The sequence below is a fragment of the Aeromonas sp. s1(2024) genome (assembly GCF_040908005.1).
Taxonomy (GTDB): Bacteria; Pseudomonadota; Gammaproteobacteria; order Enterobacterales; family Aeromonadaceae; genus Aeromonas; species Aeromonas caviae.
Genome location: NZ_JBFOCW010000073.1, coordinates 1 through 51,295 on the forward strand (window position 1 = coordinate 1; position 51,295 = coordinate 51,295).

The window sequence follows — 51,295 nt, forward strand, 5'->3', positions numbered from 1 at the left end:
CCGTCAAAATCGGTGCCTTGCACCTGCAACCCCAGGTTGACGCTGTTGGTGCTGACCGGTTGATCCAGCACGCCGTCGAGCACCACCTGGTACTTGCCATCCAGCCCCAGGGTCACGGTCAGAATGGTCTTGCCGCCCGCATCCAGCAGGGTGATGACGTTGCCGTTGACCTGATAGTGGGTCGGCTGGCCGCCGCTGGTGAGGCCATTCAGGCCAGGCTGGCTCGCCTCGAAGTTGAGCGACACCAGGCGATCGCTGCCCACGCTCACCGGCAACTGGCCATCCAGGGTCTGGCCTGAGGCCCCTTCCTGCAAGGTGACCCCGCTGTCGATGCCAAGGCGGGGATCCACACCGTCGCTGATGGAGACAACCAGATCGGCGCGGGTCTCGTCGCCGTCGATCTCCTTGGCGGAAACGGTGAGCCCGAGGGAGAGCTGGTCGCTGCCCTGGTGATCCAGAGGCCCATTGAGGGAGACGGTGACATTGCCGTCGATATCACTGCCATGTTGGCTGGCGGTCAGCTCGGCCTTCAGCACCTCGACCCGCTTGCCATTGCCATCCAGGTAATAACCCGTCAGCAGGCGATCACCGGTGAATTCGAAGGTCAAGGCGTGGCCGTCGCTGCTGATACCGCTGCCGTTGAGACGGGCCAGGGTTGCACTCTGATCCGCGAAGACGGCACTTGTTGCCACCAAGGGATCGGACTGATGGCCCACCACGAACTGGCTCTGTCCCACCACCGCCGCCGGATTGGTGAAATCATCCTCCGTGAGGCTGATGGGGGCGATGGTGAAGTCCGGCGGTGTGCTGTCCACCAGGTTGACGGTGAGATTGGCGCTCACCCGATCCCCGTCGCTGTCGCGGTACTCCAGGGCAAAGGGCAGGCTCAGGCTATCCTGGCCGTGATCCAGGCTCTGGTTCCAGACGATGCGATAGCTGCCGTCGTTGGCCAGGGTCAGGGTGAAGACGGTCACGCCCCCTGCGCTGGCGGTGAAAGTCTGGCCGCTGACCTGGTAGGCGAGCGCCGTCCCGTGGCTGGTCAAGCCAAGCTGATTGAGGGCACCTTGATCGGCGGCAAAACTCACCTGCAGGTTGCCATCAAGCCCGGCTCCGGTGTGCAGGGATCCGGTGGCACTCACCGGTCCCTTGGCGAGATCCGCCTCGGAGAGGGTAAGCACGTCGCTCTGACCGATGAGAGGAGCCCCGTCGATCACCCGGTTGCCCGCCAGATCCGTCACCTCGGCGCGTACCTCGTAGGGGCCCTGGATGCTGGAGAGATCCAGGCCTCCCAGTTGCCAGCGGCCGTCACTGCCCACCAGGGCACTGCCGCTGAAGAGGGTCTGGCCATTCTGGCCAACCAGGGTGATGGTCACCCGCTGCCCCGCCTCCACGTCCGTGGTACTGCCGCTCAGGGTGACCTTGTCATGGCCGAGAATGCTGTCGGTATCGAGATCGTCGATGTCGATGGCGGCACGGGTATCCACCGTCACCGTCAGGGTGTCACTGGCCCGGTTGCCCGCGATGTCCACCGCATCGACGCGAAAATCATGGGGGCCATCGGCCAGGGTATCGGGGATCTGATATTGCCAGTTGCCGTTGCCATCCACGGTGAGCACGGCCATCACCTTGCCTTCCAGGGTCAGGGTAACGGTAGCGCCAGGCTCCCCCTTCCCTTGCAGAAGTGGTGTGGTGTCGCGGGTCAGATCATCGGTCTGGCTGGTGCCGGTGTCGCTCTCGTCCGCCAAATCCAGGGTAATGGTGGTGATGGTGTCGAGCAGGGTCTGGCCGGTGTCGCTGGCCCGGTTGCCGGCTGCATCCTGGGTATCGGCCTGGATGGTCAGGGGGCCGTCCACCAGCTTGCCGGTGACGTCGCCGAAGTTTGCCTCCCAGACGAAGCCGGGCAGCACCACTGTGGTGGTGGTCAGGCGATTGCCATCTTGGTCTATCAGGGTGACGGTGACGGTCTGGCCGACTTCCACGTCCTCGACAAAGCCGCGAATGATGACGCCGGTCGCCTCGTCGGCATTGATGATGTTGTCGTCGGTCTGGGGTTCTGTGATGGTGATGGCTGCCAGCAGATCCTGATCTTCGGCATAGAGCAACTCGTCGCCCGGCTGGCGCGCCTCATGGCCGGTGTCAAATCCCGCCTCGGCCAGGGTCGCATCATTGATACGATCCACCACCACGAAACCGCCGGCGCTGGAGCCGGCCACACCGCCAACCGTAGCGGCCGCCGCGTTACCGGCCGCGGTCTCCTCAAACAATTTGGTCGGGTCTGCCCCCTGGCGGATCGCCTCCTGGAGGCTCGCCAGCTCGGCATCGACACCGGCGGGCAGTGCCGCCTCGGGCTGGGTGGGCTCGGGGCGTTCGCTGCCAGCCTCCGCCAGCTCCACCTGTCCGTCGGATTCGGTGAGCAGGCGCATCCCGGGCTCCAGTTGCATGCCAGGGGTCGCACGGCGCAAAGAGCCGTCCGCATCCATCACAAACACAGCGCCCTCCACCTTGGCAATAAGAGTCGGTTTATCGATTCGCAGCTCGGCCATATATCCTCCAACGGGTAAACACAGACTTCCCAGCACATGAAGCGTAAAGGGAAAGTCTCCGTGACAGGCGGCTATTTTACCGTCAATCACCCCCTATAACCCTTCGTCATTTTCGAAAATATCGAAAGTAAATGCCGCAAACCGTCCTATTAAATTCAATAAGACGCTACCAGGACGCGAATATGCTGGAATAAAGCCCTTAATTTCTCTTTTATAAAAATAGATGGCTCTCTTGGCACCCATTTCTACGACAGCTTCTGTCACAGAGCCCCTTGACAGGGGCCATGGGGATGGAAAACCGAAGCCTCCCCCTCACCCCTTCGCAAGCTTAATATTGAATTTAAATTCAACATCAGCAGTTCATTCTCTCTCTGCATGCGGTGTATCTCTCCGCCGCCTCTCGCCCTTCCCCCCTCACCAGCATGATGAACATCGTTTTTACCTATTTTCATCAAAAGAGAACGGGTGGAAATAACCCTCGGATGAGGTTCAATAATTCCACCTGGATCGCACTTTTGGCATCCCTCCATCCCCTCAATTGATCTAGCGCAACTCCCACGGGGATAAATGATTATCCATTTTACCCATTTGGTATTATTCCCCCGAGCAATTGCATAAACACCGATTTATATGCAGCCATAACAATGGATCGGCCTGCCATGCCCGTCGATGATGAGCACAGATGTCCACACCAAGATGGAACGGTCAGGCCCGACATGGACTTTTTATCTGGGAGTGATGACCGTGGGTTCATATGACAAGCTATTTCGACCAGGGCTGGCGGCCCTGCTGCTGACCGTCCTGCTGGGTGCAGGCAGTCTGGCACAGGCAGACGACAGTGCCCCCAAAGGGAAGATTGAGGCGCGCAGCGAGCTGTTCGCCAAGGATCACGCCGATCAGTTCACCAGCTGGAAAGGCACCAGCGAGAGCCGCGAGCGCACCGACGCCCTGGCGGAAGATCCACAGATGGTGGTGCTCTGGGCCGGCTACCCCTTCTCCAAGGATTACAACAAGCCGCGCGGCCACTTCTATGCGCTGACCGACGTGCGGGAAACCCTGCGCACCGGCGCCCCCAAGACCGCCGAAGACGGTCCGCTGCCCATGGCCTGCTGGAGCTGCAAAGGCCCGGACGTGGCCCGCGTCATCGACGAGAAGGGTGAGGATGGCTACTTCAAGGGGATGTGGGCAAAAGGCGGACCGGAAATCGTCAACGCCATCGGCTGCGCCGACTGCCACGACACCGCCTCGAAAGAGTTCAAGGAGGGGAAACCCGCCCTGCACCTCTCCCGTCCCTATGCCGAACGGGCCATGACCGCCATCGGCAAGCCGTTCAAGGAGCAGGGGCGCTTCGATCAACAGTCCCAGGTATGCGGCCAGTGCCACGTGGAGTACTACTTCAGCGGCCCCACCAAGGCGGTGAAATTCCCCTGGGACAAGGGCACCACAGTTGAGCAGATGGAAGAGTATTACGACGAGATTGGCTTTGCCGACTGGACCCATGCCCTCTCCAAGACCCCCATGCTCAAAGCCCAGCACCCCGAGTACGAAACCTGGCGCGCCGGCATTCACGGCCAGAACAACGTCGCCTGCGTCGACTGCCACATGCCCAAGGTGCAAAACGAACAGGGCAAGGTCTACACCGATCACAAGGTAGGCAACCCCTTCGATCGCTTCGATCAGACCTGCCGCAACTGCCACACCCAGAGCAAGGAGATGCTGCAAGGGGTGGTCAAGCAACGCAAGGATGCCGTCACCGAAATCAAGCTCAAAGTCGAGAAGCAGCTGGTGCACGCCCACTTTGAAGCCAAGGCCGCCTGGGATGCCGGCGCCACCGAGGCCGAGATGAAGGACATTCTGCAGGACATCCGTCACGCCCAATGGCGCTGGGACTTCTCCATCGCCTCCCACGGGGTGCAGATGCACGCCCCGGAAGTGGCGCTGCGCATGCTGGGAACCGCCCTGGACAAGGCCGCCGACGCCCGCACCAAGCTGGCACGCCTGCTGGCCGCCAAGGGGATCAGCCACGAGATCGCCATTCCTGACATCTCCAGCAAGGAGAAGGCCCAGGCAGCTCTTGGCATGGACATGAAACAGATGAACAGCGACAAGGCCCAGTTCCTCAAGACCACAGTCCCCGCCTGGGATGCCGAGGCCAAAGCGGCCGGACGGCTCGCACAATGACGAGGCATGCGGGCCCCCAGTGTCGGGCCCGCAGCCGGATGGAGGCTTCCTATGGGTGATTTAACAATGGATTTCTTACGACTGATGCTGATGGCAGCCATGCTGCTCACCAGCCTGCAGGGTCAGGCCGCCGATGCGGCGAACACCCCTGCGGCCCTCTCTGCCACACATGAGGTGGAGTTTTTGCGCAATCCCGATGCCGCCTGTACCGACTGCCACAAGGAGCAGGCATACGGCATGCACGGCAAGCACGGCCAGGCGACCAACCCCAACAACCTGGCGCCGGTCACCTGCACCAACTGTCATGGTCAGCCCTCCCCCCAACACCGGGAAGGGGTCAAGGATGTGATGCGCTTTAGCGACAGCTTCAATGACAAGAAAAGCGGCTTGGCAGAGAAGCAGAGTACCGTGAGCTACCCCATCGCCGAGCAGAACGGGGTCTGCATGAGCTGTCACGAGCCCAAAGTGCTGCGCGAGGCGCTCTGGGCCCACGACGTGCACGCCACCAAGCTCACCTGCACCAGCTGCCACCAGCTGCACCCGGCCAAGGAGCCCATGGTGGCGATTCCGGAGAAGTCCCGCATCAAGCTCTGCGTCGACTGCCACAGCAAGCAGCATGAGGTCGTCAAGGCGGCCAAGGCGAACACCACCTCGGGCAAGGAGGCACAATGAGCTGCTCTCGCCGTCACTTCATGGCGGGGATGAGCGCGGGGGCCCTCATCATGATGACGGGGGCTGCTCGTGCCAACACCCGCTCCCTTGCCACCCCCCTCGCCCACAGCCAGACCATCGACGGGGTACGCTTTGGCATGATCCACGACGAGACGGCCTGCATCGGCTGTACCGCCTGCATGGATGCCTGCCGGGAGGTGAATCAGGTGCCAGAGGGGGTCTCGCGCCTCGAGATCATCCGCTCCGGCCCCATCGGCACCTTCCCCGATGCCGAGTACCACTTCTTTCGCAAGTCCTGCCAGCACTGCGACAACGCTCCCTGCGTGCACGTCTGCCCGACCGGTGCTTCCCATATCCGCAAGGAGGATGGCATCGTCGACGTCAACCCGGATCTCTGCGTTGGCTGCATGTACTGTCTGGCCGCCTGCCCCTATCAGGTGCGCTTTATCAACCCTGTGACCAAGGTTGCCGACAAGTGCGACTTTTGCCGCAAGACCAACCTGGCGGCGGGCAAGGAGCCGGCATGCGTGGAATCCTGCCCTACCAAGGCGCTGGTGTTCGGCAATCTGGATGACCCGGACAGCCCCATCGCCAAACGGCTGGTGAAGGAGACCACCTATCGCTACAAGCAGGCACTCGGCACCTCGCCCAAGATGTACCGCGTGCCTAAAGGGGAGATAAAGTCATGACGATGCAAGAGGCGTTTCACTTCCCTTCCCTCGTGTGGGGATTTGTCCGATCGCCATCTACCGCAGTAACAGAAGGAGGAATGGATCATGTTGCATGACGCATTTCACTTCTCTTCGCTGGTGTGGGACTGGCCGATCGCCATCTATCTCTTTCTGCTCGGCATCTCCGCCGGGGCCACCACCCTCTCGGTGCTGCTGCGTCGCAAGGGAGCCGGCAGCGAGAGCGGCATCATCAAGGCGACCGCCATTCTGGCGCCGGTGAGCGTGGTGCTGGGGTTACTGATCCTCATCTTCCACCTGGCCCGCCCCTGGACCTTCTGGAAGCTGATGTTCCACTACCAGTTCGACTCCGTGATGTCGATGGGGGTCATGCTGTTTCAGGTCTACATGGCGGTGCTGTTCGCCTGGCTGGCGGTGGTGTTTCGCTCCGAGATCGAGACCTTGCGCCGTCACCTGCTGCAAGAGAAGCTCGCCTTTGTGGATGGTCTGATTGGCTGGCTTGCCCGCATCGAGCGGCTGCTGGCGCCGCTCTTGCTGCTGCTCGCCGTGCTGTTGGGGGCCTACACCGGCTTTCTGCTGTCGGCGCTCAAGACCTATCCGCTGTTGAACAACCCGGTGTTGCCGGTGCTGTTCCTCATCTCCGGCGTCAGCTCCGGCATCGCTTCCACCATCTTGCTGGCGGTCACCCTGTTCAAGGAGAACCATCACAGCCAGGGGGTGAGCTTTGTCCACCGCTTCGAGCGGCCGGTACTGGCGGTGGAGGTGTTGCTGCTGGTCTGCTTCTTTACCGGCCTCTACTTCGGTGGCGGCCAGAAGGAGGCAGCCATGTGGGCCGCCATCGGCAGTGGCTTCTGGGCTCAGGTGTTCTGGCTCGGGGTGGTGGGCATCGGCATGCTGCTGCCCCAGTTGCTGGCCCTGCTGGCCCCCGTACCGCTGCGGGCCAAAAACGGCTATCTGGTGCTGGTCTGCAGCCTGACTCTGGTGGGGATCCTGCTGCTGCGCTACTTCGTGCTCTACGCCGGCCAGATGACGGTAGTTTAAAGGTATGATCACCAGCGCCAGCCACCCTCGGGTGACTGGCGCTGGTTTGTTGCTGGCCCAATGAATTTCTGGTGATGCCACACCCGTTGCTTGGCAATGTTTTCCCCCAAAGGGAGACGACGCGGCGTGTGTCGCATGACATGAATGACATCAAAGATTGATCCTGGAGGTTGTGTGCTGGCAGAGCTCGGCTATCTCTCACTGTTGCTGGCGACCGGGCTCGCCCTGCTGCAAGGCACCCTGCCCTGGCTGGGATTGCGGCTCGCCTCACGCCCGCTGCTCGGCTGTGCAAAGCCGCTGGCCCTCCTGGTCGCGCTCCTGCTCGGGGCCGCCCTGCTGCTGCTCGCCAGCTGTTTTGGCCAGGATGACTTCACCCTGGTCTATGTGGCGCAGCACGCCAACAGCGCCCTGCCCCTTGGCTTCAAACTGGCGGCGGTGTGGGGCGGCCATGAAGGCTCCATGCTCTTTTTCGTCTTTGCGTTGGGGCTGTGGGGCGCTCTGGTGGCGATTTGTTCAAAACGGGTCGATCCGCTGATCACAGCCCGGGTATTGGCCATCATGGGGTTGATCGTCGGGCTGTTTGGCCTCTATACCCTGATCTTCTCCAGCCCGTTTGACCGCCAGTTCCCAGGGCCGCTGGAGGGGCGCGATCTCAACCCCATGCTGCAGGATATCGGCCTCATCATCCACCCGCCCCTGCTCTATCTCGGTTACGTCGGCTTTGCGGTCAACTTCGCCTTCGCCATGGCGGCGCTGCATTCGGGTCGGCTTGATGGCGCCGTGGCCCACTGGAGCCGCCCCTGGGCGCTCGGCTCCTGGGTCTTTCTCACCGCCGGCATCGTGCTGGGCTCCTGGTGGGCCTACTACGAGCTCGGCTGGGGCGGCTGGTGGTTCTGGGATCCGGTGGAAAATGCCTCCCTCTTGCCCTGGCTGCTCGGCACCGCCCTGCTGCACGCCCTGGTGGTGTGCGAGAAGCGCGGCGCTTACAGCCACGCCGTGCTGCTGCTCTCCATCTTTACCTTTTCGCTGAGCCTGCTCGGCACCTTCGTGGTGCGCTCCGGGGTGCTCACCTCGGTGCACGCCTTTGCGGTCGACCCCAGCCGCGGCCTTACCCTCTTGTTGCTGCTCGGCTTGCTATTGACCTTCGCCCTCACCCTGTTTGCCCTGCGGGCGGACATTCGCGCCCCCTATGCCCGCTTTGGCTTGCTGTCAAAAGAGGGACTGCTCGGCGCCGCCATCCTGCTGCTTTGCGTGGCCTGCGCCAGCGTGCTGCTCGGCACCTTCTACCCCATGGTGTTCCAGTCGCTCCATCTGGGCTCGCTCTCGGTGGGCGCCCCCTATTTCAATACCATCTTCGTGCCGCTGGCCCTCTGCCTAATGGCGCTGATGACCCAGCTGCCGCGCCTGCGCTGGCAGCATCTGGCAGCCCAGCGCCGCATCAAGGTACTGCTCCCATGCCTGTTCGGCCTGCTGGGGGGCACCTTGCTGAGCTTCGCCTATCCCGAACCGCTGCGGGCAAACTGGCTGGGGCTTGCGGCCAACGTGCTGAGCCTCTGGCTGATGGCCAGCCTGCTGCTCCCGCTCTTGCAACCGACGTCGCGGCGCAAGCTCACCCTCAATCGGTTCGGCAGCCTGCTGGCCCACCTCGGGGTGGCGGTGTGCGCCCTCGGCATTGCGCAGGTGAGTCACCACAGTCAGGAGGGGGGCGCGGTACTCGCCGCAGGCCAGCCCTATCGGCTCGGCGCCTTCGCGTTTCGCTATGAGGGGAGCGAGCCGCTCATCGGCCCCAACTACACCGCCGAGCGCATCACCTTGAGCGCGCATAAAGACGGTAAAGAGGTGGCGCGGCTGACGCCGGAGCGGCGTCACTACAGCGTGCGCACCATGAACATGAACGAACCCGGGATCAAATGGGGACTGCTCGGCGATCTCTACGTGGTGCTTGGCGAGAAGATGGGACCCGGCGCCTATGCCATGCGGCTGCACTACAAGCCGCTGGTGCGCTGGATCTGGCTCGGCGGCCTGTTGATGATGGCGGGCGGCGCCCTGCGTCTGCTCGCCCGCCGACCGCTGCTGGCTAACCATCCTGCGTCAGCTACCACCCCCTGCCCTCGGCTTGAACAGGAGTCCTTATGAACGCCCGTCTGCGCCTGTTCGTGCCGCTCGTGCTCACTCTGGGGCTCGGTGCCCTGCTCTGGCTCGGCCTTGGCAACAACCCCTACAGCCAGGATGAGGCCCTCGCCGGGCGCCCCCTGCCTGCATGGCAGAGTGACGACCTGTTTGGCGGCGCCCCCATCCACACCGCGGCGCTCAAGGGGGAGCCCTTCGTACTCAACGTCTGGGCCAGCTGGTGCCCCAACTGCCGCGCCGAGCATCCGCTGCTGGGTGATCTGGCCAGCGCCGTGCCCCTCTACGGCCTCAACTACCGGGACAAGGGGGACGCAGCCCTCGCCTGGCTCACCGAGGCAGGCAACCCCTATCGCGCCGTGCTGGCCGACCCCGACGGCCGACTCGCACTGGAGCTCGGCGTCTACGGCACGCCGGAGACCTATCTCTTCACCGGCGACGGCACCCTGCTGACCCGTCATACCGGCCTGCTCACCCGGGAAGTCTGGCAACGCCAGTTTGCCCCCCTGCTTGCAAAGGCCCGCAGCAACACCGCCAGCCAGCCCGAAGTGGAAAGAGAAGTGGAGAGAGAAGTAAAGAGACAAGTGCAGGAGAGCAAGCCATGAGCCGTCTCGGCCACGCCCTGATAGCGCCGCTCTTGCTGGCCTTGAGCCTCGGGGCCCTTGCCAGCGGGGTCGACACCTATGAGTTTCGCCACCCAGAGCGGCAGACCCGCGCTCAGGAATTGGCCCGCGCCCTGCGCTGCCCCCAGTGCCAGAACCAGAACCTGGTGGAGTCCAACTCCCCCATCGCCCGGGATCTGCGGCTCGAGGTCTACCGCTGGGTGGACGAGGGGCAGTCTGATGAGCAGGTGATCGCCCGCATGACGGCGCGCTTCGGTGACTTCGTGCGCTACGATCCCTCCTTCAAGGCCGGCACGGCGCTGCTGTGGGGCGGCCCCGCCCTCTTGCTGTTGCTGGCGCTCCATCGCCTGCGCAGGAGCCTGCATCGCCGGCAACCGGCGCGGGTGCCGCTTGTCGGCGACAGAGCCGAGGGGGTGCTCTCCCACGACCCCAGGGCCGAACTGAACCGGCTGATCATGGCCGAGCAGCAGGCGGGGCTTGCCCCCCACAGCCGCCTCTACCGGGAGCTGGAACTGGCCCGCCTCGCCAACGCCACCCCACCTGCCGAGCAGGCCCTGCGCGAGCGGCTGGTAAGAGATCGCACTGCCCGCCCGCAGCTCTGGCTGAGCACCTGGATACTGCTTGGGGGCCTGCTGCTGGCGCTGATGGCCGGTATTTATGCCGGCACCGGCCGCTATCAGGCGTGGCAGGCTTATCAGTCGCGCCCCGATCCGCTGGCGGGATTGAGCCCGCGGGATCTGCAGGACAAGGAGCTGGGCGCCCTGCACCAGCGTCTGCAAGCCAACCCCGCCGATCTCGACGGCTGGGCGGCGCTCGGCCAGTTGTATCTGTATCGGGACGAGTACGACAACGCCCTGCTCGCCTACCAGCGCCTCGCCCTGCAAGAAGGGGGCGCCAGCGCGGCGACTCAAGCCGCACAGGCTACCGTGCTCTACTATCAGGCGGGCCAGCAGCTGACTCCCGAGGCAACCCGCCTGCTGGATAGCGCCCTCAAGCAGGACAAAGGCGAGGTGAGCGCCCTGATGCTGCTCGCCTCCGATCACTTCCTGCATGGTCGCTACAGCCAGGCCATTGCGCTGTGGCAGCAACTGCTCGATGAAGAGCGACCCCGTATCAACCGGACCGCACTGATCGAGGCCATTCAGACCGCAAGGATGATGGGAGGATGAAGCGGGGCAAAACGGCGATAATGCAGCGGGCCATCTTCCCTGCCGGGCGCCGTTTTTATCGCCATGGTCGCCATTAACGACCCCTTCATCATCCCAAGGCGCCGAAAGGTGCAAAAAGAGTCGTCATCCCGCTCCTCGCCAGCATATAGTGCGCCCCCGTGGTGGCGTGTCTGGCATGGCCTGACAGGCCTCTATGACTCCCTTTATCGGGCCTAATAGCCCCGATGCGGGGGATTTCAAGGTGCGCTGGCCCATAAAATGGAAATATCCGGCCACCAGACGTTGTGAAGCGTCAATTACCGTCATATAACTTAGCCAAATGTCCCTGTGAGTCGTAGTAGAGTCAAATCATGAACCTTCGTCCTTTTCTTCCCTTGCTGCTCGGCGCCTTCCTCCTTCCCGCCAGCATGGAAAGCGCCCATGCCAACCCGTTTTCTGCGACCTCTTCTTCCACCAACAGCCTGCTCGAACCCCGCAGCAACCTGCCGCTGAGATCCGATGCCTACGTGGTCGTCAACCCGAAAACCGGCGAGACACTGGCAGAGCGCAACGCCAACCGGGTGATGTCCATCGCCTCCATCACCAAGCTGATGACAGCGCTGGTGGTACTGGATGGCAATCAGCGCCTCAACGAGACCCTCACCGTCACCATGGATGACGTTGACAGACTCAAGGGCACGGGGTCGCGCCTCGCGGTGGGCTCGCGCCTGAGCCGCGCCGACATGCTGCACATCGCACTGATGTCCTCTGAAAACCGCGCCGCCTCCGCCTTGGGACGGCACTACCCGGGTGGCCGCAAAGCCTTTATCGAGGCAATGAATGCCAAGGCCCGCATGCTCGGCATGTGGAGCACCCATTTCGCCGACAGCACCGGGCTCAACCCCCGCAACGTCTCCACCGCACACGATCTCGCCAAACTGGCTGCTGCCGCATCCACCTACCCGCTGATCCGCCAGTACACTGCCTCCGAGCAGCGTCTGGTACGCAACGGCAAGCGCCAGCTGCACTACCTCAACTCCAACCGCCTGGTACGGGAAGGAAGCTGGCCCATTCTGGTCTCCAAGACCGGTTATATCCGCGAGGCGGGGCGCTGCCTGGTGATGGGAACCCGGGTCAACAACGAGCCCGTGGTCATGGTGCTGCTTCACGCCAACACCACAGATGAACGGGTCGCCGATGCCAGAAAGATCAAGAGCTGGCTGGAAACCTCGGGCCGCATGACCCTGACGGCGCAGTCCACTCCCCAGCCCAGGCTCTTCAGCAGCCAGTAACGGCAAAGGATAAAGAGGGCCCCCGTACCGGCAGGTTCGGGGGCCTTTTTCATGAGTGGCAATCACCCCCTGCTGCCTCTTTCTGCTCCCCCGGTGATCCCGACCGTATGGTGCTTCGTTAAGGAGGCAGAGAGAAACCAAGGGCATCAACAGGGCCGCCACATGCACCTCAAATCCCATCTACCCGAGAAGATCTGTCCCGTCTGCCTGCGTCCTTTTGCCTGGCGGCGCAAGTGGGCCCGCTGCTGGCAGGAAGTGCGCTATTGCAGCGAACGCTGCCGTCGTCGGAAGGAGCACCCCTGATGGAGCTGCGCCTCATTCTCGGGGATCAACTGAACGCAGGTCACAGCTGGTTTCGCACGCAGGATCCCGCTGTCTGCTACCTGATGGCGGAGCTGCGCCAGGAGACGGACTACTGCCGTCACCATCGCCAGAAGGTGCTCGCCTTCTTTGCCGCCATGCGTGCCTTCGCCGCCGCCCTCACCAAGGCGGGCCACCGGGTCTGCTACCTGACTCTCGATGAGAGCGCCCCCTGGCCCGATTTGCCGAGCTTGCTGGCGGCTCAGCTCGAAGCGCATCAGGCCGATCGCTTCGCCTGGCAGAGCCCGGACGAGTGGCGCCTTGCAAGCCAGCTGACCCAGTGGGCCTCAGGCCTTGCCATCCCGACCGCTGAGGTGGACAGCGAACATTTTCTCACCCCCCGCGATGGCTGGCGACGCTACCCCCACAGCCGGATGGAATTCTTCTACCGCGCCCTGCGAAAGCAGTACCGGGTGCTGCTCGATGAACGCGGCCAGCCCCTTGGGGGGCGCTGGAACTTCGATGCCGAGAATCGCGCCAAATTGCCGGCGAGCCAACCCATCCCGGCGCCCCTCACCTTTGCCAACGAGGTGAGCGACATCGATGCCATGCTGACCCGCCACGGCGTCGCCACCATTGGCAGTGCCGATGCCGACGCCCTGCCCTGGCCCGTCACCCGGCGCCAGAGCCGCGCACTGCTTGAACACTTCCTTGCACACTGCCTGCCCCACTTCGGTCGCTATCAGGACGCCCTGAGCGAGCGGGGCTGGAGCCTGTTCCACAGCCGCTTGTCGTTTTCCATGAACAGCAAGATGCTCCATCCCCTCGAGGTGATCCGCGCTGCGCAAGCTCACTGGCAGGCCAATCAGGCCACCATTTCCCTGGCGCAGGTGGAGGGGTTCATCCGCCAGATCCTCGGCTGGCGCGAGTTTGTCCGCGCCCTCTACTGGGAAAAGATGCCCGAGTATCAGCGCACCAACTTTCTCGGGGCCGAACGACCCCTGCCCGGTTTCTTCTGGAATGGAGAAACCAGCATGGCCTGCGTGCGTCACGCCATTCGACAGTCTCTGGAGCACGGCTACGCCCACCATATCCAGCGGCTGATGGTGACCGGCAACTTCGCCCTGCTGGCGGGGATCCACCCTGACGAGGTGGATACCTGGTATCTGGGCATCTATGTGGACGCCATCGAGTGGGTGGAGCTGCCCAACACCCGCGGCATGAGCCAGTTTGCCGATGGCGGTTTGATGGGCAGCAAGCCCTACGCCAGCAGCGGCGCCTATCTCGAGCGGATGGGCCACTACTGCAAGGGGTGTCACTATCAGGTGAAGGCCCGCAGCGGGCCGGACAGCTGCCCCTTCAACAGCCTCTATTGGCACTTTCTCTGGCGCAACCGGGACAAACTTGGCAACAACCCTCGCCTCGCCCTGCCCTATGCCAACTGGGATGGCCAAACCACAGAACAGCAGCAAGCCATCCTGACGACGGCAAAGCATCATCTGCTCCACCTGGAACGGCTCTGAATCGACCGGATTTCATGCCAGAAAATGAGCAAATGACAACATTGAGAGCCAGTTAACAAAATGTGAATAGCGATAACCACCAATGACATCGACACCAGTTGAATATCCTGTGGCGGCTGATTAAGGTGGAGGCCCCAGTCAAGGAGAGACAAGATGGACATAGTGGTACTCGGTGGTGGCGTGGTCGGTGTGACCAGCGCCTGGTATCTGGCCAAGGCCGGTCACAAGGTGACCCTGCTGGAGCGGCGTGACGGGGTGGCCCTTGAAACCAGCCATGCCAACGCGGGTCAGATCTCCCCGGGTTATGCTTCCCCCTGGGCTGCCCCCGGCATTCCCCTCAAGGCCGCCAAATGGCTGCTGCAAAGGCACGCCCCCTTCACGGTGCGGCCCACCTCGGACCCCTTCCAGCTGCGCTGGATGCTGAAGATGTTCGCCAACTGCACGCCAGCGGCCTATGCGGTCAACAAGGGGCGCATGGTACGGCTGGCCGAATACAGCCGCGACTGCATGAAGCAGTTGCGGGGCGAGCTCGCGCTCGACTACGAAGGGCGCCAGCTCGGCACCCTGCAACTGTTTCGCAGTCAGGCCCAGCTCGATGCCAGCCAGCGCGATATCGCCGTGCTCGAGGAGTACGGCGTCCCCTATCAGTCTCTGAATGCCGACGGCTGCGAGGAGGTCGAGCCCGCCCTGGCAAGGGTGCGTGGCAAGGTGGTGGGGGGCCTGCGCCTGCCGGGAGATGAAACCGGTGACTGTTTCCGCTTCACCCAGGCCCTGGCGGACGAGGCTCGCAAGCTCGGGGTGAGCTTCGTCTTCAACTGCGCCATCGACGAGGTCGAGATCGCGAAGGGACGCGCCGTGGCGGTCCGTGCCGGCGAGCAGCGCTTCCAGGCCGACGCCATCGTCTGTGCCCTCGGCAGTTATGGCACCGGCTTCCTGCGCCCCCTCGGGATAGAGCTCCCCGTCTACCCGGTCAAGGGGTACTCCCTCACCCTGCCGATGACGGATGCCGAGGGCGCGCCGCGCAGCACTGTGCTGGACGAGACCTACAAGGTCGCCATCACCCGCTTCGACGAACGGATCCGGGTGGGCGGCATGGCCGAACTCTCGGGCTTCAACCTGGCGCTCAACCCCAGACGCCACGATACCCTGGCCATGGTGGTGAGGGATCTCTTCCCCCAGGGGGGAAATCTGGAGCAGGCCACCTTCTGGACCGGGCTACGCCCCATGACGCCGGACGGCACACCCCTGGTCGGCCCAAGCCCCATTCCCGGGCTCTGGCTCAATACCGGCCACGGTACCCTGGGCTGGACCATGGCGGCCGGATCGGGCCAGTTGCTCAGCGATCTCATCTCGGGCAATACCCCGGATATCAGCGACGAGGGGCTCACCCTGGCCCGCTACGGCTGACCCGCCGCGCCGAGGACAAGAGAGGGAGTGCCTGGCACTCCCTCTCTTTATTCGCCCCCCTTCTATTCGCTCCTCTTCGCAGGGGTCTGGCAACCCGGCGCCAGCCCCGGCATCGACTGCCAGACCCGGGCGGGATCCGCCTCCTCGATGGCCGCCATCATCAGCTGCTCGCTCCAGCGTCTATGGAGTTGCCACAGCGCGCTGCCCGCCTCCCCCTGCCCCTTGGTGCACTGCTTGGCCACGTCCGCAGTCCGATAGAAGTAGCGCACCAGGGTGGTGAGCTCGGGCTCGGGCCAGCGACAGCCAAAGTGGCGCAGCCGCTCGGACCAGAACGCAATCTGGCGTCCCTCGTGCTCCTGCTCGACCCCGTGCAGGGCGGGGATGAGATCCATCGCCTGCCACAGCGCCCCATACCCGACGAAGCGCTCATCCAGCGCCTCCAGCGCCTGATCCAGCAGCAGCAGGGTCTGGGGCCAGCTGTCGGCCTGCTCGCGGATGCGCTCCTGCGCCTCGCACACCGCCGCCAGCCAGTCCATGGCCAGCCGGCAGATAATGGCCTCCTTGTTGGGGTAGAGATGGTAGAGCGACTTGATGCCCACCCCGGCGCGGGCGGCGATGGCATTGGTGTTGAGGGCCGTAAACCCCTGCTCCTGCAACAGGGCCAGGGTGGCCTGCTCGATGCGGCTCGCCACCTCCTGGCTGCGCAGTTGCCTGGGTTGGCGCCGCATGCAAAGTTCGGCCGGCAGCACGTGTTGTGACATTCTCTTCCCCCGATGCGGTGTCCGCCCCCAAGGGGCAACTGGTGTTCATAACTACATGATGAGACAAGGTAAACACAAGTCAAAAAAAGTGCAGTAATCGCTGGCATTTTTCAGAATAGCTGCAATAACCATAGGTGCTCATATCTGCAGTAAGAACTGCAATTAACCCAAGGAGAGCGTGCTATGGATAGCAAACACCCCAATCTCAGGCTGGGCACCATCGCCCTGCTGCTAGGTGGCCTGCTCGGCTGCCAGCAAGACAGCAGTGAGCCACCGCCCGGCAACACCCTCTATCTCAACGGCAAGATCCACACCCAGGATGGGCAACGCAGCCAGGCCGAGGCCATGGTGGTGCAAGGGGGCAAGTTCACTTACGTGGGCACTCGCGAAGGGGCCGAGGCCTTGAAAAACAGTGCGACCCAGGTGGTGGATCTGCAAGGCAAAATGGTGCTGCCGGGCCTGCACGACAACCACATCCACCTGCTCGGCACCGTGGCGCTGGACATGTGCGATCTGGACGGCCAGAGCGTCAACCTGGATCAGCTGGCGGCCAAGATCGGCGAGTGCCTGCCCCGCTACGCCCCGGCTCCCGGGGAGTGGCTGGTGGTCAACCAGTGGTCGCCCTATGACGGCAACACCCCCACCGCCACCCATGCCACCCTGCTGGCGGCCCTGGATGCGGCGGCGCCGAACAACCCCGTGATGCTGGCCGGGGTCGACGGCCATGCCGGCGGCTACAACTCCCAGGCGCTGGCGCAGGCACAGGACGAAGAGGGCAATGTGGTCGGCTTCAATGCCACCACCCTGGCTCCAGGCGGCGTGTTCGAGGCCTTCATCCCCTATGTGGATCTCGCAACCGGCGTGGTCCGGGACGCGGCCCGCAGCGCCATTGCGGTCCCCGACACCGGGGTGCTGAGCGCGGAGGGTGAACAGGCAGCGGCCCAGTATGACAAGATACTCCCCGCCATCTCCGAGCTGATGGCGTCCCGCGGCATCACGGGGGTGCAGGATGCCTGCGCCAACGACTTCATCCGGGGTCGGCTGCTCAAGATGCAGGACCAGGATCTGCTGCACATGCGCGTCACCGCCGCCACCTGCTTCAACCAGGATGACTACAGCGGCAAGCTGGACATCGACGGGCACCTGGCCAAGGCGAACCAAGTGCGCGACGCCTTCGCAGGCAACCCCCTCATCAAGGCCGATGCGGTCAAGATCTTCCTCGACGGCGTGCTGGAGGGGGATCCCTTCACCAGCCCCCCCTTCCTGCCCAATGCCGGCATGCTGGAGAATTACCAGCATCCCCATCTGGCCCTGGATCCCGCCAGCGGAGAGGTGAGCATCACCGCCGACAGCGAGGATGCGGGCAGCAACGGCATCGTCAACTACAAGGAGGCGGATCTGACGCGCTACGTCACGGCGCTGGATGGGGCCGGGTTTGGCATCCACATGCACAGCATCGGCGATCGCAGTACCCGGGTGGCCCTCGATGCCCTGGAGGCGGCCCGCGCCAGCAACGGCAACAGCGGCATTCCCCACACCCTGGCCCACCTGCAGGTAGTGCACCCGGACGATCAGCAGCGCCTCGGCGAGCTGGGTCTCTACCTCACCTTCACCTATGCCTGGACCACGCCCCAGCTTGCCTATGACATGCTGGTCAGCCCCTTCATCCAGCCAACCAAGGCAGGGCAGTCCCTGAGCGAGGCCATCTACGATCCCATGGGCTATCTTCATGACGCCCTCTACCCGGTCGAGCGTTCGCGCCAGGCCGGCGCCGTGTTGGTGGCGGGCAGCGACGCCCCGGTGGACAGCCGGGATCCGCGTCCGTTCGAGAACATGGCCGCCGGCATCGTGCAGGCGGCCGGCAGCGGCGACGACTTTAGGGCCAGTCAGCGCACTTCGCTGGCCGAAATGCTGGCCGCCTACACCATCAACGGCGCCAGGGCGGTGCGTCAGGGCGACATCACCGGCTCCATCGAGGCGGGCAAGTCGGCGGACTTCATCGTGCTGGACAGGGACCTGTTCGCCCTGGTCAAGGCCGGCACCCCGGAACTGATCGCCGATACCCAGGTCGAGCAGACGGTCTTCATGGGGGAGACCGTCTATCCCAGACCCTGAATGACACGGGCCCCGCAAGGGGCCCGTGTCTTATGGCTCATTCTCATTGCTCACAGGCGTGCGCCTCCTCCACCTGACCCGGTTGCAGGGCCAGGGTGAACAGGGCCGCCACCATGTCGGACTGAGTGATGATGCCCACCAGCTGCTCCCCCTCCACCACCGGCATGTGGTGCAGCCCCCCGTCGGAGAAGGCCTCCACCAGATCGTAGAGAGGCTGGTAGCGCCGCGCCGTCTGCACCTCCCGGGTCATCAGATCCGCGACCTGCTGCTGCTCAAGGGCCTCCTTCGCCCTCGGCTGGTGACCCGCCCGGTCGATCATCAGGTCGTGCAGGGTGATGATGCCGACCAGCCTCTCCCCCTCATCCACCACCGGCAGCGCCTTGATCTGGTGGTGGGAGAGCAGATGCCACGCTTCCATGGCGAGCGCCTGTGGCGTCGTCACGACGAGATCCCGCGACATCACATCCTGGCACCGTACCGTCCCCACCCGCTCGCGCAGGGCGTGCAACTGGGCCTCCTGCAGCAGCTCCTGCAGATCCTGGCGGCTGATGTCCAGCAGTTCCCCGTGCTTTTGCAGGGCAAAGTCGATGTCCTGGGTGGCGAGTCGGGCACTCGGCTGGGGATCCGCCGTCTGGTGGCGATTGGGCGCCGCCTTGCCGCCATGGGGATAACGACGCCCCAGAGCGCGGTTGTAGAGCAAGCCCAGACTCAGCAGCAACAGGGAGTTGAGCAGCACCGGCAGCAGCACGTAGCCGACCCCGAGCGCCCGGATCCCCTCGCCGCCGATGACGGCGGTCAGGGCCACGGCGCCGCCGGGCGGGTGCAGGCTGCGGGTGAGGAACATGGCGGCGATGGCCAGCATCACCGCCAGGGCCGAAGCGATAGCCATGTCCGGCACCAGGCTCGCACTCAATACCCCCATCAGGGCCGACATCCCGTTGCCCACAAGGATGGACCAGGGCTGGGCCAGGGGGCTGGCGGGCGCGGCAAACAGCAGCACGGCGGAGGCCCCCATGGGGGCGATGAGCCAGTGCACCTCGAGCCCCAGCCCCCAGCGACACAGCAAGGCGGTGCCGAGCAAGCCGATGAGGGCGCCAAGGGCGCCGTAACAACTCTCTTTGACGCTGGTATTGGTCGATACCGGCAAAAAATCCCTGAACTGCATGGTGCTCCCGCTGGCGATAACATTTATTTCAAATGCGCAATTCTAGCCACTTTCCCCCGTCCCGCACCAGCACCCGCTCCGCCATGGCCATCATCCGCACGCTTTTTCCCTTCTTAACATTGTCTTAAGAGTCCGCTGGCACCCTTTACGCCATCCCAACACTGGAGCCCAACGGTATGACTCACCTCAACGATGCCCTGCGCCGCTTCGACGGCCAACGCCGGGTCTGGACAGCGGGACTGGAGCGAACCCTGCTCGGCTGGCTTGCCAGTCGCAGCGCATTGCCGCCCTCTTCGCAGGCCCCCCGCCGGATCCTGGTCATTCGCAGCACCAACCGCATCGGCAACAACCTCTTCCTGCTGCCCTTCCTGCACCAGCTTCATCGCGCCCATCCCCACGCCGAGCTGGAGCTGGTGTGCAGCCCCACCACCCTGCTCCCCTTCCTGGCCGATCTGCCCCTGCGGCACATTCATCAGATCCGGTTGCAGGGCAGACACCTGCCGGGCGCCCTCTCGGCACTCTCGCGTCTGCGCCGCCAGCACTACGACAGGGTCTACGTCCCCTTCGCCTCCAGTACGGATCACTTCATCGCCGCCTGGGTACAGGCCCGTGAGAAATGCGGCTTCGACGATGGCCATGGGGATCTCATCTTCCCGCGTCCGCAGGCTCCGGACAGTGAGTGCCACTACGCCCACCAGCCCCTGCAACTGCTCGGCATACCGGGCAATCCGGCCGACCCCATCCCCCTTGGCAGCCTGTTGCAGGGGCCAAGCCCGGCCTTGAGTGCGCTGCGACGAGCCCATCCTGGCCGTCCCCTGATCGGCTTTTTCACCGGCGCCCGCAAGGGCAAGGGGCTCTCCCAGCCCCAGTGGCAGCGGTTGCTTGGGGATCTGCGCCGTCACAGCCCGGATGCCCTGCTGATCCAGCTCGCGGATCCCGCCGCCCCCGAGCACCTGCTCGGGGACGTGCACGTTTCCCTTGGCAACATGGGGGAGCTGGCCCGCTTCACGGGCGGCCTCTCCCTCTTCGTCAGCGCCGACACCGGTCCCCTGCACCTGGCTGCCGCCAGCGGTGTGCCCTGTCTTGGCCTCTTTACCCAGACCGACCCCGCCCGCTACGGGTGCCTGGGCGCCCAGCACCTCAATCTGGTGATCGAGGATCGCAATGCCATTCCCCTCGACCACCAGTGGCTGGCCGAGGCGCTCGCAAGCGCCCCTCACCCGGTGACGATGTCGGTTTCCCCCACCCGCTACCTGCCCCCCCGGCCCGCCCTGCTCCCCCTCTAGGGAGCGGCCATGCAAAAAAGAGGGAAGGCTGTCGCCTTCCCTCTCTCGTCTTGGTGACACTCACCGGGCGCTCGTCCAGGTGAATGGAAGCCCTCAGGCCAGCTCGGCGCGCAGCGCCCGGGTGGCATCGACCATCACCTTCAGGGCAGCGGTGGTCTCTTCCCAACCACGGGTCTTGAGGCCGCAGTCCGGGTTCACCCAGAGCCGATCCGCCGGGATTTGTTGCGCAGCCTTGCGGATGAGGTCTTCAATCCAGCCCTGGCTCGGTACGTTCGGCGAGTGGATGTCGTAGACGCCCGGGCCGATCTCGTTGGGGTAGTTGAAGCGCTCGAACGCTTCGAGCAACTGCATCTGGCTGCGGCTCGTCTCGATGGTGATCACATCCGCGTCCAGCGCCGCCACCGCCTCGATGATGAGGTTGAAGTCGCTGTAACACATGTGGGTGTGGATCTGGGTGCTGTCCACCACCGGGCTTGCGCTCAGGCGGAAGGCGCGCACCGCCCAGTCGAGATAGGCCTGGTGATCCTGCTTGCGCAGGGGCAGCCCTTCGCGGATCGCCGGCTCGTCGATCTGGATGATCTTGATGCCGGCGGCTTCCAAGTCAGCCACCTCGTCGCGAATGGCCAGGCCAATCTGCAGGGCGGACTGCTCGCGGCTCACGTCTTCCCGCGGGAAGGACCAGCAGAGAATGGTCACGGGGCCGGTCAGCATGCCCTTCACCGGCTTGTCGGTCAGGCTCTGGGCAAACTTCGTCCACTCAAGGGTCATGGGGGTCGGACGGTCGATGTCACGGGTGATCACCGGCGGCTTGACGCAGCGGGAGCCATAGCTCTGTACCCAGCCAAAGCGGGTGATGGCAAAGCCGTCCAGCAGCTCCCCGAAATACTCCACCATGTCGTTGCGCTCGGCCTCGCCGTGCACCAGCACGTCCAGCCCGATGGCCTCCTGGCGCTCAATCGCATCCTTGATCTGGGCCTGGATGCCCGCCTCGTAGGCCTGGTCATCGATGCGCCCGGCACGCCAATCCTGACGCAGCACCCGGATTTCAGAGGTCTGCGGGAAGGAGCCGATGGTGGTGGTGGGCAGGAGCGGCAGATTCAGATCCGAGCGCTGCGCGTCGGCACGCACCGGGTAGGCGCTCTGGCGATCGAAGTCACTGTTGGTCAGGCTGGCGAGTCGTGACTGCACCGCTTTCTTGTGAACCCGGCTGTCGGACTCCCGATCCACGATGGGCTGGCTGTAAGCCTCGATTTTGTCCAGGGCGCCACCGTCCAGGTAGTCGGACAGCAGCCCCAGCTCATAGCACTTTTGCAGGGCGAAGGCGAACCAGCTGCGGGTCTGGGGATCCAGCTCGTGCTCCAGGGTCAAATCCACCGGGCTGTGCAGCAAGGAACAGGAGGAGGCCACCCAGAGGCGCTCGCCAAGCTTTTCTTTCAAGGCCTTGAGGGTCGGCGCCAGCTTGGCCAGGTTGGCACGCCAGACGTTGCGGCCGTTGATGACACCCGCCGAGAGTACCCACTGGGCCGGCAGGTGCGGGACCAGGGTCTCCAGCTGCTCGGGGGCTGCCACCAGATCCAGGTGCAGGCCGTCCACCTTCAGACTGGTGATGATGTCCCGCTGATGGGCCACGGACCCGAAGTAGGTGGTGAGCAGCAGCTTGCAGGGGCCGCTCAGGCGCTCATATGCCTTGAGGTAGGCCAGGCGCCACTCGTCCGGCAGGTCCAGCGCCAGGGCCGGCTCGTCGATTTGCACCCACTCCACCCCCTGGGCCGCCAGTTTGGCCAGGATCTCCTGGTAGACGATCAGCAGGCGATCCAGCAGTTCGAGGCGGGAGAAGCCGCTCTCTTTCTCCTTGCCAAGCCACAGGTAGGAGACAGGGCCCAGCAACACCGCCTTGACCGGCAGCCCAAGGGCCTTGGCCTCTTCCACCTCGTCAAAGAGCTGGCTCCAGCCCAGCTTGAAGCGCTGGTCACGGTAAAATTCCGGCACCAGGTAGTGGTAGTTGGTGTTGAACCACTTGGTCATCTCGGCAGCGGCCGCCGCCGGGCCGGTCGGCGCACGGCCACGGGCCACCCGGAACAGGGTGTCGAGGTCGGTGTCGCCGTGGCGGTGACGGGCAGGCACGGCGTCCACCAGCAGGCTGGTACCCAGCACCTGATCGTACCAGGCAAAATCCCCCACCGGCAGCAGGTTGACCCCGGCGGTACGCTGGGCCTGCCAGTGGCGCTCACGCAGGCTCTTGCCCACGGCGACCAGCTCGGCCTGGGTGGTTTCGCCACGCCAGTAGGATTCGAGGGCAAATTTCAGTTCGCGCTTGGCGCCGATACGGGGAAAGCCCAGGGTGTGTGCGAAGGTCATAGGTTCCATTCCTTATGCTCGTTTATCTGATGAGGATCTGGACTGTTTGGCCATCCAGATGTTTACACATCCAAAATGACAAGATAAGGTGACCTTGGCTATTGAATCCTCTTCAACTGGCTCTCAAGAATTTCTCAACTGACGCACAAAGGAGCAGTGCCATGGTCGCGCCCACCCCATCCAGCCCCCCTCAGAGCAGCAATCTGGGCATCGATCTCAAACACCTGAAGACCATCAGCGCCCTGGCCGAGCAAGGGTCCCTGGCCGGGGCCGCACTCACCCTCAACCTCACCCAGTCCGCCCTCTCCCACCAGCTCAAGGAGCTGGAGATCCGCCTCAATCTGGAGCTGTTTCTTCGAAAAAGCCGCCCTCTGGTGCTGACGGCGGCAGGCCAGCATCTGCTGGCCCTGGCCCGTCAGGTGCTGCCCGCCCTGGCCCAGACCGAGCGCCAGCTGGTCGCCCTGCACAGCGGCGAGGCGGGCAGGCTGCATCTGGCCCTCGATTGCCACAGCTGCATCCAGTGGCTGCTCCCGCTGTTGCCGGACTTTCGCCGCCAGTGGCCCGGCGTGGATCTGGAGGTGGAGTCGGTGCCGGGTTTCGATGCCATCAGTGCCCTGCTTGGCGGCCAGCTCGACCTGCTGCTCACCTCGGATGTGCAGGCCCGCGGAGATCTTCATTTCGAGCCGCTGTTCGCCTTCGATCTCACCCTGGTGATGGCGCCGGATCACCCCCTCTGCCAGCAGCGGCGCATCGCACCAGACGATCTGCGACCGGAGGTGCTGCTGGTCTACCCGGTGGAGCGGGCGCGCATGGACGTGTTCAGCCGTTTCCTGCAACCGGCCGGGGTGGAGCCCGCCCGTTGCAAACCGGTGGACAACACCTCGGTCATGCTGCAGATGGCCGCCGCCGGGCTCGGGCTCGCCGCCCTGCCCCGCTGGGCCAGCGAGGAGTTCGTGCGCCAGGGCCTGCTTGAGGCGCGCCCTCTCGGGGAGGGCATTCGCCGCCACATGTATGGCGCCGTGCGCGCCGCCGACAAAGATCAGGCCTGCCTGCAGAGCCTGTTCGAGCGCATTCGCACCCGGATGGCGGCCCAGTAAGCCGGGCACAAAAAAGCCGCCAGGATCAGGCGGCGTTCACCACGGGTTGCCCGCGCCGACGAAGAGTCGGGTATCAGCACTCGTCACCCCTCGCCCCACCCAGCCTTCGTGGGCAGTTGCCACACAGTTCCCCATCCCGGCGCTTGTAGTGCAGGCAGCAGCGCTGGCGCACATAGCCCGGGAAGGCCTCGTCCCGGGGCAGGCCTGCTTCGCACCAGCCCGTCAGATGTGCCGACGGCAGGCCACAGGATTCAAGCCAGAGGGGAGCATGGGACCTCACCTCCTCCCGACTCACCTCCCCGAAGAAATCGGGCACCCGCACCAGGGCCGCCAGCAGATCGTCCGCCAGGAGCGGGCGCACGAAACCGGGGCGCAGCCGCTGCGCCGTCCCAAGGAGGGTGAACTGCCCCTGCCAGTGCGCCTGGAGTCGCTCCCCGGCCGTCTTGATCAACACGCCGGCCTCCCCTCTGATCATGGGCTCGGCCGGCAGGGTAAAGCCCGACACCACGCCGGCCTCATGCCCCTGTCCCAGCCTGTCGAGGGCAGGCACGGCCTGATGGCGATAGACGGCCACCATGGCGAGATAGATGGATTGCCAGCAGAGCATGCCCCAGCTGCGGGTGAGCCAGTAGGCGGGCCCCGCCTCCGGGTGTGCCTGCTGCCAGTGCGCATGGAGGGCTGCGGCCACCACGGCCGACGTCGCCCCGGCGGCATCCGTCAGTGGCGGTCGCACGTCACCGGCCGCCACCAGGTTCCCCTTGAGGGACGGGATCAGGCTGGCCGCCGCCGCGAACAGGGCCTGGTGATCCGAGACGAGGGCGCGTTCCGCGTCCGCTTTTTCCCGGCCAAGGCTGCGCGGCACACCGCGCGCCCTCTCCTCGCCCATTCGTTGAAAGGGCCCCGGGCGCGTGCCGGGGCGCAAGGTCAGAATGCGTATTTGAGTCGCGCCTCCACGCTTCGTTCGGCCCCGAACCAGCAGTTGTTCTGGTCGTAGCAGGAGTAGTAGGTCTTGTTGAACAGGTTGCTGGCACCAAGCGATACCCCCACCCCCTTCAGGCTTGCGCTGAGGGCGGCGAGATCGTAGGAGGCGGACATGTCCATCAGGAGGTAGTCCGGTACCTTGTCGGTGTTGGCGGCATCCATCTCGGCCTCCCCCACGTAGCGCAGGCCGGCGCCCACTCGCATCCCCTCGAGGTTGCCACCCGGGTAGTAGTTGCTCCACAGCGACGCCATCTGTCTGGGGACCCAGACCGGCGTCTTGCCCTGCAACGTGGTGGTATCGCGCGTGATCTCCATGTCCATCAGGGTGTAGTTGAGGGCCAGATCCAGCTGGCTGGTGAGATCGGCTCTCCCCTCAAGCTCGATGCCCCTGGAGACCGTCTCCCCGGTCTGCAGCTTGGGCCCGTAGACATTGTCCGGGTCCGTCACCAGGGCATTCTTCTTGGTGATGTGGAACGCCGACAGCGTCGCAGTCTTGCTCATGTCGTCGGAGAGGAACTTGACGCCCCCTTCCCACTGATGACCGGTCGCCGGTTTGAACGCCTGACCCTGCTTGTCCGCCCCCGGCACCGGCTCGAAACTCTCGGCATAGCTCGCATAGGGGGAGAAGCCGCCATCCAGCTCATAGAGAGCGCCGACGCGGAAGGAGAGGTTGTCCTGATCGAGGTGGGCCAGGGTCTGGCTGTCCGCCCCCTGATAGAGGGTCCGGCTGTCGGTGTCCATCCGGTAGCGGTCGTAGCGGGCGCCGCCGATGGCCACCAGCCGATCGAGGCGCACCTGATCCTGCAGATAGACGCCGGTCTGGGACTGACGGATCACCTTTTTATCCTGGTAGTTGAAAGTGAGTGCCTCTGGGACTATCTGGCTATGGTTCGGGTTGAAAATGTCGATGCTGGGCGCCGAGTAGTCGAGGGTATCCCGGTAGAGGATATGGGCATCCAGGTACTGGTAATCGACCCCAAGCAGCAGGTTGTGCTGGGCAGAGCCCGTCTGCACCTTGCCCGCCAGCTGGTTGTCGATGACAACGCCGCGAGAGTCTTCATCGGTGAGATAGGCGTTGCGGGCCAGGGTGCGGTTGTCCGCCGCCAGGGCCGCGTTGTAGGTGTTGCGCTGATAGGCAGACGCATCCATGTAGCGGGCATTTTGCAGCACCTGCCAGCGCTCGTTGAAGTCGTGGCTCAGCTTGTAGCCCAGCAGGGTCACGTCCCGGTTGTACTCGTTCCAGTTCTCGTCGCCAAGGAAGGTGTCGCTGCCAAGCTGCCCCAGGGGGTTGGACTTGGCCGAGCCGCTGGCGGGCACAGTGGTGTAGATGCCGGCCTCGGGATCCTTCTGGTAGTAAAGGTTGAGGTTCAGCAGGGTGCGCTCGCCGAGCTGCCAGTCCAGGGACGGCGCAAAGACGTAGCGCTCCTCCTTCGAGGTCACCGCCTGGCCATCCTTCTCCCGGGCCAGTCCCACCAGCCGATAGGCGAGCTGCTCGTTGATGGCACCGGTGCTGTCGAGGGTCATCTCCTTGAGGGTGCCCGTGCCGGTCGCCACGCTCACGTTGTGCTTGCTCTCCCGCTGGGGGCGCTTGGCGATGAGGTTGACCATGCCGCCGGGGGGCATGCTGCCATAGAGCACCGATGTCGGCCCCTTGAACACCTCCAGCTGCTCGATGGCCACCGGATCGATCTGGGGTTGCAGGTTCCAGTCGTTGTACTGGAGCAGCAGGCCGTCATAGAAGTTCTGGTAGTTGTCAAAGCCACGGATGTTGAACAGATCCAGCCGATTGACCGCCCCGCCCCGCAGCTCGGTGTTGACACCGGGCACGTAGCGCAGCGCCTCGCTCACCGAACTGACACCGCGCAGCGACAGGGTCTCCCCATCCACCACCGAGATGGCCTGGGGCGTCTCGATGGGGTCGAGCCGGGTCTTGGTCGCGGTGTTGCGATAGGTCTGGCCGAGCACGGTCAGGGTCTCGTCGGCGGTGGCCGTATCCTGGCTTTCGGGCGCGGCGGCCTGTACAGAGCCTGCAAGCAGGGTGGAGATGGTCACGGCGACCAGGGTCAAAGGGGGGTGAACAAGCTGCATCTGATCCTCGATTACTTACTGCATGTGAATAGTAACAAATATCATTTGCATTTTATTGTTCTATTTTGCCCCGATATTAACAATTTGGGGCATGTTGGCGGGGGAGCGGGGAAAGCGAGGGTGGCAGGCACGCCATCTGTTATCGGAGGCAACATGGCAACGCCGTCGAGGCTCTCAGGGAGGCCCATCATGGCCGCCTGATGAAGGACACCGCCTTCACTTGCACAGCCAATTAGAAAGTAACCATCACATATTCAGAACATGGCGGCATTTTCACCACCATATTCACACTCATCAGATAAGTATGGTCGCGTTCTCCCTCCCCTTGTTGATCCTGGTCAATCGCTATTGATAAAGGAGGCGATAGCATGCCCACCCTTTTATCAGCCCTGATTGAGACAATACCAAGCCATCAGCACACGCCTATGAATGAGACCGCCCACCAAAATCTGCACTGCGATACCCAGCTCAACGTCACCTTCGGAGTCATCATCCTGACCCTGCTTATCGCCCTGATGGCCGTCAGTGTCAGCATCCGGACCTCTGCCGAGCGCAAGTACCACAAGGTGGCGGCCATGTTCGTGCACAACATGGCGACCCAGTCCATCGAGCCACAGTTCAAGTCACTGGAGCATGTCCTCAACGAAACGGGCAGTGTCATCGATGAATCAGGCCTGGATGCCTTCCTCAATGAGGATCATACGCCCCTTAGCCTCTCCCTGATGCAAACGTTGGCGCTCACCCCCTATGTGAAGAGCATCCTGCTCGCCGATCCGCAGGGGCGGTTCAACGCCATCCCCCATCTGCCGGTCGAGGAGCACGTTGATGCCAGGGAGCGCCCCTGGTTTCTCGCGGCCGCCGTGCGAACCCTCTTCGTGCACTACACCGACCACTACACCAGCAAGTTCGATGACAAGAGCCGCAGCGTCTCCGTCTCCCGCCCCCTGCTCGACAAGGAGGGGTTCTTCCTCGGCACCCTGGCCATGAACGTGGATCTCGAGCAGATGAGCTATCCCCTGCGTCAGCTCATGAGCCCTCTCAAGGGGGAGTTCTACCTGGTCGATCGGGCAGGCGACATCCTGCTGCACTCGGATGTGGGGAACCTGTTTCGCCATCGCGTGGACCGCCGGCTCATCGAGCAGATGACCAACGGCGCCGACCACCTCTTCGATGCAAAGCGCCAGACCCACCTCTACTACCACTCCTTCTCCAACCCGGACTGGTTCGTCATCTATGCCGTCAGCGATGCCAGGTTCAAGGAGGTAAGCAGCCGCGAGTCCCACCAGCTCCAGATCACCCTGGTGGGCTGCATGCTGATCTGCCTGCTCTGCTGGTGGTCCTTGCGTCATGTGCTCAGCAAGATGATCTTCGAGATCATCGCCCTGATGCGCGCCGGACGCATCCACGCGGGCAAACCGGGGGATCAGTTGCGCCAGGAGATCCAGAACGGCCATCGCCAGATGCAGGAAGCCGTGGAGGCGTCCAACACGGATGCCCTGACGGGCCTGTTCAATCGCCGCTGCTTTGACAAGGCACTCGACGACCAGCTGATCGCCGGCCGCCCTTTCTGCCTGGGGTTGATCGATCTGGACAACTTCAAATCCATCAATGACACCCACGGCCACCCGGTCGGTGACGACGTCCTGTGGGCGGTGGCCCGGAAAGGGCGGCAGATTGCAGGCAAGGAGGCCACCCTCTATCGCTACGGCGGCGAGGAGCTGGCCATCATCATTCCCGGGGAGGACAGCGTCAGAGCACGGAGGCTGATTGAACAGTGGCGCACCCAGGTGGCACAGCGGTCATGGCGCGAACCGGAACTGGTGGTGACCTTCTCTGCCGGGTTGGGACTGTGGCGACAGGAGTCCGCCGAGCAACTGCTGGCGCGGGTCGATCAGGCGCTCTATCAGGCCAAGGATGCCGGCAAGAATCGGGTGCACCATGCCGACTGATCCCCTGGCACAGCGTCTGCGTCTGGCCATCGTGCTCGGGCTCCTCTTGCTGGTCGGCCTCACCGCCCTCAACCTCCTGCAGGCGGCCAGCGGCCTTCGCAAGGACAACGCGCGCAGCCTGAACCATGCCCGGGCCATGATAGAGAGTGCCATCAACGACGGTCAGTCCCTGGTTAAGGCCGCCCGCCCCCTCGCCATGGGCCGCTGCCAGGATGAGCAACTGGCCCTGCGCGACCTCATCACCGCCTCCCCCTATGCGCGGGCACTCTATGTGCTGGAGGGGCAGCAACTGCGCTGTACCACCCTGCACAGGCCCATCCTCACCCGGGATATTCCCCGTGGCCCGGCGGGCAACCAGACGCTGATCCTCGCCAGACACAGCCCCATCACCGGGCAGACCGCCATCCTCTACCGTCAGCCATCCGGCGATCGCACCCTGCTGGTGGAGCTGGACGGCTTCCACATCTTCGGCGCCTTGCAGGCCGTGATGGGAGAGGACAACCTCTTCTTCCTCCTCGGGGACCAGGCCCTCGATGGCCACGGCAGGACCCTGCCCGCAGCCCGCCTGCTGGAAGGGGGACAGCGTCTGCAACAAAGCGAGCCCACCGCTCATCCCTATCGCCTGGTGGCGCTCAACGGTTACAAGGAAGTGCTGGCGTTTGCCTGGGCGTACAACCAGGAGAACCTGCTTGCCGCCCCTGTGCTGGCGCTGTTGCTGGGGCTGCTCACCTTCTATCTGAGGGGGCGCAGCGGCTCCCCTCGCAGCGAGCTTGCCAGAGCCATGGCGGCCCGGGAGTTCATCCCCCATCTGCAACCCGTGATGGACAGGCAGGGGCGCCTGCGCGGTTGTGAAGTGCTGATGCGCTGGCGTCATCCCACACAAGGGATGATTGCCCCCAACCACTTCATCCCCCTCGCGGAGGAGTGCGGCTACATAGTGCCGATGACTCGCCAGTTGATGGCCCAGACCCGGGATTATCTGGTCGGGGTGGCCAACAGGCTGCCCCTCGGCTTTCACGTCGCCGTCAATGTCTGCGCCCAGCACTTCAAAAACCAGGACATCGTCGCCGAGTGCCGCGACTTTCTTCGCGCCTTCCCGGGTCAGGATCTGCGTCTGGTGCTCGAGGTGACGGAGCGGGAGATGGTGGATGCGGACGAGCAGACCCGCGCCATCTTCGATGCCCTGGACGAGCTGGGCGTGCTCATCGCCATCGATGACTTTGGCACCGGCCACTCCAGCCTCTGCTATCTGCAGATGTTCCATGTGGACATCATCAAAATCGATCGCAGCTTTATCAAGGGAATGAAAGAGGAAGGCCCCTCCCGCCATATCGTCGAAAACATCCTGGATCTCGCCCATCGCATGGGGCTGGCTCTGGTCGCCGAAGGGGTGGAGACCCAGGAACAGGCCGAGATGGCACGCCACTATGGCATCGACTACCTGCAGGGCTTCTACTTCGCCAAGCCGCTGCCACCGGCCCAGTTCACTGATCTCCTGACCAGCGCCACACGCCCGGAGCCATCCCGGCGCCATGCCGGGGTGAGCCTCCTTCCCTAACGAGGGGCGACGGGCAGCCAGTACTCCATGGTGGCGTCGGGCTGCTGGCCGTCAAAGCCGGGGGCATAGCGCTCCAGTTCGAAACCGTCCAGCCCCCAGTATGCCGACTCCGGCAGCCAGTGCAGGATGAACCAGTGCAGGCTCTCCCCCAGCTGGGCAATGGGTCCTTTGTGGGTGAGCACGGCATACTCCTGAGCCGGCACGTTGAGACTCGACAGGCCGGGGGGCGTAGGCGCCGTCGTGGTCACCCCGGCCCAGTAAGGCAGCCGTTCCCCTGCCCCCGATACACCCACCACCCCCAGCCATTCCCTCGACAGGTCCAGCGCCCCCGTCTCGCGCAGCGCTCGCCAGATGGCGGGCACCGTCTGCTGAAAATCCGGTGAGGCATCGAACAACCCCCGGATCGTGCCACTGACTCCCTGCAAGGTGAACGCCGGCAGGCTCTCTATGCGCACCTGCACCAGGTTGGGAGAGGCAGAGCGGGGGACCGCCGCCCGCACCAGGGGCGTGCGCAACCCCAGCCGCAGGCCCCGCTTGCGATACGCCAGCGGCGAGCAGCCAAATTGCTGCTTGAAGGCGCGGCTGAAACTCACTTCCGAGCCAAACCCGTGATCCAGCGCCACATCCAGCACCCGCAGCCGGGTGGAGAGCAGCGCCTCCGCCGCCATGCTCAGCTTCAGCTCGCGCACATAGTGAGCCACCGTCTGGCCCGTCTCATGCAGGAATACCCGTTGCAACTGCCAGCGGGACCAGCAGCTCTGCCGGGCCAGCGCCTCCAGGGAGAGCGGCTGATCCAGATTGGCATGGATGTAGTCGAGCACTCGCTCGATGCGGATGAGGTGGGCGCGCGCCTCGGGTGCCGGCTCACGGAGTGGGTGGGGAGAAGTCGGTGTCATGATGCGCTTGAGACCACGCCAGCAGAGGGCGCTCTGGCCCGGGAGGGCCACATTAAACAGGGGTGTCGCGCCGACCGCAAGGCCGGCGCACCGCCTGGCTATTCATCCCGCCCCGCTCAGGGTAGACGGCTCTGGCCATGCTCGGCAAAGTGGCTGCGAAGGGCGCTGATCACCCGCCGCACCTTCTCCGGGATCTCCCGCTGGGGGGTGATGGCATGGATCTCCATGGGAGGGGCCAAAAAGCCCGGCAGCAGCACGAGCAATCGACCGGTGGCGATATCTTCTTCTATTTCACCTTCCGGTTGCAGCGAAATCCCCTGCCCTGCCAGGGTGAACTGGCGCAGGGGCAAGACGTTGTTGCACAGCACCCTGGGCTTGGGCTTGATCTTGTGGGCCTCCCCCTTCTCGTCCAGCAGCAGTATCCCACCCCCCAGCATGTCCGAGGCCAGCCAGTCGTGGGCCAGCAGATCCGCCGGGCTGCGCGGCGTGCCCTTGCGTGCCAGATAGGCGGGCGAGGCACACAGCAGCATCCGGGTCTGACCCAGTCTGCGCGCCACCAGGGTGGAATCTTCAAGCGTGCCGACCCGCAGCGCCACGTCGATGCGATCCTTGATGAGATCCCGCTTCTCGTCGTCGGCAATGATCTGGATGCCCAGGCCCGGGTGCGCCTGCAGCAGCGGCGAGAGCGCCCGCGCCAGGGGCTGGCCCGCCATCCCCACCGGCGCGGTGATCCGCACTTCTCCGAGCAGGCTGTCGCGCACCTCCGAGAGGCGCAGCTCGGTGTCGTTCAGGGTCTGCTGCAACGACTGGCAACCCTGCCACACCACTTCCCCCGCCTCGGTCAGGCTGAGGCGGCGGGTGGAGCGGTGCAGCAGGGTGAGGCCGAGCAGGCTCTCCAGCTGGCTGATATGCTGGCTGACGGCGGACGGGGTCATGCCGAGGGCCTTGGCGGCGCCGGTCATGCTGCCCGCCTCCACCACGGCCGCGAAGATGGCGTAGCGTCTGAGCTGATCCATTATGAAGCCCTGCTTACAAGTGAATGCAATTTTAAGTGGATTATTAAATCACACTCGGGGGCGTAGGATAGCCCCATTCCCACAGTGAAGGAGAATTCCCATGAAGATTGCCCTCATCGGTGCCAGCGGTTTTGTCGGTTCAGCCATCCTCCAGGAGGCCGTCAGCCGCGGTCATCAGGTCACCGCCATCGTGCGTGACGTGAGCAAGGTCGCCGCTCACCCGCAAGTCACCGCCGTGGCGGTGGACGCCCAGGACAGCCAGGCACTGGCCAAGGTGCTCAAGGGGCACGATCGGGTGATCAGTGCCTACAACCCGGGCTGGAGTGCCACGGACATCTACGATCAGTACCTCAAGGGGGCCAGCGCTATCGTGGCCGCCGCCAACGACGCCGGGAGCTGGCTGCTGGTGGTCGGCGGTGCCGGCAGTCTGGAAATCGCCCCGGGCGTGCAGCTGGTGGACACCCCGGAGTTCCCGGCAGAGTGGAAGCAAGGGGCCCTCGCGGCCCGGGATGGTCTCACCGCCCTTCGCCGGGAAACCACCCTCGACTGGCGTTTCGTCTCCCCACCCGTGTTCCTCGAACCCGGCGAGAAGCGCGGCGGTTACCGCCTTGGCACGGATCAGGTGCTGTTCAGCGGCGAGCAGCCCGCCGGGATCACGGTCGGCGATCTGGCGGACGGGGTGCTGAACGAGGTGCAAGCACCGGCTCACCTGCGCCAGCGTTTCACCCTGGGTTATTGAGGAAAGGCGCGCCAGCAACCCTTCCCATGACAGTCCCACGGAGGGAGGCGGATGCCTCCCTCCGCCTTTTCTCTCCCGCGTCTATCCCGTCACGCCAATGTCGCTCTCACCCGGTACGGCAGATCGCCGCCTGAGCCGCCCGTTGCTCGTTCCATTCGCTCAAGTCCGAATTCCATTTCGAATTTTGTATATAACTAAGAATATTTTGTTGCTTCCACCTTATAACCTCGAACAGTAGCATCACCCTCAACCCAAACGGCGCCACTCAAGAAGAGTGCGCCCCGGTTTCGCAACACCCCGCACGCCGGGGCACGCAGACCCCGTTCACGGAAAGTGAGGAGATGCCCATGACCACCCCATCATTGCCGATCATCGATCTCGCCGCCCTCAAGGGCACCCCGGCTGCACGCAGCCAGATGCTGGCGCAGCTTGGCCAGGCCGCCCGCGAAGTGGGCTTTTTCTATCTGGTGGGCCATGATCTGAGCGAATCGGCGCGCCAGGAGACCCTGGCGCTCGCCGCCCGCTTCTTCGCCCTGCCACTTGAAGAAAAACTGGCGGTGCAGATGGTCCACTCCCCCCACTTTCGCGGCTACAACCAGGTGGGGGCAGAGCCACCCGGGCACGGCCGGATCTGCGGGAGCAGTTCGATATCATGAACGAGGCCCAGGCCCTGCCTGTGGCGCACATTCGTGAACCCTGGCAGCGCCTCATCGGCCCCAACCAGTGGCCCGCCGCCCTGCCCGAGATGAAGACACGGCTGCTGGCATGGCAGGATCGACTGAGCGACATCACCCTCACCCTGCTGGATGCCTTCGCAGAGGTGCTGGGGCAGCCCGCCGGAGTATTTGATGAGAGCATTCGCGGTGCCCCCTACCAGCACATGAAGCTCATTCACTACCCCGGACAACCGGAAGGCAGCAGTGGTCAGGGGGTAGGTGCCCACAAGGATCCCGGCTACCTGACCCTGGTGATGCAGGACGATCACTCCGGGCTCGAGGTGGAGACGGCAGATGGCTGGATCCCCGCGCCCCCCCTGCCGGGCGCCCTGGTGGTCAACATCGGCGAGCTGCTGGAGCTCGCGTCCGACGGCTACCTCAAGGCCACCCTGCACCGGGTGGTGAGCCCGCCTCCCGGGGTATCGCGCCTCTCCTGCGCCTTCTTCATGGCGGCAAGGCTGGATGCGACTGTGCCACTGCTTAGCCTCTCCCCCGAGCTGGCGGCGCTGGCCGAAGGGCCCCAGAGCGATCCCGCCAACCCGCTCTTTTATCAGGTGGGGGAAAACGTGCTCAAGGGGAGGCTGCGCTCCCACCCGGATGTGGCGGCCCGCCACTATGCAGGCGAGCCGCAGCGCGAGCCAGCGCTAGTCTGACAACCCGCCACACGACATTAGAAAAGGGGCGCGACGGCGCCCCGGATAACACAAGCAGTCGGGCAACAGCCTGGCAATGACGGAGTACAAAAATGAAATTCAAGACCATGAGCGTGCACAGCGGCCAGCGGATCGATCCCCAGACCGGCGCCCTCACCACCCCGCTCTACCAGAGCAGCACCTTCAGCTACTTCAACGCCCAGGCGGGCAAGGAGCGCTTCGCCGGTCAGGCTCCCGGCTTCATCTACAGCCGCTTTGGCAACCCCACCACCGCCGAGCTGGAGCAGAAGCTGGCAGCCCTCGAAGGTGCAGATGAGGCACTGGTGGTGGCAAGCGGCATGGCGGCGGTGAGTGCCATCATGTATGCCCTGGCCGACAGCGGTGATGAAGTGGCCTATATCGGCCCCCTCTACGGCGGCACCGATGCCTTCCTCAAGCAGACCTTCAGCCGCGCCGGCATCAAGATCACCGCCTACGAGAGCGATCAGGCGCTGCTGGCCAACATCCGCCCCGCCACCAAGGTGGTACTGTTCGAAACCCTGACCAATCCCACCCTCAAGGTGGTGGATCCGCGGGTGGTGGTGGAGGCGGCCCGCAAGGTGGGCGCCATCACGGTATGTGACAACACCTTCCTCACCCCCTACCTGCTGCGCCCGCTCGAGCTTGGCATCGACATCGTCATGCACAGCGGCACCAAGTATCTGGGCGGTCACGGCGACATCATCGCCGGGGTGGTGGCGGGTCGTCATGAGCTGATGAAGTCGATTCGCACCGTGGCCCTCAAGCACATCGGCTCTCCCATCGGCCCGCAGGAGGCCTACCTGCTGCAACGGGGGGTCAAGACCCTTCCCCTGCGCATGGATGCCCACCTGCACAACGCCCAGAAGGTGGCCGAGTTCCTGGATGCCCACCCGGCGGTGAAGAAGGTGATCTACCCGGGCCTTGCCAGCCATCCGGGCCACGATGCCCTCGGCGCCTTCGCCAGCGGCTTTGGCGGCATGGTGAGCATCGAGCTGGAAGGGGGGTTTGAGCGCAGCGCTACCCTGCTCGACAACCTGCAACTCTTCGTGCAGGCGGTGAGCCTCGGCGATCTCGAGAGCCTGGCCTGCCATCCGGCCAGCACCACCCACGCCGCCATGGACGAGGCGAGCCGCCTCGCCGCCGGGGTCAATGACGATCTCATCCGCTTCAGCATCGGGGTGGAAGACGCCGACGATCTGATTGCCGATCTGGCCGCCGCCCTGGCCCTCCTCTGATATCCAGTGGCGATCCGGGGGAGTGACGCAATAAAAAAAGGGAAGGCAATGCCTTCCCTTTCTATTTTTCTGCCCGGCGCCCTCATCAGGCGTCGTGGTAATCCTGGCAGGCGCTCAGGGTGTTCTCCATCAGGCTGGCGACCGTCATGGGGCCCACGCCCCCCGGTACCGGCGTGATGAAGGCGGCATGATTGCGCGCGGTCTCATACTCCACATCTCCCACCAGGGAGCCGTCCGCAAGGCGGTTGATGCCCACGTCGATCACCAGGGCACCGGGTTTGACCCACTCCCCCGGAATGAAGTTGGGCTTGCCCACCGCCACGACCAGCAAGTCGGCCCGGCGCACCTGGGTCTCCAGATCCTGGGTGAAGCGGTGACAGGTGGTGGTGGTGCAACCGGCCAGCAGCAGCTCCAGCGTCATGGGGCGCCCCACGATGTTGGAAGCCCCGACCACCACCGCATGCAGACCGTGGGTCTTGACGCCTGTGGTCTCGATCAGGGTCATGATCCCCTTGGGGGTGCAGGGTCGCAGCGCCGGGATGCGCTGGGCCAGACGACCCACGTTGTAGGGATGGAAGCCATCAACGTCCTTGTCGGGACGAATGCGCTCCAGTACCTGGGTGGTATCGCAGTGGGCCGGCAAGGGCAACTGCACCAGGATGCCGTCCACTTCCGGATCCTCGTTGAGCTGGTCGATCAGGGACAGCAGCTCCGCTTGTGTCGCCGTGGCGCTGAGGTCATAGGAGCGGGAGACAAATCCCACCTCTTCACAAGCGCGACGTTTGCTGCCCACATAGACTTGGGAGGCCGGATCCAGCCCCACCAGGATCACCGCCAGACCCGGTGCCCGTTTCCCCTGCGCCAACCGCTGTTGGACTTGCGCTGCGACCTGATTGCGAATCGTTTGCGCAACCTGTTTTCCATCAATGATTTTGGCAGACATCGTTCTTCACTCACCATGTGTTCAACTGCGGCGCATTGTCGCATTTTTTTGGCGCGGGTGTTAGCGGCTCTCGCAGGGAGGGCAATAAGTAGGCACTTGAATTTACTGGTGGAAAAAGTCGTTGACGCTGACTTTGGCGCTTGGGTATGATGCCCGCCCGTTGCCCAGTGGTGCCGCCGAAGGTATGCTGGATGGCGAATTTTCGGTGATTAGCGCAGCCCGGTAGCGCATCTGGTTTGGGACCAGAGGGTCAAAGGTTCGAATCCTTTATCACCGACCAGGTTCATCGGGAAATCCCCGGATTTCTTGATACAACGCGCCCTTAGCTCAGTCGGATAGAGCAACGGCCTTCTAAGCCGTGGGTCGCAGGTTCGAATCCTGCAGGGCGCGCCATTTAAAATGTGTTTTAAATCATTGAGTTATTGACGAAGAGTGTGACTTATCGTCCATTCGGCAGATTATCTCAAGATGACCTTGGCCACGCCTTGGCAGACACAAAATGGCGATGATTTCAGTGGTGGCTGTAGCTCAGTTGGTAGAGTCCCGGATTGTGATTCCGGTTGTCGTGGGTTCGAGCCCCATCAGCCACCCCATTATTTCTCTGTTGTTGCTATCTGTTGCGAAAGAAATGAAAGGCTTGAATATGGCCGGCAACTCATCAGCAAGGCAGACTTCGCGCAATTTATGCGCGGCGATAAACCGGCCCCGCGTCGGTTTTTTGTTTTAGCGAATCAATTAACGCCCATGGAGGCGGCTTATGTCTCTTCGTCATCCGGGTCGCAAGCAGCCCGCTCGCCAGCCCTCCCCCGCGACGGGCAACCCCGCCCTCGATCTCTTCCACCGCAACTGGCAAGCGCTCGAAAAGCTACAGGCAAAGATCGACAAGCAAGCCCTCAACGGCCGCGATATCTATCAGCGTTTCACCAGCGAAATAGAACCCCTTGAGCGTCAACAGTGCGAGCTCATCTTTGCCCTCGCCAAGCGCCTGGTCGATTTTACGGCTCGCAAGAGCTTTACCCTGTGGCAGCGGGAGACCTTGCACCACTGGATCCACGATCTCATCAGCTATATCGAGTCCAATCCGTTTCGTGGCGAGATGGATTTGGCTCCCCTCTTTCACCAAATCCAAACCAATACCGCCCTGCACATGGATGACGAACAGCTCGACTATCAGTGTGACGTTCTTACCCAGATGCTGATGGAGACTTGTGGCCACTGCCCCGATGACATCGATACCTTGCGCGAGATGCTCAAAAACCCCGATCGGTTGAACGAGTACATGATGAATGCGGCGCGCCAGCATATGGCCGAAGAGTGCAACACCGTCGATAAAGAAGAGGATGCCCGCTTCGACGATGATGAGTTGTTTGCCGATGAGCCTCTCTTCGGCACTGAGCAGCAAGATGCTTTTGCCCACGCGCGCACACGTCGTGAGCAAGAGGAAGAGGCGCGCATCGAACAGTTGTTCAGCAAATCCAGCCTCAAGCAGCTCTATCGCAAGCTCGCCCTGGCGCTGCACCCGGATCGGGAACCCGACCCCGTCATGCAGGCGGAAAAGACCCGCATCATGGGCCAACTCAGCCAGGCCTGGGAAAACAAAGAGATGTTCACCCTGTTGCAGCTGGCCCACACCCACCTGCCCGAGTTCGATAACCTGCTCAGTGACGAGAACCTCGCTTACCTCAACCCGATGCTGAAACGCCAGCTACGCGAGCTCGAAGTCAGCTACTACGGCGGGCAAGACGGGCTAATGGGCGCGGTGCTGCACAAATTCAAGCAATCATCCAAGAAAAAGACCGAGCAGGCCTTTGCCGAACATCGGGACTATTTGCTGCGTGATATCGACCACCTGACTGCCCAGCTGGCCGAGATCACCACCCTGCAGACCCTCAAACCCTATCTGGCGGCCCGCTGGGATCAGAAGCAAATGAGGTGGGATGAGGAAGAGGACGATATGGAATGGCTGTTTAGGTAATGGCCAGCGGTGACCGACCATCTCATCAAACAATCAAGGCGCCACTGGCGCCTTGATTGTTTTCACACTGCTGGTTTTTACACTGATCGTGCTATCGGATAGCCAGCCTTAAATCAGGGTCACCTGACGCGCTTTGCCATCAGGCGCCAGCGCCTGTTCCTCATCGTGGATAGTTGTGAAGGGCTCAGGGGAAATGGCGGCTGCCGATGCGATTTTGCGCTGCTGATATTGGGCCAGACGCAAGTCCAGCAGCTCTTGCACCATGCGATGCAGAGGATCGATATCCTCCTCACTCACCGCGAAGCGTGGGCAGAAGCGATCCTCCCTTACCTCGAACCAGTACTCCCCCTTGGCGCCTGGATTGCCGCCACTGCTGAACTTGATCGGATTGCTCTTCCAGTAACTGAGCCAAGCCGGGCTGTCGGCGCTCAGGGCTTGCTGCTTGGCCGGCAGATCGAGACGGGCCAGCTCGGGATGCCGCTCGAACAGGTAACGGGAGTGGCTGGCCAGCGCTGCCAAGGTGGGTGGCTCACGCAGACCGTCGAGTTCGAGCAAGGCCAATAGCAGGATCAACTTGAAGCTCTTGTTGAGCACGGTGTTCTCCACCCCCGCACGCAGAAAGTCGCCGTGCCGGTTCAGCACGCGCAGCTCCTCCTCCCCCAGATCGCCCGCTTGGGCGAGCAGCTCAAACCAGCCCCCCTGTTTTTGGGTATCGAAACGCAGTTGCTCACCCAGCCGGGCAACCCAGGTTTGCCGCGCAGTGGGACGATAACCGAGGTCCTTGAGGATCTGATAGGTCTCAAGCAGAGTCGGTTGCTGCTGCCTTTTTAACAGCGCTAGCAACGGAAGCAGCTTGGGATCCAGATTGATAAAACAACCTGCCGCCAGCGTCATCGCCCCGTTTGCGTGCGTTGGCGAGTAGGTCAATTGCGTTTGCAGCAGCTGAGGCTTGTAGAGACACGCCTTGTGATTGCCCACCAGATCGATCACCACCAGGCGTTCTTTGCCTTGATAGAGGCGCAAGCCCCGCCCCAACTGTTGCAGGAACACGATGCGCGACTCGGTGGGACGCAGCATCAGCACGGTATCGATGGCGGGCAAGTCGGTGCCTTCGTTGAACAAATCTACCGAGAAGATGATATCGAGCTCGGCGGCGGCCAATTGCTCCTGGGCGGCTTGTCGCCCCTGACGGGAGCCCGCATAGACGGCTACCGCCCGCACTCCGGCTTGCTGGAAGACGCTGGCCATAAAATCGGCATGACGGGTCGAGATGCAGAAGGCCAGCGTGCGCTGCTGGCGTAAACGTCGCCACTGGCTAAGGGCGTGCTGAGCCCGCTTCTGACTGGCGAAGGCACTCTCCAGCGCATGGGGGTAAAACTGACCGTTGCGCCAAGGCAGCGCGGCATAGTCGATAGTGTCATCCAAAATGCCGTGATAGGTGAGCGGCACCAGCATCTTTTGCTCAATGGCGAGCGCCAGCCCCCGTTCAAAGACGAGATTGTTGTCGCACAGCGCCAGAATATCGGCCTGATCGGTGCGGTCAGGGGTCGCGGTCAGCCCGAGCAGGAAGCGGGGCTTGAAGTGGTTTAGCAAGCGCCGGTAGGAGGGTGAGGCGGCATGATGAAACTCATCGACCACCACGTAATCGAAGTGATCCGGTGCAAAGCGCAGCAGATGCCGACTCTTGCCCAGCGTCTGAATGGAGGCAAACAACCAGTCGGCCTCATCCTGCTGCTGACCGTGATAGAGGCCAGAATTTGCCTGCGGCGCCATGTGCAAGAAGGTCTGGCGCGCTTGGGTCAGGATCTCCTCCCGATGGGCAACAAACAGCAGGCGGGCCGCCTGCATCTGGCGCACATCAAAAGCCGCGAGCCAAGTCTTACCAAGGCCGGTCGCCATGACCACCACGCCCCGTTTATGCCCCTGTGCCCGCGCGGCTTGCAGCGCCATCAGCGCCTCTTGCTGCACGCTGTTGGGGATGGGGGCTTCACGCAGCTGCTCGGCGCTGCTGCGATGATCCCCGGTGAGCACCCGCAACTCCCGCAGCGCGCTCTGCCGATAGCGAGCGAGGTAGCCATCTATCCAGTCGTGGGTAAGGAGCACGACCCGCGCGTCTTGCGCCAGCCGCTCGATTTGAGCCGCGAGCTGACGCAGGCTGTGATGCGGCTCGCTGGGTCCGCTCGGCTCAGCCCTGAGCGACCAGTTCCACTCCAGCGACTCGGTAAGGGCGGCGGCAGAGATATTGCTGGAGCCGAGAAACGCCTGACCACCGAGCACCGCTGGCGACCCTTCCTGGCCAACTTGCTGGCCTAGGTACTGGGCTGCGTGCTGGACAAACAGATAGGACTTGAGGTGAAAACCGCGATTGCCCTGACTCTGGTAGATCAGCGCGCAAGAGCGAGCGGGATCAAATTTGAGCAACTCGCGCAGCGCCACCGGCTGGGTCACCTCCAGATAGTCCGAGGTGATCACCCGAAGCCGTGCTCCTCGCGCCAGCGCCTCGTGCAGGGCACCGCGCAACAACACCAGCCCGCTTTGGCGAATAAAGGAGACACACAACTCAATGCGGCTACCCTCGCCACAACGGGCGATGGCGTCCAGCAGATGTGGCAACAGGGGATCGTTGAACTCCGGATCCCCCGCCTCTCCCCCGCTGATGAGCACGGGTGCACTCATGACCCGACCTTGCGCACGATGGCGTTAAGCCAACACTCCTGCTCGCGGCCGGGGCGTCGATCCGCAGTCTGCCAGATCTCGACCTCGCTCAGCGGCAACGGCGTTATCAGGGCTTGCAGCCCCGCCTCATCCAACTGGGTGAAGGCTCGGCCATCGCGCTCGGTCTCGTCTACCCCATATTTGAACGAGCAATAGAGCAGACCACCGTCGGCGAGTTGCTGGCACAGATGGACCATTACGGCATCCAATTCGGCACGGGGAACATGCAGCAGACTGGCACAGGCCCAGATGGCATCGACCGGCGCGGGAGCCACGAACTGATCGAAACGGCACAGTTGCACCGGCTGACCAAGCAGGCGCTCGGCGCGCAGGGCCAGCTCCGCGCTGGCATCGAACGCAGTGACCTGAAAGCCCTGCTCTCGGAAGTAGAGACTGTCCCGACCAGAGCCGCAGCCCGCATCGACGATATGAGCGCCGGGAGCGAGCAGAGGCAGGAAGCGCTGGTAAAGCGGCTGCATATCGACCGACAGCGTGCCTTCGACGAAGCTATCGGCGTGTTGGTTGTAGTAATCGATAGACATAGTAAGCAGGCACCTAGCAGAAAACGCTCAGATTAACAGAGAGTTAGGGGTAAAAAAATCGAGTCAGTGCCATTTCAGACAATCCGCAGTACGGGAAGGCCAACTGGCACCTTCTTCGCTATTCATAAATGTTCTATTGACCCTAACGGCGCTCAGTTCATGCTATCAAAAAGAGTGTTATTCTAAGCCTGAGAGCACGGTAGCTCTATGAAGCCAGATCACCAAATCGATCATTTCTACTATTTGGCCAAGATGTACGCTGCGTCAGCGATTCATCATGGCGGTCTAATAGATCAGAACCACAGTCTGGGTTCACTTTGCGCCCAACACTGCTGGCGGTGTGCTCTGCCCATCACATCTAACTTGCCCCAAGGAGTTGGTGCGACAAGTTGTGCCATTGGAGGACCGCAGGTTGCCGAGGCTATCTTTACGCCAGGTGACGGTCTCGCCGGTGCTGGGATTGCTGACCCGTACATTGCCTAGACTATCTTTGCGGTAAGTGGTGCCTTCGCTGCTGCGCACATTGCCGAGAGAGTCTTTGCGCCAGGTGGTGCCGCTTTGCGAATCCCTGACGTTGCCGAGACTGTCCTTGCGCAGGGTGCCGCTATTGCCATCATCACACTGGTAGCGGGTATTACCGAGGCTGTCTTTGCGATAGGTACAGTCGGCGGCCCCGGCACTCTGGACCACCAGCAGTAACAGGGCACCAGCTAACACGCCGAGCGGGGGTAACGAAGGTGACATAAACATGCTCCTTGGTTGGGGCTGACTGGGACTCTCTTCAAGCGGGTCCAGTATATGCCGCCTCAATACCCATGCCGATACTGGTTACATACACATGTCGCATTTTGGAGCAGATGCGGGGTGTCTGATCACCGAGCCGGCGTTTATCGGCGGGGTTGTGGCTTGATGGTTGATTTGGGAAACAGCGCCCCTAATAGTGCTACATTTTGCCGAAAGCCTTGTGGTGTAAAGCATCTCTACCATCAGGTGGCAAAGCCTGACGTGGCAAGACTCAGACCTCGATGTGTGCTCAATGCCTCTTGTCGAGGCTGTACGAGTGCAGTGATCTACTATTCGGAACAGCTATTTAGTGTAGGAGGTGTGTTTATGACATTTCATAAAAATAGAAGCGCCGGGTATCACCCGGCGCTTCATCATCATAGTCTTGCAGACTTCACTTAGTAAAGGGTGCAACCCCAGCGGTAACTGCGCCCCAGCAACTGATACTCGGGACGCACGCTCTGACTCCAGGAGTCATCGCCACCCACCCCCATGTGGGCGCCATCGAGACATACCCACAGCCCCTCTTCGGCCACCAGATCGCTCTGGTGACGAGCGGCGGCCAGCTGTTGCTGACTGAAGCGGCTGGCACTGAAATGGAAGCTGCCGTTCACTGTCGTGCTGCCCAGCTGCAGCTGACGGGTATCGCAGCGCAAACCGTTGTCGCTCGGGAAGATGTAAGGGGTGTGCATGGCCTCCAGCGGCAAGCTCCAGTGCCCCAGATCGGCTCCCAGCAGGCGATCCGGATAGTTCTCGTGAGGACCGCGCCCCAGCCATTCGGCGCGCACCGGCACTTCGGCCAGATGGAGCAGCAGACCAATCCGCGGCAGCGACGGCAACGCCTGCGCCAGCTCAGTCTCTATCTCCAGGCTCATGGCGCCATCGTCGGTAAAACAGTGATGCCAGTGACTCACCAGCAGCAGCTCATCGTGGTGGAAGTAGCCATGACTGACCCGGATATCCCCTCCGGTGACCGAGATCCCCAAACAGCGGTGCTGCCATTGACCGAGGCCACACGCCTGCCAGCGGGCAATCCAGGAGTTGGGATCAGCGTGATCTGCCTCGCTGGTGCCGATGTCGTTGTCCAGCGGCGCCCGGTAGAAGTGATCCATGATCGGCGCCAGCAACTGCTCCTTCCCCGATTTTTGCCAACTGGTGATACGGCCGCTCTGCTTGTCGAGCCGCCACTGGCTGTTTGCGGCAGTGATCCGCCAACCATCCGGTTGCTCAGTCAGGATGGCGACAGCAGCGGGAGCTGGCAGGGAAAGAGGGGTCGGCAGGGTGAACTGCTGGCGGGCGACCTTGTGATCCGCCTGCGACCACAAGGTGGCTTGTGGCTGAATGATCGCCAGATCGAGCCAGGCCTGTGAGCCTGCCGCAAAGGTGGGCAGTGTCTCGCTCAGGGTCAACTCGACCACCCCTTGCGGTGCCAGCTCAAGGGAGATCTCCCCCTGCTGCTGCACATGGCCGTTCTCGCACAGCTGCCAGCAAAGCCGCTCGTTATCGGTTTCCCGGAACAGGTATTCGCTCTCGATCCGCACCCGCAGCGGGATGTGCTCAAGCAGGGTGAAGCGGAACGGCTGCTGGGCACGCTTCGCCTCGCACAAAGCGGGATGGGGGGTGCGATCAGGGAACAGCAGACCGTTGCAGCAGAACTGACGATCGTTTTGCACATCACCAAAATCGCCGCCATAACCCCAGTAGTGGCGACCATCGGCGGTGTATTTGTCGAGCCCCTGATCGACCCAATCCCAGACAAACCCGCCTTGCAGACGTGGATGATCGCGAAACGCCTGCCAGTAGTGGGCGTAGCCCCCCAGACTGTTCCCCATGGCGTGGGCATATTCACAGAGGATTAGTGGCCGGTGCTCGTCGGGCAGACCGATCCACTTGGCCAGCGCCCACTTGGTCACCGCCGGGAAGGGCTGATCCTGATGGGTTCTGGCATACATGGGGCAGATGATGTCGGTGGCCGGGGTATCGGCCCCGCCCCCCTCGTACTGCACCGGACGGCTCGGGTCGCTGCGCTTGATCCAGCCATACATGGCATCGTGGGCCGGGCCGTAACCCGACTCGTTGCCGAGCGACCAGATGATGATGGAGGGGTGGTTGAAATCCCGTGCCACCATGCGGGTGGCCCGCTCCAGAAAGGCATTGCTCCAGGCAGGATCCCGCGCCAGCCGCCCCATGGGGGTCATGCCGTGGGTCTCCAGATTCGCCTCGTCCACCACATAGAGACCGAGCCGATCGCAGAGGCGATAGAAGTCGGGGTGGTTGGGATAGTGGGAACAGCGCACCGCATTGAAGTTGTGCCGCTTCATCAGCAGCAGATCCCGCTCCATGGTGGCGCGATCAATGGCATAACCCTTGGCAGGGTGATGCTCGTGACGGTTGGCACCGCGAATAAGCAGCGGCTGACCGTTGACCCGCAGCAGGCCGCCACGGATCTCCACCACCCGAAAGCCCACATCACATGCCTCACTCTCGATAGCTTGGCCCTGCTCGTCCAGCAGGGTCAGGGTGAAGCGATAGAGATGGGGCGTCTCGGCGCTCCACTTGCGCGGCGCAGCCACGTCGAGCCACAGCTCGGCGCGATCGTCGTAAGCCCCTTTCTCATCAATGGCTTGGGTGCCGATCAGCTGGAGCAGGGTCGCGACCCGCTCGCTACCGTCATAGAGATTGGCCTCTACCGAGAGGCCAGCCCCATTGGCGACCTGCAGGGCAATCTTGAGACGGCCATCCCGATAGCAGGCATCCAGCTCGGGGGTCACCCGCATATCCATCAGATGGCGGGACGGTTTGTGCAGCAGGCTGACGGAGCGGAAGATCCCCGACAGCCACCACATATCCTGATCTTCCAGATAGGAGCCATCAGACCAACGTAGTACCAGCACCGCCAACCGGTTGCGACCGCTCTGCAGATATGGGGTCAGATCGAATTCGGCGGGCAGGCGGCTGTCCTGGGAGTAACCGACCCAGCGGCCGTTGCAGAAGAGGTGGAAGGCACTGCTCACCCCGTCGAAGATGATCCGGCTCTGTCCGCTTGCCAGCCAGTCGGCGGGCAGTTCGAACTCGCGGGAGTAGCAGCCAGTAGGATTCTCTGCTGGCACTCGGGGCGGATCGCAGGGAAAGGGGTACTTGATATTGGTGTAGATGGGGCCATCGGTGAGCGGCCGCGCAGCTGGATAGGCGGCATCCAGCTGCCAGTTGCCCGGCACTGTAATGGGGCAAGCATCCACCAGATCCTGCGCCAGCCAGCTCTCGGGCACCAATTCGGGAGCGGCAAAGAAGGAGAAGCGCCACTCGCCATCGAGCAAGAGACGGGAGGAAGAGGCCAGATCACCCCTGGCATCGGTTTCGCTGCGCCAGCTGAACATGGGGGTATGGGCGGGTAAACGATTTACACTGGTCACAGCCTGTGTTTGCCAATCGGCACGATAAATGATTTGTTGTAACGTCATACTGTTATTCATCTTTTATAACCTTTTTCAAATCTCTGATTACAAAACATTCGGTTAGTTACTGGCGGCTTTTTTTGAAACCATCGTTCTACCCTTTAACAGCCCAAGTGGCCCCATTCCTGAGAGGGTAAAAATAGAAATAAAGGTGAAAGTTGCGGCAATAATGCCCAATACCAAGTAGGTTTCACGAAAGCCCATCACCTCATACATAGAGCCAGCCCACACAGACATAAACATGGTTGCTAGCTGCTTGAAGAACTGATAGCCAATCAACCAGATAGTCGCACTAAAGCGAACATCAAATTCACTAGTGATGTACTTGAATGTGCCGACTAACAGGAATGGAACTTCCAACATATGCAGGGTTTTCAGCAAAATGACATGGCTAACTGTCTCGGCGAATGATGAGCCGATGATTCGAATAGACATGATGGTCCCAGCGATTAGCAGGGCATTTTTTCCGCCAATTCGATTCACAATCAGTGGGGCAAAAAACATGATGCTGGCGTTCAGTAACTCCCCCATAGTGGTGACATAACCAAAGTAACGAGTACCTTCTTCTTTTGTATCAAAGAATGCGGTAAAAAAGTTTGCAAATTGTTGATCAAATACGTCATACGTACATGCTACACCGATTACATAGAGGGTGAAAAACCAGAATTTTGCTTGTTTCAGCAACCTCATTGCCAGTTTTATGCTAAACCCTTTCTGATTGGCGCCAATACTATCTAACACCTCACTGGTGCTTCCACGACCAGGGTTTATAAAATAAAATAGAACCGCCATTACAACAGCAAAAGCAGACCCCATCCAGAACACGAACTCATTGTTAATGGTAAACATGATGCCTACGATAGAGGCACAGAGAGCCCAGCCTATTGCGCCAAACATCCTTGCACGGCCAAACTCGAACTGACTGGAGCGACTCACCTTCTCAACATAAGCCTCGATGGCTGGAGCCCCGCCTGCAAATACAAAACCTATGTACATGCCCCCTACGATAGAACCGAGATAGATGTTCAATTTCAGCAATGGTGCCAATACATAAAGAAAGAAGGGCGCGAAGAAGACCAGTAATCCGATGATTATCCAGAGCAAATGCTTTTTCAGCCCTAGCTTGTCAGAAACCAGCCCAAACACAGGCTGAAATAGAAGTGCAAATAAAGAAATTGTGCCGAAGACAATTCCAGTTTCAGCCTTGCTGATGCCATTTACATCATGTAACCAAATTGGAAAAAAAGGAAAGTAAGCTCCCATTATAAAGAAGTAAAGGAAGAATATGGCGCCAAACATTACCAAGTTTTTGTTCAATCCGAACAGTTTTTCAATGCTCATCAAGTATCCACCCATTTCACATAACAAGCCGACCATTTGAGCGAACCATCAAGATCCCCTCCCATGACAGCAAGAGTACGTACTAATGATGCAGCGTACTGTGACGAGAGATACAATTTATGCAATCGGTTACACTGCGACAGTGACAAGAACAACAAATAAGTGACCCAGATCACATAAAAACTAATAAAAATCTACTTTTTTCATAAAAGATCGAGAAAGCGCTACCACAAGGTAAACTCATTAACGTAAGCATTGACTAGATAGCACTCGCACTATGCTCACTCTAATTGGCAATGAAGGATCTATGTTTAACCTGATTTTGGTTAATAGCAGGCACCGAGATACGCTAGGCACATTGTAGATTGGTCCCTTGAAGATCCTAGATTGGCCCCTTGAAGATCCAGACACTTCGCCCCTCTTAACTTAAGAGGTAGTCTTGGAACTATGTTCAGTACTAGTCGCAACGAGAAGATGGTCGAAGTAATGGGATGGTCGCCCCTCCCCAAACGGCATCTAACGTGCCAATGTGGCAAAGATATTCCCACTGACTGTAGAGAGGCGAACGCTATGAAAATCACCACGATTGGCATCGATTTGGCCAAAAATGTCCTGCAGGTTCATGGCGTGGATGAGCGCGGCAAAGTGCTTCTGAAAAAGCAGCTCAAGCGGGACCAGATGATCACTTTCTTTGCCAACTTGCCCGCCTGTCTGATCGGCATGGAAGCTTGTGGTAGCGCCCATTTCTGGGCCAACAAGCTGCAAGGTCTGGGGCATACCGTCAAGCTGATGGCACCTCAATTCGTCAAACCCTACGTCAAAACAAACAAGAATGATGCCCCCGATGCCGAGGCCATTTACGAAGCGGTAACCCGGCCAACCATGCGCTTCGTGCCGATAAAGAGCAGCGAACAGTTAGCCGTCCTAGCCCTGCATCGTGCTAGGCAGGGGTTCGTCAAGGCCAGGACCGCCCAGGCCAACCAGATCCGAGGACTTTTGGCGGAATATGGGCTCATCATCCCCCAGGGCATCACCCACATCGGCCAGCGTGTTCCCGAATTCCTGGAGGACAGTGAAAACTGCTTGCCAGGGACGTTTCGCCTGTTGCTGATGCGACTCCACGAGCACCTCAAGGAACTCAATAAGCAGGTCAACGAGCTGGAGGAAGCGAGCGTACGCTGGCATCGAGACAGTGTCGCCAGCCAAACATTGGCACAGCTACCCGGTATAGGTCCTATCACCACCAGCGCCCTGGTGGCCTCCATTGGCAATCCGAGAAATTTCCAGAATGGCAGGCAGTTGGCCGCGTGGCTGGGGTTGGTGCCACGGCAACACTCCAGCGGTGGCAAGCAGACCCTGCTGGGGATCAGCAAGCGCGGCGACAGCTACTTGCGCACACTGTTAATTCATGGCGCTCGGGCGGTGCTACGAGTAGCAGAACACAAGGAGTCGTTTGCAGGAAGCTGGTTGGCCGGGGTGATGGCACGGCGCAACCCTAACGTGGCGGCGGTAGCGCAGACGGCTAGAATCATCTGGGCATTGCTGGCACACGACAGAAAATATGATGCTCACAATGGCATGGCCGCATGAAAAACAGGTTTAGTAAGGGCGGGCTGACAGCCCTGCAACAAGACGGTTGGCAATGATAATGAAGCACAGATTGCGCAGGCAATCATGAAGTGATGGCGAGACAGGTCAGACCGTGGCTGGCAAAACCCGGTGTTAACACAGCACGTCGTTAAGTGCGCTGTAAGTGATAGAGGAGCCAGTCAGCGAATTCCATCAGGGATAGAGGCTGTTGCCTCGGTGAAATCCGGATCTATGGCTGCAATCTCCACCTGACTCACTTTCATTGATTGAGGGCTTGGCAAACCGGGGCGACCATCTATGTTAACAGGGGCTGAGCGTCGTCGACGCCGGAAAAGATCTCCATCGTGCAGCAGACCTTTGAGCCCGGAATGACCGTCTCTCATGTAGCTCGCTTGCACGACGTCAACGCCAACCAGCTTTTCAAATGGCGTAAGCAATTCCAGGAAAGCTCTCTCACGGCGATCACCGCCGGTGAGGATGTTGTTACAGCCTTCGAGTTGGTTGCTGCCATCAAGCAGATCCGAGAGCTCCAGCGTCTGCTCGGGAAGAAAACCATGGAGAACGAGATCCTCAAAGAAGCCGTAGAGGTTGGTCGAGCAAAAAATGGATTGCGCATGCGCCCTTGTTGCCGGGGGACGACGATTAAGTGCTGTGAGCCAGGCCCTTAATGTATCGCGTGCGCAGCTATCCGTTCGTGTTCATCGAAAACCAGGTTGGCAAGATGGTCGTCATCATCGCCTGCATGATGATGCTGCCTTACTTGGCCGGATCATGGAGGCGATGGCTGAGCTTCCCTCCTATGGCTATCGTCGAGTCTGGGCGCTGTTACGGCGTCGGTCAGAGGCAACACGACAGCCTGTGGTAAACGCCAAACGGGTATATCGCGTCATGCGCGATCATGGCCTGTTGCTGGAAAGAAAACCGGCTGCACCATTGACCCAGCGGGCACATCAGGGGCGTGTTGCCGTCAAGGAGAGCAATCGACGTTGGTGCTCAGATGGCTTCGAGTTTCGCTGCGATAACGGTGAAAAACTACGAGTCACGTTCGCCATGGACTGCTGTGACAGGGAAACCTTGGACTAGGCTGCCAGTACCGGGGGTTACGACAGTGCCACGGTGCAAGATGTCATGCTGAGGTCTGTTGAGCGTCGCTTCGGGGATGCGTTGCCGGCATCACCGGTGGAGTGGCTGACTGATAATGGTTCGGCGTATCGAGCCCATGAGACCCGCGCGTTTGCACGAGAAATCGGGTTGGAGCCCAAAACGACTGCGGTGAGAAGCCCACAGAGCAACGGTATAGCGGAGTGCTTCGTGAAGACGATGAAGCGAGACTATATCGAGATGATGCCGAAACCAGATAGCCGAACAGCGGTAGGCAATTTGGCCATCGCGTTTGAGCATTATAACGAACACCACCCGCACAGCGCCTTGGGATACCGTTCACCTCGGGAATTTCTGCGCAGTCGGGTATCACAACCCTAAGCGGGAAAAAGTGTCTGGAACTATGGGGTCAAATCCACATTGTGATAGTGGGCTAGGGAAGGTGCGAATAAGCGGGGAAATTCTTCTCGGCTGACTCAGTCATTTCATTTCTTCATGTTTGAGCCGATTTTTTCTCCCGTAAATGCCTTGAATCAGCCTATTTAGACCGTTTCTTCGCCATTTAAGGCGTTATCCCCAGTTTTTAGTGAGATCTCTCCCACTGACGTATCATTTGGTCCGCCCGAAACAGGTTGGCCAGCGTGAATAACATCGCCAGTTGGTTATCGTT

At 62.0% G+C, this 51,295-nt stretch carries 34 protein-coding genes, 3 tRNA genes and 2 pseudogenes; 25 read left to right on the forward strand and 14 right to left on the reverse strand.

All coding sequences use genetic code 11. From position 1 onward, the window contains the following. Window positions 1-2,543, reverse strand: a 2,543-nt coding sequence (locus AB5Y70_RS17955; RefSeq protein ID WP_368176090.1) for a retention module-containing protein, incomplete at its 3' end; no start/stop codon positions are given. Between the two features lie 738 nt (window positions 2,544-3,281). On the opposite strand from AB5Y70_RS17955, the gene nrfA reads away from it, so the two are divergent. The 11 genes from nrfA (at window position 3,282) to AB5Y70_RS18010 (ending at window position 15,546) form a co-directional block, all read left to right on the forward strand. Then, window positions 3,282-4,724: an ammonia-forming nitrite reductase cytochrome c552 subunit gene (gene nrfA / locus AB5Y70_RS17960; protein WP_010674930.1), complete on the forward strand. Its 1,443-nt coding sequence runs from the start codon at window positions 3,282-3,284 to the stop codon at window positions 4,722-4,724. A gap of 51 nt (window positions 4,725-4,775) precedes the next feature. Then, window positions 4,776-5,396: a cytochrome c nitrite reductase pentaheme subunit gene (gene nrfB, locus AB5Y70_RS17965; RefSeq protein WP_029314611.1), complete on the forward strand. Its 621-nt coding sequence runs from the start codon at window positions 4,776-4,778 to the stop codon at window positions 5,394-5,396. Continuing rightward, a complete protein-coding gene (locus AB5Y70_RS17970; RefSeq protein ID WP_010674932.1) occupies window positions 5,393-6,085 on the forward strand; it encodes a 4Fe-4S dicluster domain-containing protein in 693 nt (230 codons plus the stop codon). The genes nrfB and AB5Y70_RS17970 overlap by 4 nt, the downstream gene beginning before the upstream one ends. Window positions 6,086-6,172: 87 nt before the next feature. After that, window positions 6,173-7,126, forward strand: a complete 954-nt coding sequence (nrfD, locus tag AB5Y70_RS17975) for a cytochrome c nitrite reductase subunit NrfD (protein ID WP_010674933.1) — start codon at window positions 6,173-6,175, stop codon at window positions 7,124-7,126. Window positions 7,127-7,300: 174 nt separating this feature from the next. Further along, on the forward strand, window positions 7,301-9,262 hold the full coding sequence (nrfE, locus tag AB5Y70_RS17980; RefSeq protein WP_010674934.1) for a heme lyase NrfEFG subunit NrfE: 1,962 nt from the start codon (window positions 7,301-7,303) through the stop codon (window positions 9,260-9,262). Then, window positions 9,259-9,858, forward strand: a complete 600-nt coding sequence (locus AB5Y70_RS17985; protein ID WP_010674935.1) for a DsbE family thiol:disulfide interchange protein — start codon at window positions 9,259-9,261, stop codon at window positions 9,856-9,858. Before nrfE ends, AB5Y70_RS17985 begins: the two co-directional genes overlap by 4 nt. Then, window positions 9,855-11,045, forward strand: a complete 1,191-nt coding sequence (gene nrfF / locus AB5Y70_RS17990; RefSeq protein WP_010674936.1) for a heme lyase NrfEFG subunit NrfF — start codon at window positions 9,855-9,857, stop codon at window positions 11,043-11,045. Before AB5Y70_RS17985 ends, nrfF begins: the two co-directional genes overlap by 4 nt. Before the next feature lie 350 nt (window positions 11,046-11,395). After that, window positions 11,396-12,316: a serine hydrolase gene (locus tag AB5Y70_RS17995; protein WP_029314613.1), complete on the forward strand. Its 921-nt coding sequence runs from the start codon at window positions 11,396-11,398 to the stop codon at window positions 12,314-12,316. A 162-nt stretch (window positions 12,317-12,478) separates the two neighbouring features. Continuing rightward, window positions 12,479-12,619 (forward strand): DUF2256 domain-containing protein, encoded by a 141-nt coding sequence (locus tag AB5Y70_RS18000; RefSeq protein ID WP_010674938.1) that lies wholly within the window; start codon window positions 12,479-12,481, stop codon window positions 12,617-12,619. Further along, the gene (locus tag AB5Y70_RS18005) at window positions 12,619-14,139 is read left to right on the forward strand and encodes a cryptochrome/photolyase family protein (RefSeq protein WP_010674939.1); all 1,521 of its coding nucleotides are present in this window, start codon (window positions 12,619-12,621) and stop codon (window positions 14,137-14,139) included. Before AB5Y70_RS18000 ends, AB5Y70_RS18005 begins: the two co-directional genes overlap by 1 nt. Before the next feature lie 153 nt (window positions 14,140-14,292). Then, complete coding sequence (locus AB5Y70_RS18010) at window positions 14,293-15,546, forward strand: D-amino acid dehydrogenase (RefSeq protein WP_010674940.1); 1,254 nt, start codon at window positions 14,293-14,295, stop codon at window positions 15,544-15,546. A gap of 62 nt (window positions 15,547-15,608) precedes the next feature. On the opposite strand, the gene AB5Y70_RS18015 is transcribed toward AB5Y70_RS18010, so the two are convergent. Next, window positions 15,609-16,307 (reverse strand): TetR/AcrR family transcriptional regulator, encoded by a 699-nt coding sequence (locus AB5Y70_RS18015; protein WP_010674941.1) that lies wholly within the window; start codon window positions 16,305-16,307, stop codon window positions 15,609-15,611. Between the two features lie 183 nt (window positions 16,308-16,490). Here AB5Y70_RS18015 and AB5Y70_RS18020 point away from each other — a divergent pair, with 183 nt between their 5' ends. Next, window positions 16,491-18,422 carry an amidohydrolase gene (locus AB5Y70_RS18020; RefSeq protein WP_010674942.1) on the forward strand — a complete coding sequence of 644 codons (1,932 nt, stop codon included), beginning with the start codon at window positions 16,491-16,493 and terminating at the stop codon, window positions 18,420-18,422. Window positions 18,423-18,465: 43 nt separating this feature from the next. On the opposite strand, the gene AB5Y70_RS18025 is transcribed toward AB5Y70_RS18020, so the two are convergent. Then, on the reverse strand, window positions 18,466-19,587 hold the full coding sequence (locus AB5Y70_RS18025; protein WP_010674943.1) for an HPP family protein: 1,122 nt from the start codon (window positions 19,585-19,587) through the stop codon (window positions 18,466-18,468). A gap of 176 nt (window positions 19,588-19,763) precedes the next feature. On the opposite strand from AB5Y70_RS18025, the gene AB5Y70_RS18030 reads away from it, so the two are divergent. Then, complete coding sequence (locus AB5Y70_RS18030; RefSeq protein WP_010674944.1) at window positions 19,764-20,873, forward strand: glycosyltransferase family 9 protein; 1,110 nt, start codon at window positions 19,764-19,766, stop codon at window positions 20,871-20,873. Window positions 20,874-20,966: 93 nt separating this feature from the next. Here AB5Y70_RS18030 and metE read toward each other — a convergent pair whose 3' ends face one another. Beyond that, a complete protein-coding gene (gene metE / locus AB5Y70_RS18035) occupies window positions 20,967-23,231 on the reverse strand; it encodes a 5-methyltetrahydropteroyltriglutamate--homocysteine S-methyltransferase (RefSeq protein ID WP_010674945.1) in 2,265 nt (754 codons plus the stop codon). Between the two features lie 161 nt (window positions 23,232-23,392). Between metE and AB5Y70_RS18040 the strand changes: the two genes are divergently transcribed. Next, entirely contained in the window at window positions 23,393-24,328 is a 936-nt protein-coding gene (locus AB5Y70_RS18040; RefSeq protein WP_010674946.1) for a LysR substrate-binding domain-containing protein, read from the forward strand. Window positions 24,329-24,401: 73 nt separating this feature from the next. On the opposite strand, the gene AB5Y70_RS18045 is transcribed toward AB5Y70_RS18040, so the two are convergent. Together AB5Y70_RS18045 and AB5Y70_RS18050 are read right to left on the reverse strand one after the other, a co-directional pair. Beyond that, the gene (locus tag AB5Y70_RS18045) at window positions 24,402-25,190 is read right to left on the reverse strand and encodes a siderophore ferric iron reductase (protein ID WP_010674947.1); all 789 of its coding nucleotides are present in this window, start codon (window positions 25,188-25,190) and stop codon (window positions 24,402-24,404) included. A gap of 62 nt (window positions 25,191-25,252) precedes the next feature. Continuing rightward, window positions 25,253-27,397, reverse strand: coding sequence for a TonB-dependent siderophore receptor (locus tag AB5Y70_RS18050; RefSeq protein WP_010674948.1), 2,145 nt, complete (start codon window positions 27,395-27,397; stop codon window positions 25,253-25,255). Between the two features lie 425 nt (window positions 27,398-27,822). Between AB5Y70_RS18050 and AB5Y70_RS18055 the strand changes: the two genes are divergently transcribed. Beyond that, window positions 27,823-29,346: a diguanylate cyclase gene (locus AB5Y70_RS18055; protein WP_010674949.1), complete on the forward strand. Its 1,524-nt coding sequence runs from the start codon at window positions 27,823-27,825 to the stop codon at window positions 29,344-29,346. After that, a complete protein-coding gene (locus tag AB5Y70_RS18060) occupies window positions 29,336-30,904 on the forward strand; it encodes an EAL domain-containing protein (RefSeq protein ID WP_010674950.1) in 1,569 nt (522 codons plus the stop codon). The genes AB5Y70_RS18055 and AB5Y70_RS18060 overlap by 11 nt, the downstream gene beginning before the upstream one ends. Here AB5Y70_RS18060 and AB5Y70_RS18065 read toward each other — a convergent pair. Continuing rightward, window positions 30,901-31,800, reverse strand: a complete 900-nt coding sequence (locus AB5Y70_RS18065) for an AraC family transcriptional regulator (protein WP_029314618.1) — start codon at window positions 31,798-31,800, stop codon at window positions 30,901-30,903. The two genes, AB5Y70_RS18060 and AB5Y70_RS18065, sit on opposite strands and share 4 nt — an antisense overlap. Before the next feature lie 116 nt (window positions 31,801-31,916). Continuing rightward, a complete protein-coding gene (locus AB5Y70_RS18070) occupies window positions 31,917-32,816 on the reverse strand; it encodes a LysR family transcriptional regulator (protein WP_010674952.1) in 900 nt (299 codons plus the stop codon). Window positions 32,817-32,916: 100 nt separating this feature from the next. On the opposite strand from AB5Y70_RS18070, the gene AB5Y70_RS18075 reads away from it, so the two are divergent. From AB5Y70_RS18075 to AB5Y70_RS18085, 3 genes and pseudogenes are all read left to right on the forward strand, one after another. Further along, entirely contained in the window at window positions 32,917-33,555 is a 639-nt protein-coding gene (locus tag AB5Y70_RS18075; RefSeq protein ID WP_010674953.1) for an NAD(P)-dependent oxidoreductase, read from the forward strand. A gap of 347 nt (window positions 33,556-33,902) precedes the next feature. After that, a pseudogene (locus AB5Y70_RS18080) lies at window positions 33,903-34,924 on the forward strand (isopenicillin N synthase family dioxygenase). 92 nt (window positions 34,925-35,016) lie between these two features. Continuing rightward, on the forward strand, window positions 35,017-36,180 hold the full coding sequence (locus AB5Y70_RS18085) for a PLP-dependent aspartate aminotransferase family protein (protein ID WP_010674954.1): 1,164 nt from the start codon (window positions 35,017-35,019) through the stop codon (window positions 36,178-36,180). 85 nt (window positions 36,181-36,265) lie between these two features. Here AB5Y70_RS18085 and folD read toward each other — a convergent pair whose 3' ends face one another. Next, complete coding sequence (gene folD / locus AB5Y70_RS18090) at window positions 36,266-37,123, reverse strand: bifunctional methylenetetrahydrofolate dehydrogenase/methenyltetrahydrofolate cyclohydrolase FolD (protein ID WP_010674955.1); 858 nt, start codon at window positions 37,121-37,123, stop codon at window positions 36,266-36,268. 203 nt (window positions 37,124-37,326) lie between these two features. Between folD and AB5Y70_RS18095 the strand changes: the two genes are divergently transcribed. From AB5Y70_RS18095 to AB5Y70_RS18110, 4 genes are all read left to right on the forward strand, one after another. Continuing rightward, window positions 37,327-37,403 (forward strand) — tRNA-Pro (locus AB5Y70_RS18095). Between the two features lie 36 nt (window positions 37,404-37,439). Further along, window positions 37,440-37,516 (forward strand) — tRNA-Arg (locus tag AB5Y70_RS18100). A 124-nt stretch (window positions 37,517-37,640) separates the two neighbouring features. Continuing rightward, a tRNA-His gene (locus tag AB5Y70_RS18105) sits at window positions 37,641-37,716 on the forward strand. 164 nt (window positions 37,717-37,880) lie between these two features. Then, window positions 37,881-39,098, forward strand: a complete 1,218-nt coding sequence (locus AB5Y70_RS18110; protein ID WP_109422568.1) for a J domain-containing protein — start codon at window positions 37,881-37,883, stop codon at window positions 39,096-39,098. Window positions 39,099-39,206: 108 nt separating this feature from the next. Here AB5Y70_RS18110 and AB5Y70_RS18115 read toward each other — a convergent pair whose 3' ends face one another. The 5 genes from AB5Y70_RS18115 to AB5Y70_RS18135 all read right to left on the reverse strand — a co-directional run bounded on the left by AB5Y70_RS18115 (window position 39,207) and on the right by AB5Y70_RS18135 (window position 47,934). Continuing rightward, window positions 39,207-41,774 (reverse strand): DEAD/DEAH box helicase family protein, encoded by a 2,568-nt coding sequence (locus AB5Y70_RS18115; RefSeq protein WP_368176091.1) that lies wholly within the window; start codon window positions 41,772-41,774, stop codon window positions 39,207-39,209. Further along, window positions 41,771-42,355 carry a bifunctional 2-polyprenyl-6-hydroxyphenol methylase/3-demethylubiquinol 3-O-methyltransferase UbiG gene (locus tag AB5Y70_RS18120; protein WP_005330546.1) on the reverse strand — a complete coding sequence of 195 codons (585 nt, stop codon included), beginning with the start codon at window positions 42,353-42,355 and terminating at the stop codon, window positions 41,771-41,773. Before AB5Y70_RS18120 ends, AB5Y70_RS18115 begins: the two co-directional genes overlap by 4 nt. 312 nt (window positions 42,356-42,667) lie before the next feature. Then, window positions 42,668-43,099 (reverse strand): hypothetical protein, encoded by a 432-nt coding sequence (locus tag AB5Y70_RS18125; RefSeq protein WP_021140579.1) that lies wholly within the window; start codon window positions 43,097-43,099, stop codon window positions 42,668-42,670. A gap of 437 nt (window positions 43,100-43,536) precedes the next feature. Further along, entirely contained in the window at window positions 43,537-46,599 is a 3,063-nt protein-coding gene (locus AB5Y70_RS18130; protein ID WP_082030016.1) for a beta-galactosidase, read from the reverse strand. Window positions 46,600-46,653: 54 nt separating this feature from the next. Continuing rightward, window positions 46,654-47,934 carry an MFS transporter gene (locus AB5Y70_RS18135; protein ID WP_232092383.1) on the reverse strand — a complete coding sequence of 427 codons (1,281 nt, stop codon included), beginning with the start codon at window positions 47,932-47,934 and terminating at the stop codon, window positions 46,654-46,656. A 570-nt stretch (window positions 47,935-48,504) separates the two neighbouring features. Here AB5Y70_RS18135 and AB5Y70_RS18140 point away from each other — a divergent pair. Together AB5Y70_RS18140 and AB5Y70_RS18145 are read left to right on the forward strand one after the other, a co-directional pair. Next, a complete protein-coding gene (locus AB5Y70_RS18140) occupies window positions 48,505-49,524 on the forward strand; it encodes an IS110-like element ISAs16 family transposase (protein WP_021140576.1) in 1,020 nt (339 codons plus the stop codon). A 297-nt stretch (window positions 49,525-49,821) separates the two neighbouring features. Further along, window positions 49,822-51,006 (forward strand): annotated as a pseudogene (locus AB5Y70_RS18145) (IS3 family transposase). The last annotated feature ends 289 nt before the right edge of the window (window positions 51,007-51,295 follow it).

What these genes read in the sequence shown, in the direction of transcription:
- AB5Y70_RS18070 (WP_010674952.1), bottom strand. Translation starts at nt 32,816, where the DNA reads ATGGATCAGCTCAGACGCTACGCCATCTTCGCGGCCGTGGTGGAGGCG.
- AB5Y70_RS18005 (WP_010674939.1), top strand. Translation starts at nt 12,619, where the DNA reads ATGGAGCTGCGCCTCATTCTCGGGGATCAACTGAACGCAGGTCACAGC.
- AB5Y70_RS18135 (WP_232092383.1), bottom strand. Translation starts at nt 47,934, where the DNA reads ATGAGCATTGAAAAACTGTTCGGATTGAACAAAAACTTGGTAATGTTT.
- nrfB (WP_029314611.1), top strand. Translation starts at nt 4,776, where the DNA reads ATGGGTGATTTAACAATGGATTTCTTACGACTGATGCTGATGGCAGCC.
- AB5Y70_RS18085 (WP_010674954.1), top strand. Translation starts at nt 35,017, where the DNA reads ATGAAATTCAAGACCATGAGCGTGCACAGCGGCCAGCGGATCGATCCC.
- AB5Y70_RS18065 (WP_029314618.1), bottom strand. Translation starts at nt 31,800, where the DNA reads ATGACACCGACTTCTCCCCACCCACTCCGTGAGCCGGCACCCGAGGCG.
- AB5Y70_RS18010 (WP_010674940.1), top strand. Translation starts at nt 14,293, where the DNA reads ATGGACATAGTGGTACTCGGTGGTGGCGTGGTCGGTGTGACCAGCGCC.
- AB5Y70_RS17985 (WP_010674935.1), top strand. Translation starts at nt 9,259, where the DNA reads ATGAACGCCCGTCTGCGCCTGTTCGTGCCGCTCGTGCTCACTCTGGGG.
- metE (WP_010674945.1), bottom strand. Translation starts at nt 23,231, where the DNA reads ATGACCTTCGCACACACCCTGGGCTTTCCCCGTATCGGCGCCAAGCGC.
- AB5Y70_RS18075 (WP_010674953.1), top strand. Translation starts at nt 32,917, where the DNA reads ATGAAGATTGCCCTCATCGGTGCCAGCGGTTTTGTCGGTTCAGCCATC.
- AB5Y70_RS17970 (WP_010674932.1), top strand. Translation starts at nt 5,393, where the DNA reads ATGAGCTGCTCTCGCCGTCACTTCATGGCGGGGATGAGCGCGGGGGCC.
- AB5Y70_RS18130 (WP_082030016.1), bottom strand. Translation starts at nt 46,599, where the DNA reads ATGACGTTACAACAAATCATTTATCGTGCCGATTGGCAAACACAGGCT.
- AB5Y70_RS18050 (WP_010674948.1), bottom strand. Translation starts at nt 27,397, where the DNA reads ATGCAGCTTGTTCACCCCCCTTTGACCCTGGTCGCCGTGACCATCTCC.
- nrfA (WP_010674930.1), top strand. Translation starts at nt 3,282, where the DNA reads ATGACCGTGGGTTCATATGACAAGCTATTTCGACCAGGGCTGGCGGCC.
- nrfD (WP_010674933.1), top strand. Translation starts at nt 6,173, where the DNA reads ATGTTGCATGACGCATTTCACTTCTCTTCGCTGGTGTGGGACTGGCCG.
- AB5Y70_RS18025 (WP_010674943.1), bottom strand. Translation starts at nt 19,587, where the DNA reads ATGCAGTTCAGGGATTTTTTGCCGGTATCGACCAATACCAGCGTCAAA.
- AB5Y70_RS17995 (WP_029314613.1), top strand. Translation starts at nt 11,396, where the DNA reads ATGAACCTTCGTCCTTTTCTTCCCTTGCTGCTCGGCGCCTTCCTCCTT.
- AB5Y70_RS18110 (WP_109422568.1), top strand. Translation starts at nt 37,881, where the DNA reads ATGTCTCTTCGTCATCCGGGTCGCAAGCAGCCCGCTCGCCAGCCCTCC.
- AB5Y70_RS18125 (WP_021140579.1), bottom strand. Translation starts at nt 43,099, where the DNA reads ATGTCACCTTCGTTACCCCCGCTCGGCGTGTTAGCTGGTGCCCTGTTA.
- AB5Y70_RS18120 (WP_005330546.1), bottom strand. Translation starts at nt 42,355, where the DNA reads ATGTCTATCGATTACTACAACCAACACGCCGATAGCTTCGTCGAAGGC.
- AB5Y70_RS18030 (WP_010674944.1), top strand. Translation starts at nt 19,764, where the DNA reads ATGACTCACCTCAACGATGCCCTGCGCCGCTTCGACGGCCAACGCCGG.
- AB5Y70_RS18060 (WP_010674950.1), top strand. Translation starts at nt 29,336, where the DNA reads ATGCCGACTGATCCCCTGGCACAGCGTCTGCGTCTGGCCATCGTGCTC.
- folD (WP_010674955.1), bottom strand. Translation starts at nt 37,123, where the DNA reads ATGTCTGCCAAAATCATTGATGGAAAACAGGTTGCGCAAACGATTCGC.
- AB5Y70_RS18020 (WP_010674942.1), top strand. Translation starts at nt 16,491, where the DNA reads ATGGATAGCAAACACCCCAATCTCAGGCTGGGCACCATCGCCCTGCTG.
- AB5Y70_RS18015 (WP_010674941.1), bottom strand. Translation starts at nt 16,307, where the DNA reads ATGTCACAACACGTGCTGCCGGCCGAACTTTGCATGCGGCGCCAACCC.
- AB5Y70_RS18055 (WP_010674949.1), top strand. Translation starts at nt 27,823, where the DNA reads ATGAATGAGACCGCCCACCAAAATCTGCACTGCGATACCCAGCTCAAC.
- AB5Y70_RS18140 (WP_021140576.1), top strand. Translation starts at nt 48,505, where the DNA reads ATGAAAATCACCACGATTGGCATCGATTTGGCCAAAAATGTCCTGCAG.
- AB5Y70_RS18000 (WP_010674938.1), top strand. Translation starts at nt 12,479, where the DNA reads ATGCACCTCAAATCCCATCTACCCGAGAAGATCTGTCCCGTCTGCCTG.
- AB5Y70_RS18115 (WP_368176091.1), bottom strand. Translation starts at nt 41,774, where the DNA reads ATGAGTGCACCCGTGCTCATCAGCGGGGGAGAGGCGGGGGATCCGGAG.
- nrfF (WP_010674936.1), top strand. Translation starts at nt 9,855, where the DNA reads ATGAGCCGTCTCGGCCACGCCCTGATAGCGCCGCTCTTGCTGGCCTTG.
- AB5Y70_RS18040 (WP_010674946.1), top strand. Translation starts at nt 23,393, where the DNA reads ATGGTCGCGCCCACCCCATCCAGCCCCCCTCAGAGCAGCAATCTGGGC.